The sequence below is a fragment of the Kineococcus sp. G2 genome (assembly GCF_037154035.1).
Lineage (GTDB): Bacteria > Actinomycetota > Actinomycetes > Actinomycetales > Kineococcaceae > Kineococcus.
In genome coordinates, this window is record NZ_JBBBEM010000100.1 from 1 (window position 1) to 50,413 (window position 50,413).

General features: G+C 74.5%; 53 protein-coding genes, 1 tRNA gene and 2 pseudogenes. 32 read left to right on the plus strand and 24 right to left on the minus strand.

Going from position 1 to position 50,413, the window contains the following annotated elements:
* The first annotated feature begins 428 nt into the window (after positions 1–428).
* Both V9U69_RS14470 and V9U69_RS14475 read left to right on the plus strand, forming a co-directional pair.
* Entirely contained in the window at positions 429–926 is a 498-nt protein-coding gene (locus V9U69_RS14470; protein ID WP_337062553.1) for a hypothetical protein, read from the plus strand.
* Entirely contained in the window at positions 923–1,231 is a 309-nt protein-coding gene (locus tag V9U69_RS14475) for a transcriptional regulator (RefSeq protein ID WP_337062554.1), read from the plus strand. The genes V9U69_RS14470 and V9U69_RS14475 overlap by 4 nt, the downstream gene beginning before the upstream one ends.
* Before the next feature lie 139 nt (positions 1,232–1,370).
* Here V9U69_RS14475 and V9U69_RS14480 read toward each other — a convergent pair whose 3' ends face one another.
* Positions 1,371–2,102: a CPBP family intramembrane glutamic endopeptidase gene (locus V9U69_RS14480; protein WP_337062555.1), complete on the minus strand. Its 732-nt coding sequence runs from the start codon at positions 2,100–2,102 to the stop codon at positions 1,371–1,373.
* Between the two features lie 55 nt (positions 2,103–2,157).
* On the opposite strand from V9U69_RS14480, the gene V9U69_RS14485 reads away from it, so the two are divergent.
* The 4 genes and pseudogenes from V9U69_RS14485 (at position 2,158) to V9U69_RS14495 (ending at position 4,970) form a co-directional block, all read left to right on the plus strand.
* Complete coding sequence (locus V9U69_RS14485; protein ID WP_337062556.1) at positions 2,158–2,739, plus strand: TetR/AcrR family transcriptional regulator; 582 nt, start codon at positions 2,158–2,160, stop codon at positions 2,737–2,739.
* A 410-nt stretch (positions 2,740–3,149) separates the two neighbouring features.
* Positions 3,150–3,307, plus strand: a pseudogene (locus tag V9U69_RS19355) (recombinase family protein); the annotation flags it as partial.
* A 63-nt stretch (positions 3,308–3,370) separates the two neighbouring features.
* Entirely contained in the window at positions 3,371–3,499 is a 129-nt protein-coding gene (locus V9U69_RS14490; protein WP_337062557.1) for a hypothetical protein, read from the plus strand.
* 103 nt (positions 3,500–3,602) lie between these two features.
* Positions 3,603–4,970, plus strand: coding sequence for a DUF2254 domain-containing protein (locus tag V9U69_RS14495; protein ID WP_337062558.1), 1,368 nt, complete (start codon positions 3,603–3,605; stop codon positions 4,968–4,970).
* A gap of 347 nt (positions 4,971–5,317) precedes the next feature.
* On the opposite strand, the gene V9U69_RS14500 is transcribed toward V9U69_RS14495, so the two are convergent.
* The gene (locus V9U69_RS14500) at positions 5,318–5,551 is read right to left on the minus strand and encodes a hypothetical protein (protein WP_337062559.1); all 234 of its coding nucleotides are present in this window, start codon (positions 5,549–5,551) and stop codon (positions 5,318–5,320) included.
* A gap of 250 nt (positions 5,552–5,801) precedes the next feature.
* Complete coding sequence (locus tag V9U69_RS14505; protein WP_337062560.1) at positions 5,802–6,593, minus strand: GAF and ANTAR domain-containing protein; 792 nt, start codon at positions 6,591–6,593, stop codon at positions 5,802–5,804.
* A 343-nt stretch (positions 6,594–6,936) separates the two neighbouring features.
* Between V9U69_RS14505 and V9U69_RS14510 the strand changes: the two genes are divergently transcribed.
* The 4 genes from V9U69_RS14510 (at position 6,937) to hflX (ending at position 10,437) form a co-directional block, all read left to right on the plus strand.
* Positions 6,937–7,383 (plus strand): hypothetical protein, encoded by a 447-nt coding sequence (locus V9U69_RS14510; protein ID WP_337062561.1) that lies wholly within the window; start codon positions 6,937–6,939, stop codon positions 7,381–7,383.
* A 159-nt stretch (positions 7,384–7,542) separates the two neighbouring features.
* Entirely contained in the window at positions 7,543–8,001 is a 459-nt protein-coding gene (locus V9U69_RS14515; protein ID WP_337062562.1) for an ANTAR domain-containing protein, read from the plus strand.
* 162 nt (positions 8,002–8,163) lie between these two features.
* Complete coding sequence (locus V9U69_RS14520; protein WP_337062563.1) at positions 8,164–9,159, plus strand: SDR family oxidoreductase; 996 nt, start codon at positions 8,164–8,166, stop codon at positions 9,157–9,159.
* Between the two features lie 78 nt (positions 9,160–9,237).
* A complete protein-coding gene (hflX, locus tag V9U69_RS14525; protein ID WP_337062564.1) occupies positions 9,238–10,437 on the plus strand; it encodes a GTPase HflX in 1,200 nt (399 codons plus the stop codon).
* Between the two features lie 107 nt (positions 10,438–10,544).
* Here hflX and V9U69_RS14530 read toward each other — a convergent pair whose 3' ends face one another.
* Positions 10,545–11,915, minus strand: a complete 1,371-nt coding sequence (locus V9U69_RS14530) for an alpha/beta fold hydrolase (RefSeq protein ID WP_337062565.1) — start codon at positions 11,913–11,915, stop codon at positions 10,545–10,547.
* Between the two features lie 59 nt (positions 11,916–11,974).
* Positions 11,975–12,358: a hypothetical protein gene (locus tag V9U69_RS14535; RefSeq protein WP_337062566.1), complete on the minus strand. Its 384-nt coding sequence runs from the start codon at positions 12,356–12,358 to the stop codon at positions 11,975–11,977.
* 854 nt (positions 12,359–13,212) lie between these two features.
* Between V9U69_RS14535 and V9U69_RS14540 the strand changes: the two genes are divergently transcribed.
* Positions 13,213–13,620, plus strand: a complete 408-nt coding sequence (locus tag V9U69_RS14540; RefSeq protein ID WP_337062567.1) for an ATP-binding protein — start codon at positions 13,213–13,215, stop codon at positions 13,618–13,620.
* On the opposite strand, the gene V9U69_RS19360 is transcribed toward V9U69_RS14540, so the two are convergent.
* Positions 13,597–14,226: a helix-turn-helix domain-containing protein gene (locus V9U69_RS19360; protein ID WP_442907780.1), complete on the minus strand. Its 630-nt coding sequence runs from the start codon at positions 14,224–14,226 to the stop codon at positions 13,597–13,599. The two genes, V9U69_RS14540 and V9U69_RS19360, sit on opposite strands and share 24 nt — an antisense overlap.
* 307 nt (positions 14,227–14,533) lie before the next feature.
* Here V9U69_RS19360 and V9U69_RS14545 point away from each other — a divergent pair, with 307 nt between their 5' ends.
* Positions 14,534–14,824, plus strand: coding sequence for a DUF2795 domain-containing protein (locus V9U69_RS14545; protein ID WP_337062568.1), 291 nt, complete (start codon positions 14,534–14,536; stop codon positions 14,822–14,824).
* Positions 14,825–14,846: 22 nt separating this feature from the next.
* Here the strand turns inward: V9U69_RS14545 and V9U69_RS14550 are convergent, their stop codons facing one another.
* From V9U69_RS14550 to V9U69_RS14580, 7 genes are read right to left on the minus strand one after another with little or no spacing between them, the layout of a single operon-like run.
* Complete coding sequence (locus V9U69_RS14550; RefSeq protein ID WP_337062569.1) at positions 14,847–15,680, minus strand: metallophosphoesterase family protein; 834 nt, start codon at positions 15,678–15,680, stop codon at positions 14,847–14,849.
* Positions 15,677–17,710 carry a Stk1 family PASTA domain-containing Ser/Thr kinase gene (pknB, locus tag V9U69_RS14555; RefSeq protein WP_337062570.1) on the minus strand — a complete coding sequence of 678 codons (2,034 nt, stop codon included), beginning with the start codon at positions 17,708–17,710 and terminating at the stop codon, positions 15,677–15,679. Before pknB ends, V9U69_RS14550 begins: the two co-directional genes overlap by 4 nt.
* Before the next feature lie 57 nt (positions 17,711–17,767).
* The gene (locus V9U69_RS14560; protein WP_337062571.1) at positions 17,768–19,243 is read right to left on the minus strand and encodes a peptidoglycan D,D-transpeptidase FtsI family protein; all 1,476 of its coding nucleotides are present in this window, start codon (positions 19,241–19,243) and stop codon (positions 17,768–17,770) included.
* A complete protein-coding gene (locus tag V9U69_RS14565; RefSeq protein WP_337062572.1) occupies positions 19,240–20,613 on the minus strand; it encodes an FtsW/RodA/SpoVE family cell cycle protein in 1,374 nt (457 codons plus the stop codon). Before V9U69_RS14565 ends, V9U69_RS14560 begins: the two co-directional genes overlap by 4 nt.
* Entirely contained in the window at positions 20,613–22,061 is a 1,449-nt protein-coding gene (locus V9U69_RS14570) for a Stp1/IreP family PP2C-type Ser/Thr phosphatase (RefSeq protein WP_337062573.1), read from the minus strand. The genes V9U69_RS14565 and V9U69_RS14570 overlap by 1 nt, the downstream gene beginning before the upstream one ends.
* A 4-nt stretch (positions 22,062–22,065) precedes the next feature.
* On the minus strand, positions 22,066–22,551 hold the full coding sequence (locus V9U69_RS14575) for an FHA domain-containing protein FhaB/FipA (protein ID WP_337062574.1): 486 nt from the start codon (positions 22,549–22,551) through the stop codon (positions 22,066–22,068).
* 7 nt (positions 22,552–22,558) lie between these two features.
* Positions 22,559–23,263, minus strand: coding sequence for a DUF3662 and FHA domain-containing protein (locus V9U69_RS14580; RefSeq protein WP_337062575.1), 705 nt, complete (start codon positions 23,261–23,263; stop codon positions 22,559–22,561).
* A 130-nt stretch (positions 23,264–23,393) separates the two neighbouring features.
* Between V9U69_RS14580 and V9U69_RS14585 the strand changes: the two genes are divergently transcribed.
* A tRNA-Leu gene (locus tag V9U69_RS14585) sits at positions 23,394–23,477 on the plus strand.
* 96 nt (positions 23,478–23,573) lie between these two features.
* Here V9U69_RS14585 and V9U69_RS14590 read toward each other — a convergent pair.
* A complete protein-coding gene (locus V9U69_RS14590; protein WP_337062576.1) occupies positions 23,574–24,173 on the minus strand; it encodes a dihydrofolate reductase family protein in 600 nt (199 codons plus the stop codon).
* 56 nt (positions 24,174–24,229) lie between these two features.
* On the minus strand, positions 24,230–24,802 hold the full coding sequence (locus tag V9U69_RS14595; protein ID WP_337062577.1) for a dihydrofolate reductase family protein: 573 nt from the start codon (positions 24,800–24,802) through the stop codon (positions 24,230–24,232).
* A gap of 78 nt (positions 24,803–24,880) precedes the next feature.
* Between V9U69_RS14595 and V9U69_RS14600 the strand changes: the two genes are divergently transcribed.
* The gene (locus V9U69_RS14600) at positions 24,881–25,447 is read left to right on the plus strand and encodes a TetR/AcrR family transcriptional regulator (protein WP_337062578.1); all 567 of its coding nucleotides are present in this window, start codon (positions 24,881–24,883) and stop codon (positions 25,445–25,447) included.
* A gap of 221 nt (positions 25,448–25,668) precedes the next feature.
* Positions 25,669–26,406: an SDR family NAD(P)-dependent oxidoreductase gene (locus V9U69_RS14605; protein WP_337062579.1), complete on the plus strand. Its 738-nt coding sequence runs from the start codon at positions 25,669–25,671 to the stop codon at positions 26,404–26,406.
* Between the two features lie 50 nt (positions 26,407–26,456).
* Here the strand turns inward: V9U69_RS14605 and V9U69_RS14610 are convergent, their stop codons facing one another.
* Positions 26,457–27,149 carry a haloacid dehalogenase type II gene (locus V9U69_RS14610; protein ID WP_337062580.1) on the minus strand — a complete coding sequence of 231 codons (693 nt, stop codon included), beginning with the start codon at positions 27,147–27,149 and terminating at the stop codon, positions 26,457–26,459.
* Positions 27,146–28,066 (minus strand): NmrA family NAD(P)-binding protein, encoded by a 921-nt coding sequence (locus tag V9U69_RS14615; RefSeq protein ID WP_337062581.1) that lies wholly within the window; start codon positions 28,064–28,066, stop codon positions 27,146–27,148. Before V9U69_RS14615 ends, V9U69_RS14610 begins: the two co-directional genes overlap by 4 nt.
* 73 nt (positions 28,067–28,139) lie before the next feature.
* On the opposite strand from V9U69_RS14615, the pseudogene V9U69_RS19365 reads away from it, so the two are divergent.
* The 6 genes and pseudogenes from V9U69_RS19365 to V9U69_RS14640 form a co-directional block, all read left to right on the plus strand.
* Positions 28,140–28,292 (plus strand): annotated as a pseudogene (locus tag V9U69_RS19365) (HTH domain-containing protein); the annotation flags it as partial.
* A gap of 51 nt (positions 28,293–28,343) precedes the next feature.
* Positions 28,344–28,829 carry a helix-turn-helix transcriptional regulator gene (locus tag V9U69_RS14620; RefSeq protein WP_337062582.1) on the plus strand — a complete coding sequence of 162 codons (486 nt, stop codon included), beginning with the start codon at positions 28,344–28,346 and terminating at the stop codon, positions 28,827–28,829.
* Positions 28,830–29,048: 219 nt separating this feature from the next.
* Complete coding sequence (locus V9U69_RS14625; RefSeq protein WP_337062583.1) at positions 29,049–29,879, plus strand: NAD(P)H-binding protein; 831 nt, start codon at positions 29,049–29,051, stop codon at positions 29,877–29,879.
* A gap of 130 nt (positions 29,880–30,009) precedes the next feature.
* Positions 30,010–30,444, plus strand: a complete 435-nt coding sequence (locus V9U69_RS14630) for a PPOX class F420-dependent oxidoreductase (RefSeq protein WP_337062584.1) — start codon at positions 30,010–30,012, stop codon at positions 30,442–30,444.
* Positions 30,445–30,709: 265 nt separating this feature from the next.
* Complete coding sequence (locus tag V9U69_RS14635) at positions 30,710–32,467, plus strand: ABC-ATPase domain-containing protein (protein WP_337062585.1); 1,758 nt, start codon at positions 30,710–30,712, stop codon at positions 32,465–32,467.
* 124 nt (positions 32,468–32,591) lie between these two features.
* Positions 32,592–32,840, plus strand: coding sequence for a hypothetical protein (locus V9U69_RS14640; RefSeq protein WP_337062586.1), 249 nt, complete (start codon positions 32,592–32,594; stop codon positions 32,838–32,840).
* 9 nt (positions 32,841–32,849) lie between these two features.
* On the opposite strand, the gene mscL is transcribed toward V9U69_RS14640, so the two are convergent.
* A complete protein-coding gene (gene mscL / locus V9U69_RS14645; RefSeq protein WP_337062587.1) occupies positions 32,850–33,293 on the minus strand; it encodes a large conductance mechanosensitive channel protein MscL in 444 nt (147 codons plus the stop codon).
* Positions 33,294–33,340: 47 nt separating this feature from the next.
* On the opposite strand from mscL, the gene V9U69_RS14650 reads away from it, so the two are divergent.
* On the plus strand, positions 33,341–34,477 hold the full coding sequence (locus V9U69_RS14650) for a lycopene cyclase family protein (RefSeq protein ID WP_337062588.1): 1,137 nt from the start codon (positions 33,341–33,343) through the stop codon (positions 34,475–34,477).
* Here V9U69_RS14650 and V9U69_RS14655 read toward each other — a convergent pair.
* Together V9U69_RS14655 and V9U69_RS14660 are read right to left on the minus strand one after the other, a co-directional pair.
* Complete coding sequence (locus V9U69_RS14655; protein ID WP_337062589.1) at positions 34,467–35,102, minus strand: YceI family protein; 636 nt, start codon at positions 35,100–35,102, stop codon at positions 34,467–34,469. The two genes, V9U69_RS14650 and V9U69_RS14655, sit on opposite strands and share 11 nt — an antisense overlap.
* Before the next feature lie 163 nt (positions 35,103–35,265).
* The gene (locus tag V9U69_RS14660; protein ID WP_337062590.1) at positions 35,266–35,877 is read right to left on the minus strand and encodes a hypothetical protein; all 612 of its coding nucleotides are present in this window, start codon (positions 35,875–35,877) and stop codon (positions 35,266–35,268) included.
* A gap of 206 nt (positions 35,878–36,083) precedes the next feature.
* Here V9U69_RS14660 and V9U69_RS14665 point away from each other — a divergent pair, with 206 nt between their 5' ends.
* Positions 36,084–36,599: a hypothetical protein gene (locus V9U69_RS14665; RefSeq protein WP_337062591.1), complete on the plus strand. Its 516-nt coding sequence runs from the start codon at positions 36,084–36,086 to the stop codon at positions 36,597–36,599.
* A gap of 10 nt (positions 36,600–36,609) precedes the next feature.
* Here V9U69_RS14665 and V9U69_RS14670 read toward each other — a convergent pair whose 3' ends face one another.
* The gene (locus V9U69_RS14670; protein WP_337062592.1) at positions 36,610–37,779 is read right to left on the minus strand and encodes an ROK family transcriptional regulator; all 1,170 of its coding nucleotides are present in this window, start codon (positions 37,777–37,779) and stop codon (positions 36,610–36,612) included.
* 247 nt (positions 37,780–38,026) lie between these two features.
* Between V9U69_RS14670 and V9U69_RS14675 the strand changes: the two genes are divergently transcribed.
* The 7 genes from V9U69_RS14675 to V9U69_RS14705 are packed head-to-tail and all read left to right on the plus strand — an operon-like array spanning position 38,027 to position 46,957.
* Entirely contained in the window at positions 38,027–39,724 is a 1,698-nt protein-coding gene (locus V9U69_RS14675) for an ABC transporter substrate-binding protein (RefSeq protein WP_337062593.1), read from the plus strand.
* A gap of 3 nt (positions 39,725–39,727) precedes the next feature.
* Positions 39,728–40,717, plus strand: a complete 990-nt coding sequence (locus V9U69_RS14680) for an ABC transporter permease (protein WP_337062594.1) — start codon at positions 39,728–39,730, stop codon at positions 40,715–40,717.
* A 26-nt stretch (positions 40,718–40,743) separates the two neighbouring features.
* On the plus strand, positions 40,744–41,709 hold the full coding sequence (locus V9U69_RS14685) for an ABC transporter permease (protein WP_337062595.1): 966 nt from the start codon (positions 40,744–40,746) through the stop codon (positions 41,707–41,709).
* Complete coding sequence (locus tag V9U69_RS14690; RefSeq protein WP_337062596.1) at positions 41,706–42,590, plus strand: ABC transporter ATP-binding protein; 885 nt, start codon at positions 41,706–41,708, stop codon at positions 42,588–42,590. The genes V9U69_RS14685 and V9U69_RS14690 overlap by 4 nt, the downstream gene beginning before the upstream one ends.
* On the plus strand, positions 42,587–43,528 hold the full coding sequence (locus V9U69_RS14695; RefSeq protein WP_337062597.1) for an ABC transporter ATP-binding protein: 942 nt from the start codon (positions 42,587–42,589) through the stop codon (positions 43,526–43,528). Before V9U69_RS14690 ends, V9U69_RS14695 begins: the two co-directional genes overlap by 4 nt.
* Positions 43,515–46,028, plus strand: a complete 2,514-nt coding sequence (locus V9U69_RS14700) for a glycoside hydrolase family 2 protein (RefSeq protein WP_337062598.1) — start codon at positions 43,515–43,517, stop codon at positions 46,026–46,028. Before V9U69_RS14695 ends, V9U69_RS14700 begins: the two co-directional genes overlap by 14 nt.
* Positions 46,025–46,957, plus strand: coding sequence for a LacI family DNA-binding transcriptional regulator (locus tag V9U69_RS14705; protein ID WP_337062599.1), 933 nt, complete (start codon positions 46,025–46,027; stop codon positions 46,955–46,957). The genes V9U69_RS14700 and V9U69_RS14705 overlap by 4 nt, the downstream gene beginning before the upstream one ends.
* Here V9U69_RS14705 and V9U69_RS14710 read toward each other — a convergent pair.
* The 3 genes from V9U69_RS14710 to V9U69_RS14720 are packed head-to-tail and all read right to left on the minus strand — an operon-like array spanning position 46,912 to position 49,645.
* On the minus strand, positions 46,912–47,532 hold the full coding sequence (locus V9U69_RS14710) for a GerMN domain-containing protein (protein ID WP_337062600.1): 621 nt from the start codon (positions 47,530–47,532) through the stop codon (positions 46,912–46,914). The genes V9U69_RS14705 and V9U69_RS14710 overlap by 46 nt on opposite strands.
* Entirely contained in the window at positions 47,529–48,950 is a 1,422-nt protein-coding gene (locus tag V9U69_RS14715) for a HAMP domain-containing sensor histidine kinase (protein WP_337062601.1), read from the minus strand. Before V9U69_RS14715 ends, V9U69_RS14710 begins: the two co-directional genes overlap by 4 nt.
* Positions 48,947–49,645 (minus strand): response regulator transcription factor, encoded by a 699-nt coding sequence (locus V9U69_RS14720; RefSeq protein WP_337062602.1) that lies wholly within the window; start codon positions 49,643–49,645, stop codon positions 48,947–48,949. Before V9U69_RS14720 ends, V9U69_RS14715 begins: the two co-directional genes overlap by 4 nt.
* Before the next feature lie 194 nt (positions 49,646–49,839).
* Here V9U69_RS14720 and V9U69_RS14725 point away from each other — a divergent pair, with 194 nt between their 5' ends.
* On the plus strand, positions 49,840–50,187 hold the full coding sequence (locus V9U69_RS14725; RefSeq protein ID WP_337062603.1) for an STAS domain-containing protein: 348 nt from the start codon (positions 49,840–49,842) through the stop codon (positions 50,185–50,187).
* Between the two features lie 32 nt (positions 50,188–50,219).
* Entirely contained in the window at positions 50,220–50,402 is a 183-nt protein-coding gene (locus tag V9U69_RS14730; protein ID WP_337062604.1) for a hypothetical protein, read from the plus strand.
* Positions 50,403–50,413 lie beyond the last annotated feature (11 nt).

The following is a 50,413-nucleotide window of genomic DNA, read 5'->3' on the forward strand; positions in this document are numbered from 1 at the left end:
GGCCCCGCAGGCGCCAGCCGAAGCCTGGGACGGGAGCCATCCGCTCGACGCTACTGGAACGGGCCCGGCAGGCACCGCGTGGGAACGGGCACCGTGAGCAGGGGCTGCGTGATCACGCCTCAGCTCTGCGAGCTTCGCAGGGAGCGTCCGCTCGCCGAAGCGACCGCAGCGCCCGGCCGTCCGGCTCTGCACCCTGGGGGACGAGCCGTGTGGTGGAGTCCGCCGCGAGAGCGGGCGCTCACCGGCACGGACGGAGGACCGTCAAGCCCGGTGTGACGCTGCGCTGCGAAAGATCGCCGTCGCAGAAGCGACTGGTTGCGAGGCGGCGGCCATGTCCGCAGTGCGCCATGAGCGGGCCCTCCAGCGACCGGCTGCGTGGGCGCACCCGCCCACTTGCCATGATGGAAAGCAGAAGTTAGCTTTCCGTCATGGAAAGCGAGCCCAGGGCCACGCCCGACGACGCCCGCGCCGCCCTGCAGGAACTCACCGACACGCGCCGGCGCCTGGCCGAGCGCATCACCTCCCCGTGGTGGTACCGCCTGGGCGCGGCCGCCTGCACCGCCTCGCTGTTCTTGGGCGTCGGCCTGCTGGTGGGCCGGCCCGAGGCCGGCAGCAGCGCGGAGTCGGCATCGACGCTGCTGATCGTGTTCGGGGCGATCCTGGCGCCGATGGCCCTGCTGGCTGCGCTGAAGCGCTCCACGGGGATCTCCATCGAGCGCTACGGCGAGGGCCTGGGCACCTGGTGCGCCGTCGTGTTCGGGCTGTTCGCGCTCGGGTTCTCGCTGCAGGCCTTCGCCGGCGTGCCCCTCGCCCTGCCCGTCGCCGGGATCGGTGCCTTCGCGGCCACGGTGCTCACTGAACGGCGCATCGACGACCTGCTGCGCCGGCGCGTGCGCGAGGGCCGGGGCGTGCAGGCGGGCGCGTGAGCGATCAGGTGCGGCCGGTCTTCGACGAGGTCGTCCACGCCCCCAACCGCTTGCAGATCTGCGCGATGCTCGCCGCGGTGGAGGCGCTGGACTTCGCCACCGTGCGCGAGGCGCTGGCCATCAGCGACTCGGTGCTCAGCAAGCACGTCAGGGTCCTGGCGGACGCCGGGTACGTGCACACCTCCAAGACCCCGCACGGTTCGCGAACGCGCACCTGGCTGTCCTTGACCGGTGCCGGCCGCGTCGCTCTGGAGGGGCACCTGGCGGAGCTGCGCCGCATCGCGGCCCTGGCCACGACCCCCTGACCGCACCGTGCGGATCGGGATGAGCGTGCCGTGGCCGCCCGTCGCGCCTGTTTCAGAGGCGACCGGTCGTGAGACGGCGACCGTGCCCGGACCGCGGCATGATCGCGCGCTCGGCAGGGCCATCTCGTCGCCCCAGCGCTCAGGAAGCTGCCACCACCGGGATCAGGATGGGCAGGTTGATGAGCAGGTGCAGCGTCATGGCCGCGAGGAGGTTGCGACGGACGACGGCGATGGCGGCGATGGCCAACGCGCCGGGGAGTTGGTGCAGCAGCCAGGAGGGTCCGAAGAAGACGAGGTGCGGCCCGGTGAAGATCGTGAGGCTGGCCGCTGCGCCGAGCCAGCGCGCGTACGGCCGGCGGCCGAAGAGCGCACCGAGCCGCTCGGCGAGGTAGCCGCGGTAGACGATCTCCTCCGTCACCGCCGCCGTCACGATCAGCACCAGGGCGCCGGTGACCCCGAGGGCGGCGATGGCGGCCACGCCCTCGTTGTCCCGCTGCGGTGCGAGGGTGCCGATCAGCCACGACCACGCCATGACGATCCCGAAGGCGTAGAGCACCCACTCCAGGTCGCGCCCGCTGGGTCGCCGCAGCAGCAGCGAGGAGGTGCCCAGTCGTTCCACGCGCAGCACCACCGCCACCAGCAGTCCCGCTCCGAGCCACTTCCACGGGTCACCGGCTGCCGGCCCGGTCAGGCCCCACCGCAGGTCGATGCCGGCGACTTCGTCGACGGGGGGCCCGCTGTGCACGCCTGCGATCACGACACCGCCCAGCAGCAGGCTCACCAGCAGCCGAGGGCGGCTCAGGGACCAGGCCTCGAGGGGAGCCGCGGTCGTGGTGGGGGAGTTCGGCGCCGTCGGATCGGCATCGGCCATGCCGCTAGAGTAGGCGCTCTAGAGCGCATGCTCTAGAGCGGAGTGGGGTGATCAGGTGGTTGTTCAACGTGGTGACCGCCGGGCCGACATCGTCGCGGCGGCTCACCGGTGCATCGCGCAGTTCGGGTACGAGCGCGCCACCACGGCACGGATCTGCGCAGCCGCACAGGTTTCGTCGGGGACGTTCTTCCACTACTTCCCCACCAAGGTCGCCGTCCTGGTGGCAGTCCTCCAGAGCGGCGTGGACCGCACCCGTGAGGTGTTCGAGCGCATCCGCGCGACAGCGGCCGACGACGCCCTCGCGGCCCTGGAGCAGTGGCGCGAGCACGTCCTCGCCGAAGCCGCCGACGAGGACCTGGCCGGTTTCGCTGAGGCTCTGAGCGCTGTTCCCGACGCCGCGGAGGTCGTGGCAGTGCTCGAGGACGAGAAGACGGTGGTCCGCCGGGCGCTGGTGGACGTGGTCACCGCCGGTCAGAGGCAGGGGACGGTGCGGGCCGACATCGCCGCCGAGCGGGCAGCGCTGTGGCTGAGCATCGTGGCCGAGGCGGTCCTGGGGCACGCCGTCGAGGAGGGTGGCCTTCCGCAGGTCTTCGCGTCCGAGCTGGAGGACGTCGTCACTCGCGTGCTGCGCCCCTGACCCGAGGCCCGCGCACGGACCACCCGTGCACCGAGCCCGACCTGCAGCCCGGGCAGAACCCTGCAGCGTTGGTCCGCTCAGGCCGTTCCACGGGCATCGGCACAAGCGGAAGGTGGTCGAGCGCGCCGTGACGGAGCGTGGTGACGGCCTGGCATCTCAGATCTGACCGTTTCTGAGACACCGCGGGGGAAGGGCCCAAGGTCACGACACGCCGTCTCCGGACCCGTGCCCGAAACGTCCGTCTCACCGGCGGCGTGTGGGCGCTTTCCGAGACGGTCCCGGCTGTCCCCGCCCACACCTCGACCCCTGCGATCGGCGATGCGACCACCCGCCGACCCGGTCACCTCCTCGGCTGCGCCCGGGTCTCCACCACCGCGCAGGACTCCGCCCTGCAGCACGACGACCTCAGCAACAAGGGGGTGGGTTTCCGGTCGCTGACGGAGTCCATCGAGACCACCACCGCCACCGGCCGGCCGCCTGGTGCTGCACCTGTTCGGTGCCCTGGGTGAGTTCGAGCGCGACCTGCTGCGTGAGCGCACCGCCGCCGCCCGCGGCCTGCTCGCCGCCGGGCGCACCAGTCGTGAGGCCGCCGAGGCCGTGGGCGTCTCGCGTTCCACGCTGTACCGGGCGGGTGAGCGTCGACGTGGCCGACGAAGCAGTCGTGCTGCTGAACGAGCTGAGCCGGCAGTGGGGCTGGCACCAGCTGCCGGGGTGCACGCAGGTGTGGTGCGAGGTGACCAAGCACGCACCGACGACTTGAGCGCACCCCGCACCCCGCACCCCGCACGTCGCGCGTCCTCGACGTGCGGCGCTGGTCCCGCAGCCGCGGTGATCTCCGAGCCGGATCTGGGTAGGTGGTGGATGTGGGCACCAGCAGCAGGAGCGGCACCAGCAGGAACAGCACCAAGCACGTCGAGCGGTCCGGGGCGAAGGTGTGGTTGTGGCCGGGCGTGGCCGGTGCGGTCGCGCTGGCCGCGGGGCTGGTCCTGGCGCAGCTGCGCCCGCGGGAGTCCTCGCTGCTGTCCCGACTGGCCTGGCCCGGCGGCACCGACGGGGCCAGCACGATGCTGCAGGCGATCGCAGCGGCCTCCATCAGCGTCATCTCGATGACGTTCTCCCTGACGGTGGTGGCCCTGCAGCTGGCCTCGCAGCAGTTCTCCCCGCGCCTGCTGCGCGACTTCATGCGCGACCCGTGGACCAAGGCGGTCCTCGCGGTGCTGGTCGCCACGTTCGTGTTCTCCCTGACGGTGCTGCGCGGGATGCGCCCGGACCAGCCCCCACCGGCGGCGGCCCTGTTCGTCGCGTTCGTCCTGGGCATCGCCTCCGTGGCCGCGGTGCTGGGTTTCATCCACCACCTCACCCGCCTGCTGCGCGTGGACACGATGATGCTCACCGTCCACGACGAGGCCCTGAAGGCGATCGACACGTTCTACCCCTCCCTGGACGACCCCCCGCGACGCACCCCGGACGAACTGCACGTGGACTGGGCCGCGGCCACCGGCATCCCCGCCACCCGCAGCGGGTTCGTGCGCCTGGTCGACGTCGAAGCCCTGGTCGGCGCCGCCCGTGAGCACGACGCGCTGGTGTGGATCGACGCGCGCCCCGGCGACCACGTCGTCGCCGGAACGCCCCTGGCGAGCGCGTGGGCGCCCGAGCTGGACGAGCAGGGCCGGGCCGAGCTGGCCGAGCGGGTGCACCAGACGGTCGCCCTCGGCTACGAGCGCACCATCGAGCAGGACTCCGCCTTCGGTTTCCGCCAGCTCACCGACATCGCCGTCAAGGCCCTCTCGCCCGGCATCAACGACCCCGTCACCGCCGCGCACTGCATCGGGCACGCCAGCGACCTGCTGGTGCGCCTGACCGGCAAGCAGTTGGGCCCCACCGTCCACGAGGACGAGCACGGCGCCGCGCGCGCCGTGGTGCCCGACCGGGACCTGCGCTACTACCTGGACCTGGTGTGCGGGCAGGTGCGCCGCTACGGCCAGCACGAACCCACCGTGCTGGCGGCCCTGCTGCGCATGCTGCGCGACGTGGCCACCGCCGCCCGCACGCAGGAACACCGCCAGGAGGTCGAGCGGCAGGTGCGGCTGATCCTCGCGGAGGTCCCCGAGGCGATGGTCGACGCGGACGCCGAGCAGGTCCACGACCTCGCCGAGCGCGTGCGCGCCGCCGCGGCCGGGGACGTGCGCGCCGCCTACCGCGACCGGGCCGGGGAGACCCGCTCGATCTGAGTGGCATCGGCAACAGGAACAGGCGTCCAGACGCTGGCCGGGCGGTTCCTCACCCGGGTGGGTCAGCTCAGCGCTGACGCACACCGGCTGCACCGCGCCGCGCGTGTCGAGAAGGTGGGCCTGCGCAGCAGGCTGTGCCCGCGGCTGTACGCCGCCAGTGACGACCTCGGGTGCGCTGGACCTTCAACCACGCCACTGCTCGCCTGCGTCGCGACCGCTGATGAACCCCGTGCCGGTGAGCCAGGGCCCTCCACACGCCCCCGACGACACCGGAACGGTCCTCGCGGGGTCGATGCGCGAGGTGGGACTGCCGTGGCGGAGGTTTCGGTGTTCCGCGGGGCTCTCGGTCATCGAGGTCGCCGAGGTGTCAGCTGTGCCTGCACGGCGTCGGAGAGGTCGGCATCGGCTGCCAGGGTGATCCGCACGCGGTAGGAATCGAGCAGGACTTCGACGCTCTCACGAGGTTTGCCGACCAGGATCAGCCCCTGCTGCTGGGCACGACGCTGCAGTTCGGCGTGGACGGTGGCCAGCACCGTGGTGGTGCCGGCTCTCCACTCGGCCTCACTGACGACGTTGGTCAAGACGAGGTGGTGGCACTGCGTCATGGCGGTCCCTCGAGGACGGAAGGGTGCTGCTCAACACTGACCACCCTGCTGCAGCTCCTCACAGGTGGTGAGCCTGTCCGGTCGGTCACGTCGCACGCGTGCAGACCGGTGCCCGCGCCGGCGTGCAGCGCCTGGCGGCGGGCGAGGGCCGGTGCTGGGCACGTACCCACGACCGCCGACGGATGCGCAGCTGTCCGTGCAGAACACGCTGTCTGCACCGGTGGCGTCAGGTTCGGCTGGCGCGCTGGACGATGTCGGTGGCGATCTCGCGCAGCTTGCGGTTGGCGTGCTGGGACTGCTTGACCATGTGCGTGAACGCCTCTTCGGGGGTGCAGCGCAAACTCGCGACCAGCACGCCCTTGGCCTGCTCGATCACCGCCCGCGACTGCATCGCGGTCTGCAGGTTCGCGCTCAGGGAGATCGCCGAGGCGTACAGGGAGTGGTTGGCCAGCGCGATGGCGGCGTAGGAGGCGAAGACCTGCAGCAGCTGCACCGCCTCCTCGTCCAGCACGCCGTCGTCGAAGCGGTAGACGTTGATGCCACCCAGGATCCGCTGCGGCATCGGCATCCCGACCGAGACGACGCTGCGCACCCCCTGGCGGGCGGCGATCGCGGCGAAGTCGGGGTAGACCGCGTCGGCGGCGGTGTCGTCCACGCGCACGACCTGCCCGGACTGCGCAGCGTCCAGGCAGGGCCCGAAACCGCCGGCGTACTGCCGCTCGTCCAGCGTGGCGGCCAGCCGCCCGCTGAAGGCGGCGCTGTGGGCCTTGCCGCCTTCCAGCAAGGTCACCGAGACCTCTTCGGCGCCGGGCACGCACGCCTTGGCCAGCTCGGCCACGCGGGTCAGCACCTGTCCCAGCGGGCTCTCGCCCACCACGAGGCGGCCCAGCTCGGCGAACGCCTCCTGCGGTTCCATCACCACCTCGTGCGAGGTGCCGTGCGGGGCGTCCTGCGGGGGCGGGGAGGCGGGGGCGCCGGGGGTATCGGCGGCACGGGAGGTGTCGAACGGTGCGGTCACGGTGGGTTCCTCCACTGGAGGGCGCAGACCGGGCGCGCCGGGCTCCGCGGTGGTTCCCGACCCCGCGGGTGCGGGTGCGGAACCTGCGAGAGCTGGGGTCCAACCCGGCCCGCCGCACCACCTGACCTGACGGGCCAGGGCTGCGCGACGGTGGCGCAGTGAGCCCAGCGTAACCCCACCACCTCCTGCGGCAGTCGGGCGCGATGCACCTCGCACCTCCCAGCGTCCCCGGCCCACCGGTCCGCTGGGGGAGTGCGAGCGTGTGAGGAACCGTGCGCTGGGGTACTCACCTTCAAGGATCGTCCAAGGATGCGGCGCCTTGCTCCTCGAGCGGAGGCTGATCGTGGACGGTGTGGCAGGTGGGGTGCGGCTGGAGCTGGCCGACGGCGGTGCTGACGTGCTGCGTCAGGCGCGGCGCTTCGTGCGGCTGCAGGCCGAGCAGTGCGGGCTGGAGCAGCGCGGCGACGACGCCGTGCTGGCCGCCGCCGAACTGCTCGAGGGGGCCGAGAGCGCCGTGACGCCCACGGCGGTGCAGGTGGCCGAGGCCGACGGCGGGCTGCTGATCGGGGTGGACCTGCGAGGCCGGCGGCTGCTGCACCTGAACGAGCACTCCGAGGCGCTGATCTCGGCGTTGTCCTGCCGCTGGGGCTGGCGGGTGCACGGGCAGGGCGTGCACGCCTGGTGCCACATCCCCGCCGTCGACGACAATGCCGACAACGCCGTCGGCGCCGTCGAACAGGTGCCTGTTGGTGCAAGTGGTAGCCGACCGGTCGCTGCGGTGTTCTACTGACTGACAGGGGCAAGGGCGCGAACGGGGCGCGCCGCCGGCGTTGAACAGTCAGCTCCGGCCCTGACCCCACCCGCTGACCGTCCCACGACGGCGACGGACCCCGGGCCCTCGAGCCCTCGACACCTCATCGCCCGCTCTGGGACGCTGCCGGTACCGGTGATGGTGGACGCCGTCCCCAACGGCACGCTGAACGGTCAGGTGGCCGGGGTGCTGAGCCTGTACAGCCCGCACCGCGGTGCCTTCAGCAGCGCCGACGAGCTCGATCTCGCCTTGACCGTGGCCACGCTCGCCGCCGCGATCGTAGCCACGCGACGGCGCGTGGAGCAGGAACGCTCGACCGCGCAGGACCTGCGCCTGGCGATGAGCAGCCGTGCCCCCATCGAGCAGGCCAAGGGGCTGGCCGCCTTGAGCCGGGACCGCAACGTCAAGGTCCGCGACCTGGCCCAGCTGCTGGTTCCCGAGCCCGCCGCGACCGGTCTGCGCCAGGTGCTGAGCGCGCAGCACCACAAGCTCAACGCGAGGCGCTCAGCACCGGACGGACCCGCCCCCTGCAGCACCGGTGGTGACTTCAGGCACGCCGGGCGGTCGCGGCCCCGACGCCCCACGGTCGAGCACTGACCCGCGGCAACGGGCGGTGCCGCGAGCAGCCTCCTGCACCACCTGTTCAGCGGCCGCGGCCGGTACCGCGCGGGGTCGTCGAGCGCGCGGTCGGGACGAGCCGAGGATCGCGCTGGACCGTCGGCACGTTTCGGCACATCGGTGCTGGGGCAGGTGAACGAGGTGGCCAAAGCAGTGAAGGACCAGGTCGTCGTCGTGCTCGGGGCTTCCAGCGGCATCGGGCGCGCTGCTGCGCTGGCTCTCGCCCGCGAGGGCGCTGCGGTGGTCTGCGCTTCCCGCGGCGTGGAGGCGCTGCAGAGCCTGGTGGGGCAGATCAGCGCGGCCGGTGGTCGGGCGATCGCCGTGCCGACCGACATCACCGACCCGGCGGCCCTGCAGGCGCTGGTGCTGGAGGCCGAGGCGCGTTTCGGACGGGTGGACACCTGGGTCAACGGCCCCGGGGTCAGCGTGTACGGAACGATCGAGCAGATCCCGCTGGAGGACTTCCGCAAGGTCGTGGAGGTCAACTTCCTCGGCCACGTCGCGGCCAGCAAGGCCGCACTGCCCGCCTTGCGGCGCGCCGGAGGCGGCACGTTGATCGGCATCTCGTCGGTGGAGGGTGTGCGTTCCCTGCCGTTGCACGCCCCGTACACCGCGTCGAAGTTCGCCCTGCGTTCCTTCTACGACGCCCTGCGGATGGAGTTGGCCCAGGGCGGGGACCCGGTGGCGGTGACCACGATCCTGCCGGCCGGCATCGGCACCCCCTTCTGGGAGCACTCCCGCAACTACACCGGCAGCATGAGCAAGCCGCCGCCGCCCGTCTACGCCCCCGAGCGGGTCGCCGCGACCATCGTGCACGCAGCCGCCCACCCGCGCCGGGAAGTGGCCGTCGGTGGCGCCGCCGTCGGGTTCATCCTCGGTCAGCGACTCAACCCCGCACTGACCGACCTCGTCCTGAGCCTGGTCGGCCGCAGCGCGCAGACCTCAGAGCGCCCGGACAACGGCACCGACATCCTGGACACCCCCACCCCCGGCCCCGGTCAGGTCCACGGGGACCACGTCAGCCACCTCGTGCGCCGCAGCCCCTTCACCGCCCTGGCGGAGCGCTTCGTGCGCCCGGGCGAGGCGCTGCTGGCGCTGCGGGCCCGTGCAGCGCGCCGAGCGCGCCCGGCGGGCTGAGCACCGCACCACGAGCACGACGAGCACCACGAGCACGACGAGCACGACGAGCACGACGAGCACGACGGAGGAGAAGAGATGGCCGGGACCTGGTTGCTGGGACGCGCCACCGACGACGCAGCCCGTGAGGAGAGCGGGCAGGGAGCGGCGGGGGAGCGGACGGCCCGGGCGGTGCTGATCGCCGTGGACCCGCCCGAGGAACGCGGGACCGGGGGGCAGTTGTCGCTGCAGGAGCTGGAGCGCCTGGCCGAGACCGACGGAGTGGTCGTGGTCGAGCGCGTGGTGCAGACGCGCGCTCACCCCGATCCCGCCACCTACCTCGGCTCGGGCAAGGTCCAGGAGCTGGCCGAGGTCGTGCAGCGCACCGGGGCGGGCCTGGTCATCGCCGACGACGAGCTGAGCCCGGGGCAGGTGCGCAACCTGGAGGAGCGCACCGGGGTGCGCGTGGTGGACCGCACCGCGCTGATCCTGGACATCTTCGCCGGGCACGCGCACAGCAGCGAGGGCCGCACGCAGGTGGAGCTGGCCCAGATCGCCTACCAGCTGCCGCGCCTGCGCGGAAAGGGGCAGGCGATGTCGCGCGTCGGTGGCGGTCGGGTGGCCGGCGGTGCGGGCATGGGCGTTCGCGGTCCGGGTGAGACCCGCCTGGAGAGCGAGCGGCGGCGCCTGCGCCAGCGCGCGTCGAGCCTGCGCAAGCAGGCTCAGCAGATCGACCGGCGCAGGCAGCGCACGCGCCTGCGCCGCGCCCGCAACCAGGTCCCCTCCGTGGCCGTCACCGGATACACCAACGCGGGCAAGTCCGCGCTGCTGAACCGCCTGGCCGGCAGCGACGTGCTGGTGCAGGGAGTCCTGTTCGCCACGCTGGACCCCACGGTGCGCCGGGTCAGCGACGGCGCCCTGACCTACACCCTCACCGACACCGTCGGATTCGTGCGCAACCTGCCCCACCAGCTCGTCGACGCCTTCCGCTCCACGCTGCAGGAGGTCGTCGAAGCCGACCTGGCGCTGCACGTGGTCGACGCTGCCGCCCCCGACGCGATGGCGCAGGTCACCACCGTGCGCGGGGTGCTGCACGAGGTCGGCGCCTCGCAGGTGCCCGAGCTGCTGGTCCTGAACAAGGTCGACATCGCTCCCGCGGAGTGGGTGCAGGCCCTGCAGCGCGCCTACCCCCACGCCGTGGCGGTCTCGGCGGCCACCGGGCAGGGCATCCCCGAACTGCGTGAGGCCCTCGTGAGCCGGGTGCGGCAGTTGAGCAGCCAGCGCCGCGCCGGCGGCTGACCCGAGGTCCTGGTGCCCCGTGGGCACCAGGACCGGGGCACCGGCTCCGGTGGGGCGCGCCCGCTCGTCAGCGGGTGCGCCCCACCGCGCTCAGCGTTCCGCCACGTTCAGCGCGCCGCTGGGTCCGTGCTCACCTGCGCCGGCAGCGGCACCAGGTGAGCGGGACCGGCGGGCTTCTGCGTCGCGTTGGCCACGGCGATCTCGTACAGCCCCAGCGCGGCGGTCGCCCACCGCCCGGCCGCCGGCTCTCCGCGCAGCACGGTGGCTGCCGCGAGGACGAGCTGCATCCCCGTGCCCGCATCGATGTTCAGGTGCACCGGCATCGGGATCTTCCGCAGCACGCCGCGCTCGTAGTCGGTGAGCAGGCTGTACGCGCTCGCGCTCACGGCGACACCCGCCCAGAGGGCACGGGTGCGTGGACCCCACCCCAGCAGGGTCGGCACGCTCACGCACACCGCGGCGGTGGCGTAGTCCAGGAGGCCGTGGGTGCGCGTGGAGATCGGCAGCCGCGGGGCGAGCGGATCGCGGTGAGCGCGGTCGGCGGGTACGACGACCCCGTCCGCCGCGGCCCCGCTCACCTCGGCACCGTCCAGCTCCGAGATCAGGAAGGTGTGGATCAGGCGGGCCGCGATGTGCGGGGCCGCGTAGTGCACGTTGTGCGCCGCGCCCTCCACCACGACCAGCCGCCCCTGGGGCAGCATCCCCGTCACCCGCTCCGCCCACTCCTGCGACAGGGTCTGGTCGTGGCGTCCACGCACCACCAGCGTGGGTGCCTGCACCAGCGGCAGGCGCTCCTCGATCGGGTCGTCCACCGTGCGCGCCAGCTGGGCGAACACCCGAACACCGCGGGCGGAGGCGTAGTCGGCCTGGTAGACGGAGTTCAGCGACGGCGGCTCGAACAGCATGTTGCGCAGGACCCGCGCGTACTGCTTGACGGGCGAGCGGTAGGCCGGGTCGGGGGTGGGGCCCTCCAGCACCAGGCGCTCCACCCTCTCGGGGAAGCGGGTGGCCACTTCCAGGGCGACCTGCACACCGACGGAGTTGCCGAACAGGACCGCGCGCTGCAGCCCGGTGGCGTCCATCCACGCGATGAGGTGCTCCGCTTGTGAGCGCACGTCCGGACCGGCCGGCCGCTCAGCCCCCACGACGGGTCGGGTGCGCCCGAAGCCGGGCAGGTCGGGCGCCAGCACGCGGTGCCCGAGGGCGGCCAGCCGCCGGCCCAGCGGCGCGAAGTAGCGGCTGGACAGGCCCAGGCCGTGGACGAGCACGAGCGGGGTGCGCCAACCGGCCCCGATACCGCCCCCCCAGACACGGGCGTGCACCTCGACGCCCAGGGCGGGCACCTGCGTGCGCACCCGCTCAGGTCCTGGGCCACCACCGGTCTCGCCGCTGGTGGAGGCCCCCTGCCCGTGCTCCACGGACAGCTCCCCCGGGGCGTGTTCAGCGGAGGCGCCGGGGGTTGCGCTGTTCTCGGTCATCGTTCCTCGGTTCCTGAGCGCTGGGCGAGCGGGACGGGCCGGGCAAGGGGCGGGCGGGGTCAGCGGGCGACGACGCGCAACGTCCCCATCGAGGCGTCGGCGGCGCCGGGGATGAGCATGCCCGCCGCGACGCCGGAGCGCAGGTTGTCCACGGCCTGGGCGTCGAGGGCCTCACCGGGGGTCAGGGCGGGCACCCCGGGCGGGTACGGGCTGACGGCCCCGGCGGCGATGCGGCCGACGGCCTGAATCCCCGCGGACTCGACCGGCACTGAGCGGGCGCAGGTGGGGAAGAACGCCTTGTCCGCGCCGACGGCACCGGCCGTGAGCTCCTCAGCCTGGCTGGTGACGCCCTGGGGTGCGCGGCGGTCGTCCAGGCCGTTGAGGGTGAGGACGTCCGCGGCGAACACCTGCTCGCCCAGAATCGCGAGCGCCTGGGGGGCCACACCGAGGCGTTGGTGCCCGGGTGGGCCGAGGACCACGTCAGCGCGGTGGTGGAAGGCTTCGACGGCTCCAGGACAGGGTGCGGGAGTGGCCCGGCGCGTGCTGCTCCGATCACGTCGTCCGTCTGCAGGCGCTGTCCGCTGCCCCGCACCACGGACGAGGGTGCCAGTGTGCCCGCCGGGCCGGGCGCCGCTCGATGCTGCGAGGTGCGGCAGGCGGGGACGACGGGAACGGGTGTCAAGGACTACTGTTCGAGGACTGCGTCACCGCCGCGTCCCGACCCGTCAGGTGGGGTGCGCCGTGGTCCGGGTTGGAACCACAGCTCCCGCAGGTTCCGCCTCCGCGTTCGCGGCCGCGGGAACCGTCACCGCGGAGTCTCGGGATCGCCCGGTCTCCGTCCTCGGAGCTGAGGAGTCCCGATGAGCTGGACCGTGGACCCCGAGACCGCAGCGTCGAACGCCTGCGAGCTGTTCATCTCGCCGGGGCGGCCTTCCCGCAGGATGGGCACGGCCTCCCGGAAGGTGCGGCAGGACCCTTCCGTGCTCACTCCGGCCCCGACGGTGCACGAGCACCCGGCGAGCCGGCGGCGTGAGCTCTCGGTGCTGCCGGATCCGGGTGCGCCGGTGCCCACGCCGCACGAGGTGCGTGAGCAGGCCGACCGTTCTGCCGCCGACGCCGGTGCCGGCTGGCCGGTCCGAGGGGCAGGTCGCGAGGTGGAGGGCGCGAGGTGCAGGAGCGGTGGGTCCGCGCCGGTGCGGTCGGGGTGCGTCGTGCCAGGTGGTGCTTCGAGGGTGATCAGGTTTCGAAGACGTTCAGGTGAGGGGCGCGGCACTGCGTGTCCAAGGAGGAGCCGGTCGTGAGTCACGACACGGGTGGTGCGGACGAGGTCCGCATCACGTTGGCGCCCGATGCCGACGCGCTCGTTCGAGCTCGGCGCTTCGTGAGCTCGTGCGCCCGCCGGAGCGGTCTGGACGATGAGCGCGCTGACGACGTGGTGCAGGCGGCAGCGGAGCTGATGGCCGTGGGTGGACGGATCCGCCAGGTCCTGGCCCTGGCGGTGCGCGAGGAGCCGGACCAGCTGACCGTCAGGGTCGACCTGGCCGGGCCCGCCAGCGTCGAGGTGGGTGATGAGGCTGCGGGCTTGTTGAACGGGCTGAGCCGGCAGTGGGGTTGGCGTCAGCTGCCGGGGTGCACGCAGGTGTGGTGCGAGGTGGCCAAGCGCCACGTGCCGAGGCGCGTGTCAGGGGATCGATCGGCGATGTGAACGCGCCGCCGCCTTCGACGTCCGAGCGCGCGGGTGACACCTGACACGTACGGGCGCGGGCCCTCGTTCCAGGGCTCGATCCGTGCGCGGGTGGCGGACCAGCCAGCGCTCGACGGCCGGAGCCTTGTCGGTGGAGGCGCCTTCCAGCACCAGGTGCACGGCGGAGCGGGAGCGCCAGTTCGTCACCGTCGGGCGTCGGATGCCCAGTTCGGCGGCGATCGCAGCGTTCGACTTCCCCTCGGCTGCAGCCAGCACGATGCGGGTACGGACCGCCGGCCCCGCCTCGCTCGTCTGGCGCCTCGACCGCGAGCGCAGCTGGTCCCGCTCGGCACCGGACAGCGTGATGTGCGGCGGCTTCGGTCCTGGAGCACCCGGTGTGCGCCCACACCGGGAACCAGCGAGCACCTGTCGACTCAGGACACTGGTCGGTGACGTGCACCGGCGACGCAGCTGTGAACACCGGTCGGGGTCGGGGTCATCGCCGCGGTGCCGGGCCGCACCAGGCTCGCCCGGCGGCAGCGACCAGGCCGATGCCGACCACGGCGGCGAGTGAGGGCTTCGGCGACCACCGCAGCGCTGCGACGGCCGTGCCAGGAGGTGCGTCACGCTGCGGGTCGGACCCGGGGCCCGCAACCGAGGTCACCGGATCGGGGGAGTCTCCGGCGAAGGCGTCGAGCATCGCAGGAACGAAGGCCGCCGGTGGTGACACCGGTGTCCGGATCGGCCTTCTCGCAGGACCCGGCGCATCAGCTGGCTGTCGTCGGCGGCGAGCGCCTCAACCACGGCGGGGAAGGTGATCCGCAGTCGCACCACCCGGTGGCACTCACCTCCGCCCCGCAGTCCCGGGTCGCCCCCGAGCGCCTCCTCTCCAGCGCGGGGTGTCGATCCCGCCGCGCGCGGGTACGGCTCAGGCATGGCAACGAACGACGAAGTCCTGCACGCCGTCCGCGACGCCGACTACCCGGCCGGCAAGGACGCCCTGATCGCCACCGCGCAGGCGAGCGGCGCGAGCGAGGACGTGCTGAAGGCGCTGCGCACCCTGCCGCTGGCGGACTACGACAACGCGCAGGAGGTGGTCCGCTCCGTGCCCAGCGAGGAGGAGCCGGAGGACGCGCGCACCGCCGCCGAGCAGGCGCGGCTGAACTCCACCTCGCACATCGCCGCCGGTCAGCGCGAGGTGCCGCCGGACCCGACGGCCTCCTGACGTCGCCGCGGGGGCGCCCCGGTCAGCGCGCCGGGGCGCCCTCCGCGTCGAGGATGCGCTGCACGACGTCCGGGCCGAGGACGAACAGCTCCTCCCCGTCGCCGGGGGCCGCGACCGACAGGACGGTGACCCGCACCCCCGCGTCGTCGACGTCCACCAGGCACGCGCCGGAACCGCGCACCGCCCGCTCGGAGCCGTGCTCGACGAGCACGTCGGTGCGGTTGGCGACACCGGGCGCGACGACCGCGGTGAGCCCGCCGGGCAGCGTCGCCACGTAGGGGTGGTGGTAGTGCCCGCTGAGGACGGCGCGCACGTCCGTGCCGGCGATCGCGTCGAGCAGCCGCTGCGGTCCCTGCAGCTTCAGGCCCTCGTGCAGCACCGTCGGCGCCGGCAGCGGGGGGTGGTGCACCACCACGACCGACCCGAGCGGTGCGGGCTCGGCGAGCACCTCCCGCAGCCGGGTCAGCTGCTCGTCGCCGAGGACGCCGTGGCCGTGCCGGGGCACGGAGCTGTCCAGCACCACCAGCCGCAGCCCGCCGGCGTCGTGCACGGAACGCCCCGGGCCGAGGACCTGCTCGAACGGGCCGGGCAGGTCGTGGTTGCCCATCGCGAACGCGACGACCGCGGCGCCGTGCTCGCGGGCGAAGCCGCCCACGAGGTCCCGCGCGCTCTCGTAGGAGTGCACCGAGCCGTCGTCGGACACGTCGCCGGAGACGACGACCGCGTCCAGGGGGCCCACCCCGGCCAGGGACGCCAGGACGTGCCGCAGCACGGCCGTGGTGTCGACCCGCCCGCCGCCGTGCAGGCCGCCGGGGGCCATCAGGTGCGTGTCGGACAGGTGCAGCAGGCGGGTCACTCGCCGTCCCCGCCCGGTGCGCCGGCGGCGGTGTCCTCGGACTCGTCGTCCCCGCCGTTCCCGTTCCCGTTCCCGTTGTTGCCGTTGCCGTTGCCGTTGCCGCGGTTGCTGCTGCGGGTGGCGGCGCTGGACGGGTTGGCCGTCGCCTCGGACGTCGGGCTCGCCGTGTCCGTGGGGGTCCGCGTCGCGGTGGACGTCGGCGTGGGCGTGGCCGCCTCCTCCGGCGCCAGGACCACCTCGACGGAGGAGCCGGCGTCGACCGTGGCGTCCGCCGTCGGCGTCTGGCTGACGACGGTGCCCGGCTCGCCCTCCGCGCCGGGGTCGGTGCGGGCGTTGACGTTGAGGTTGCGGCCGTTGAGCTCGGCCTGGGCCTCCTCCAGCGTCATCCCCGTCAGGTCCGGGACGGTGACCTGCCCGCTGGCGATGTAGATCGTCACGGGCGTGCCCCGCTCGACGCTCGCGTCGGCGGCGGGGTCGGTGCGCACCACGGTGCCGGGCTCGGCGTCGGGGTCCTCGTCGGTGGGCTGGGCCGAGCCGGGGTCCAGACCGGCCGAGCGCAGCGCCGCCCGGGCGTCGTCCTGGCTGAAGCCCGTCACGTCGGGCACGGTGACGGCCTCCGGCCCGGTGGAGACCGTCAGCGTCACGGTGGAGCCGATGGCCGCGGGCTGCCCGGGCGCGGGGTCGCTGCTGATGACGTCGCCCTCGGCGACGGTGTCGCTGGCTTCCTCGACCACGGCGGACTCCAGCTGCGCCTGCTCCAGCAGGTCCTCCGCCTCCTCCTGCGAGACGCCCACGACCTGCGGCACGTCCACCGCGGTGGGCGACGACGTCGTGGAGGGGTCGGAGGCGCCGCCGCCGCCCATCTCCAGCAGCGCGTACCCGGCCGTGCCGATGCCGCCGAGCAGCACGAGCGCCAGCAGCACCCACGGCCAGCGCCGCTTGCGCTCGTCCTCGTCCGGCTGACCGGTGCGCGGCAGCGTGCCGGTCCCGCCGGCGCCCGCGGCCCCGGGCGGCGGCACCGGCGGCACCGCGGGCGTGACGCGGGTGGCGGCGGTGGGCGGGCCCGCCGTCGGCAGCGCCGTCGTCGGGTCCGCCGTCGGCACCGCGGTCGTCGGCGCGCCCGTCGGCGCGAAGCTCGCCCCGCGCAGCGGGCGTCCCTCCACGGCGCGGCGCAGGTCGTCGGCGAAGTCGGCGGCGCTCTGGTAGCGGTGCTCGCGGTCCTTGCTCAGCGCCATGAGCACGACCTGGTCCACGGCCGGCGGGATGCCGGGCGCGAGCGCGCTCGGCGGCTTCGGCTGCTCCGAGACGTGCTGGTACGCCACCGCGACGGGCGCGTCCCCGGTGAACGGGGGCCGGCCGGTGAGGATCTCGAACAGCAGGCAGCCGGTGGAGTACAGGTCGCTGCGGGCGTCGACGGTCTCCCCGCGCGCCTGCTCCGGCGAGAGGTACTGGGCGGTGCCCATGACGGCGGACGTCTGGGTGAGGGTGGCGGAGGAGTCGCTGACGGCGCGGGCGATGCCGAAGTCCATCACCTTCACCTCGCCCGCCGGCGTGATCATCACGTTGGCGGGCTTGATGTCGCGGTGGACGATGCCCTTGGTGTGGCTGTACTCCAGCGCCCCCAGCACGCCCTCGGTGATGGACAGCGCCTCGGTGGTGGACAGCGGGTGGTCGGTGCGCAGCACGTCGCGCAGCGTCCGGCCCTCCACGTACTCCATGACGATCCACGGCAGGTCCACCTGCGCGCCGCCGTGCTCCAGGACGTGGTCGGCCCCGGTGTCGTACACCGCCACGATCGAGGGGTGGTTCAGCCCGGCCGCCGCCTGCGCCTCGCGGCGGAAGCGCGCCTGGAACGACGGGTCGCGCGCCAGGTCCGAGCGCAGCAGCTTCACCGCCACCACCCGCCCGAGCCGGGTGTCGCGGGCGACGTGGACCTCCGCCATGCCGCCGCGCCCGAGGAGGGCGCCGACCTCGTAGCGCCCGCCGAGCACGCGCGGCGCCCTGCCCCCGCTGGTCGATGCGTCCGTCACTGCGCTCCCCGTCCCCGTCGTCCCTCGTCCGCCGCGGCGCCCGCGACCGTCCGCCGCTCAGCCATCGAGCGCCGCCTGCATGACCTGCTTCGCCACCGGCGCCGACAGCCGGCCGCCGTAGGCGCTGTCCACCGAGCCGCCGTCCTCGATGACCACCGCGACGGCCACCTCGCGGTTCTCGCCCTCCTCGTCGCGCGCCCACGCGGTGAACCAGGCGTAGGGGACCTGCCCCTCGCCGCGCTGCGCGGTGCCGGTCTTGCCGCCCACGACGGCGCCGTCGATCTGCGCGCGGGTGCCCGTGCCGGACTCGACGACGGCGCGCGTCATCTCCTGCAGCGCGTCGGCGGTGTCCTCGCTCACGGCGCGGCCCACCTCCTGCGGCGCGGGCTCGGCGATGACGTCGAGGGTCTTCGCCTCCCGCACGTTGGCGACGAGGTTCGGCTCCATGACGACCCCGCCGTTGGCGATGGCGGCGGAGACCATCGCCACCTGCAGCGGGGTGACCTGAACGTTGCCCTGCCCGATGCCGGCGTACGCCAGCAGCGGCCCGGTGGCGTCCTCGGGGAACCGGCTCTCCTCCACGGGCAGCGGGGTCGTCAGGGGCTGCTCGAAGCCGAACGCCCGCGCCTGCGCGTCGAGGGCCTCGGCGCCCAGGTCCAGCCCGAGCTGCCCGAACGCGGTGTTGCAGGAGGTGCGCAGCGCGTCGAGCAGGCTGACCCGGTCGTTGGGCCCGCACGCGGTGCCCTCGTCGTTGCTGAGGGTGTTGTCGGTCTGCGGCAGGTCCAGCTCCTGCGGCCCGGCCACGGGGGTCTCGGTGGTGTACTCGCCGCTCTCCAGCGCCGCCGCGGCGGTGATCAGCTTGAACGTGGAGCCCGGCGGGTACAGGGCGTCGACCGCCCGGTTCACCAGCGGGTCGTCCTCGTCGGCGAGGAGGGTCTCCCACGCCTCCCGCGCGGCCTGCAGGTCGTGGGTGGCCAGCAGGTCGGGGTCGTAGGTGGGGCTGGACACCATCGCCAGCACGTTCCCGGTGGACGGCTCGAGGGCGACGACGGCGCCCTTGCGCCCGTCCAGGGCGTCCCACGCCGCCTGCTGCACCTCGGGGTCCAGGGTGAGCGTGACGGAGGCGCCGACCGGGTCCGCACCGGTGAGCAGGTCCGCCAGGCGCCGGTAGAACAGCTCGTCGGCGGTGCCGGAGAGCACGTCGTTCATGGCGCGCTCGATGCCGGCGGCGCCGTAGAGCACCGAGTAGTAGCCGGTGGCGTGCGCGTACGTCGGCCCGGCGGGGTACTGGCGCAGGAACTCGTACGGGCTGTCGCCCGGCTCCTCGACGCGCACGCTGGCGGCCACCGCCTGCCCGGCGCCGACGAGGATCGGGCCGCGCTCGCGCCCGTACTCCGCGTACAGCTGGCGGCTGTTGCCCGGCATGGCGTTGAGCTCGCCGGCCCGCAGGAACTGGACCCAGGTGGTGGAGGCGAAGAGGGCGAAGAACAGGAACGCGACGACGGCCGAGAGCCTGCGCAGGGGACGGTTCACGGGATCCTCACCGCCTGGGTGACGCCGGTGTCGCCCGGCTCGGGGCCGTTGCGCACCTCCGCCGCGGGGCGGCGCGCCAGGTCGGAGATCCGCAGCAGCAGCGCCACGACGATCCAGTTCGACACCAGCGAGGAACCGCCGGCGGCGAGGAACGGGGTGGTCAGGCCGGTCAGCGGGATGACGCGGGTGACGCCGCCGACGACCACGAACACCTGCAGCGCCACCGAGAACGCCAGGCCCGCGGCGAGCAGCTTGCCGAACCCGTCGCGCACGCCGATGGCGGTGCGCATCCCCCGCTCCACCAGGACCGCGTACAGCAGCAGCAGCGCGAACAGCCCCGCCAGGCCGAGCTCCTCGCCGAAGGAGGCGTAGACGAAGTCGGAGTTGGCGAACGGCACGATGTCCGGCCGGCCGCGGTCCAGGCCGGTGCCCAGCAGCCCGCCGCTGGCCATGCCGTACAGGCCCTGCAGCAGCTGGTAGGCGCTGTCGGCGTTGTCCGCGTCGAAGGGGTGCAGCCAGATGTCCACGCGGCTGCGCACGTGCGACATGGTGGTGGCGGCGAACACGGCGCCGGCGGCGAACAGGCCCAGCCCGATGACGATCCAGCTGACCCGCTCGGTCGCCACGTACAGCACCGCCACGAACAGCCCGAAGAACAGCAGCGACGTCCCCAGGTCGCGCTGGAGCACCAGGACGCCCACGCTCGCCGCCCACGCCAGCAGGATCGGCCCCAGGTCGCGGGCCCGCGGCAGCCGCAGGAACAGCACCTTCGGCCCCGTCAGGGACAGCGCGTCGCGGTGCACGACGAGGTAGCCGGCGAAGAAGACCGCCAGCACGATCTTGGCGATCTCCCCCGGCTGGAAGGACAGCGGCCCGATCCCCACCCAGATGCGCGCGCCGTTGATCTCCTTGCCCAGCACCGGCACCAGCGGCAGCAGCAGCAGGACGAGGCCAGCGACCATCGCGGTGAACGTGTAGCGGCGCAGCACCCGGTGGTCGCGCAGCACGACCACGAGGGCGCCGGCGGCCGCGATCCCCAGCGCCGACCACACGAACTGCCGGGACGCCGCGGAGGTGCCCTCGGACAGGTCCAGGCGGTGGATCATCACCAGGCCCAGCCCGTTGAGCAGCGTCGCCACCGGCAGCAGGACCGGGTCGGCGTGCGGGGCGCGCCAGCGCAGCACCAGGTGCAGGACGACGGCGAGGGCGCCCAGGCCGCCGCCGTACGCGAACAGCCCGCCCGGCAGGGAACCGTGCTCGGTCAGGCCCACGACGGCCCACGCCCCGCAGGCGATGAGCACGGCCGCGACGACGAGCACCAGCTCGACGTTGCGGCGCGTGGTCGGGTACACGGGCAGGACGGTGGCCATCAGCCGACCCCTCCGCAGTCCTCGGCGGTCGCGTCGCCGGTGGGCTCCGCTCCCGGGGTGGTCGCGTCCGGCGCGCTGGTCGTGCTCGCCACCGCGCTCGTGACCTCGCTGGTCGTGGTGGTGGTCGTGGTGGTGGTCGTGGTGGTGGGCCCGGTGGAGGGCGACGCCGTGGGGGAGGCGGTGGGGGAGGCGGTGGTCGCCGGCCCCTGCGCCGCGGCCCGGCAGTCGGCGGCGATCTCCTCGAGCTGGGCGATCGTCTCGCGGGCGTCGCCGATCCCGGAGGCGCTGATGCGCCCGGTGACCAGCGTCGCGTACGTGCTGGGCAGGTCGCCCACGGCGATGTCCGTGCGCTCCACGACGCTGGAGGTGCTCACCGGCCCGATGTCCTGCGTCAGCCCCTGGAACAGGGCGACCCGAGAGCCGTCCACGCCCACGAAGTACTGCTGCTGGCTCCAGCGCCACCCGCCCCACGCACCGGCCGCGAGGAGCACCACCAGCAGCAGGGGACCGGCGATCCACCGCCGCCGCGCGCGCCGGCGGTGCTCCTCGTCCACCCGCGCCCCCGCGCCGGGATCGTCGTCCTCCTGGTCGTCGTCGCCCTCGGCGGCCGTGCGCAGGGCCGCGGCGCGCGCGGCCGGGGTGCCGGAGGCGCTGGAGCGGCGCGGCCGGTGGAAGGCGGCCGCGCCCACCACCTGCGGCGTCGTCGACGGCGGGGCGCCGCCGTCGAGCTCGACGACGTCGGCGACCACGCAGGAGACGTTGTCGGGGCCGCCGCCGCGCAGCGCCAGCTCCACGAGCCGCTCGCAGGTGGCGTCCGGCGGCTCACCGGCGGCCAGGGTCCGCTCCAGCGTCTCGTGGCTGACGACGCCGGACAGGCCGTCCGAGCACAGCAGGTAGCGGTCGCCGGGGCGGGCCTCGCGCACCGAGACGTCCGCGGTGTCGTCGTCGCGGCCCGTCAGCACCCGCATGATCACCGAGCGCTGCGGGTGGCGCTCGGCCTCCTCGGCGCTGATGCGGCCCTCGTCGATGAGCGACTGCACGTAGCTGTGGTCGCGGGTGAGCTGGGTCAGCCGCCCGTCGCGCAGCAGGTACCCGCGCGAGTCGCCGATGTGCGCCAGGACCAGCCGCGAGCCGGCGCGCAGCACCGCGGTGACGGTGGTGCCCATCCCGGCCAGCTCCGGCTCGTCGGCCACCCGGCGGCGCAGCTGCTCGTTGGCCGCCTCCAGGGCGTGGTGCAGGTGCTCGGCGGCGTCGTCGCTGCCGTGCGCCTCCCCGTCGAGGGAGGCCAGCTCGCCGACGGCCAGGGAGGAGGCGACGTCCCCGCCGGCGTGCCCGCCCATGCCGTCGGCGACGACGAGCAGGTGGGGGCCGGCGTACCCGGAGTCCTGGTTGGTGGAGCGCACCAGCCCGACGTCGGAGCGGGCGGCGTAGCGCAGGGCGATGGCCACCTGCTCACCTCCGCAGTTCGAGGACGGTCCGCCCGATGCGCAGCGGGGTCCCGGGCTCGAAGGGCACGGGGGTGCTCAGGCGCTCGCGGCCGAGGTAGCTGCCGTTGGTGGACTGCAGGTCCTCCACGAGCCAGCCGGTGCCGTCCGGCGCGGGGGTGATGCGCACGTGACGGGTGGAGGCGTACTCGTCGTCCAGCACGAGGGTGCAGTCGGCGCCGCGGCCGATGAGCACCGGCGCCTGGCCGAGCGCGATGGTCGTGCCGCGCAGCGAGCCCTCGACGACGACGAGGGTGGCGCGCTCGCGGCGCGGCGCGGGCGCCTCGGACGGCGGCTCGGCGCGGCGCTGCCGGCCGCGCTGGCGCTCGGTGCGGCGCGCGGTGACGCGCGTGCCGAGCAGGTCGGTGCGGAGCACGCCGACGACGGCGAGCACGAACAGCCACAGCAGGGCCAGCAGGCCGAGCCGCAGCACGGTCAGGGTGAGCTCGCTCACGGGCTCCTCAGGTCCAGCCCTCGTCGCGACGGGCCGCGCGGTAGACCGCGCGGGTGCGCCCGAGGGTGATCGTGGTTCCGTCGAACAGGTCGGTGGAGGAGATCCGCTCCCCGTCGACGAACGTTCCGTTGGTGGAGCCGAGGTCGACCAGGCGCGCTCCGGACGCGCCGACGCGGACCTCGGCGTGCCGGCGGGAGACGCCGGGGTCGTCGACGACGACGTCGGCCTCCGAGCCGCGGCCGATGACGGTGACGGCCTCGGTGAGGACGTACCCGCGACCGTCCACCTCCAGCTGCGGCCGCCCCGCCGTGGAGGTGCGGCCGGTGGCCGGGGCCACGCGCCCCTTCACGGTGGAGCTGAGGACGCGGAAGACGCCGGTCTCCAGGTCGTCGGCCTCGTGGAAGTCCACCCGCACGGGGCCGACGAAGGAGTAGCGCTGCTTCTCGGCGTGCTGGGTGACGGCGGCGACGAGCTCGTCGGCCAGCGTGTCCTGCCAGGAGGCGATCTTGTCGTGGTCGGTGCGGCCGAGCTCGACGATGAAGCTGTTGGGCACGAGGGTGCGCCCGCGCGCCAGCACGGCGGCGCGGTCGTCGAGCTCGCGGCGCAGGGCGCTGGCGACCTCCACCGGCTGCACCTCGCTGCGGAAGGCGCGGGCGAAGACGCCGTTGACGGCTCGTTCGACCCCGCGCTCGAACCGGTCGAGCACTCCCACGCGCCGCCCCCTCTCCGTCGTCCCCCGCTGCTCCGGCTCCCGCATCGTAGCCGCGCGGGGCTCGTCGGCCCCCTCGGCGGAGCGGGGGTGTCCGTGGAGGCCTCGTGGACCTGCTAAGGTCTTCATGTCTGCGCGAGTGGCGGAATAGGCAGACGCGCACGGTTCAGGTCCGTGTGCCCGAAAGGGCGTGGGGGTTCAACTCCCCCCTCGCGCACAGGGTGAAGGCCCCGGTCGATCTCGACCGGGGCCTTCGTCGTCCCCGGGGCTCGTCCGCCCGGACGGCCGACTCGCGGTGCCTCCACCTGCTCGGTCAGCGGACCCGGTCGTAGACCACCGCTGTCTCGCCGAGCTCACCGGTCTCCTGGAGGGCGAGCTCCCACCGGGACGAGGGGAGGCCGTCGTCGAAGAGACGGCGACCGCCGCCGGCCACCTCCGGGCAGATCATCAGGTGCAGCCGGTCGACGAGGTCCGCGGAGAGGGCGGCCTTGATGACGCTCGGTGAGCTGTTCACGAGGATGTCGCCCTCACCCGTCGCCTTGAGCTCGGCGATGACGTCGGCGACCGGAGCGTCGACCACGCGTGCCCCGGCCCACGGCGCGTCGCTCAAGGTCGTGGACAGGACCACCTTCTCGGTGTCGACCAGCCAGGTCGCGTAAGCGCGGTCACGCGGATCGGCTGACTCGTCGGAGGCCACCGAGGGCCAGTAGCCGAGGAAGCCCTCGGCGTTGACGCGACCGAGGAGGGCCGTCGTGGCTCCTGCGTGCAGGCGGCTGAGGTGCCGGCGCGCTGTCTCGGTCGTCGCGTACCGCACGATGGCGCCCAGGTCGGTCGGGCCGTCGGGCCCGTGGTAGCGCCCGTCGAGGGTGATGCTGATGTTCGCGGCCACCCTGCGGCCGGTCGCGGCTGTCATCGTGTGCTCCTCCGTCGGTCGTCGGGTCGTGTGCTGGTCGGCGGCCCTGCGGCCGCTCAGCGTCGTGCGTACTCGGTGACGACGACGCCGGACCGGTAGGGGGTGCTCGCGACGTGCTGGAACCGGCGCGGCTGGTACGGGCCCGCGAAGAGGGTGGGTCCCTCACCGAGCACCAGCGGGTTGACCTTGAGCACCAGGTGGTCGATCTCGTCGGCGAGCGCGGTCGCCAGTCGCCCGCCGCCGCACAGCCAGATGCCGGCGCCTCCCGCTGCTTTGAGGCGTCGGACCACCGCGGCGGGGTCTTCGGCGGTCAGCCGGATGCCGGGCGCGACCTCGTCGGGAGCCCGGGTGCGTGAGAAGACGATCTGCTCGTGCTGCGGGTACGGGTCGCGCAGACCGTGGGAGAACCCGGCGGCGTAGGTGTTCCAGCCCATCAGGACGGAGTCGAAGTGCCGGTGGTCCGCCTGCAGGCCGAGCGCGTCGAGAGCGGGCGCGGGCAACGTGTCGCGCCACTCCGTGAGGATCGTCTCGATGTGATCGCCTTCGACGGGGAAGGCGGAGAAGTCGCCGCCCGGTCCGGCGATGCGCCCGTCGAGGGAGACGGCGACGTAGTAAGTGAGTCGTCGCATGCAGCCACCCCTTCACGACAGATGTAGTGGTTGAGGAGAAGGTACGACACCCGTAGTGGTCGCGCTACCCTTTTCCCCGTGGTGCGCAACCCGCGACGGTGGCGGCAGCTCACGGACGCGGGGCTGAGCCTCCTCGCCCGTGAAGGTTCGCGCGGCCTGACGCACCGCGCCGTCGACGCGGCGGCGCAGGTCCCTCCAGGGACGACCTCGAACTACTTCCGTTCGCGCGCGGCGCTGCTCGAGGGGCTCGTCCAGCGGATCGGCGAGCGGCTCACCCCGGACCCCGGTCGTCTGGCGGAACTGCAGGCGCGACGACCTGGTCGTGAGTCGTTCGCCGACCACGTCCGCGACATCGTCGGGCGGCTCTCGACCGAGCGCGACGTGACCCTCGCGCTCCTCGAGCTGCGGTTGGAAGCGGCCAGACGACCCGAGGTCGCCGAGCTGCTGTCCGCGTGGCTCCGCGGTGCTTTCCTCGCCGATGTCGCCTACAACGAGGCGGCTGGGCTCCCGGGTGGTGCGCGGGAGGTGGCGTTGTTCCACTACGCGGTGGACGGGCTGGTGCTCGACCGGTTGACGACGTCGATCGACCCCTCGACGACGACCGACGAGGTGGTGGACCTCCTCGTCGCGCGGCTCCTGCCGTGACGGTGCCCGGGCGAGGACGGCGGGCGCGGACGCGGGAGGTCGACCGCCGGTGGGTCCGCCCGTCGGCGTGACGCGGTGAGCCGGTTGCCGGCTCCGGCCGGACGACCTCGCACCCGGCCTCGGCGCCGACCTCACGATCCGCGCTGCAGGGACGTCTGCTCAGTGCACGGCACGACGAACCGTCAGCGGCACGGCCGCAGGAGCAGAACAGGGAGCCACGCATGCCCCGCATCGCACTCGTCACCGGATCCACCCGCGGCCTCGGCCGCGCGACCGCCGACCGCCTCGCTCGCCGAGGCGATCACGTCATCGTCACCGGCCGCGGTGGGGCGGTCGCCCGCGAGGTCGCCGAGCGACTGCGGTCGGCCGGGCACCAGGCCGATCACCTCAGCCTCGACGTGACATCGCGGGAGAGCGTCGCCGGCGCCGCGAAGGACATCGAGGGGCGCTACGGGCGCCTGGACGTCCTCGTCAACAACGCCGGCACCCTCCCCGAGGCCACCGCACCGGGACCGCACCGGTTCACCGACCTCGACGCCTTCGCCCGGACCTTCGAGACGAACGTGATCGGTGCCGTCACCGTCATCGAGCACCTGCTCCCGCTCCTGCGTCGCAGCGAGGCCGCCCGGATCGTCAACGTCTCCTCGACCGTCGGGTCGCTGTCGGACCAGGCCGATCCCGACTCCCCGTACTACCGGATGGTCGTCCCGGGCTACCAGGCGTCCAAGGCCGCGCTCAACAGCATCACCATCGGCCTGGCCAAGCACCTGGCGGGCACCCCGGCCAAGGTCACCTCGGTCTGCCCGGGGTGGGTGCAGACCGACCTCGCGCCCGGGAACCGCGAGCGAGCCCCGCTGACGCCCGAAGCGGCTGCCGAGGTCGTCGTGCGCGCGGCGACCCTGCCGGCGGGAGCGCCGTCGGGGACCTTCATCGACGTCGACGGAACAGTGCCCTGGTGAGCACTCCGGTGCCTGCTCCCGCCGCCGGTCCCACCTGCGGGGCGACCGGGTCAGGAGGGCACGAGCACGTCGGCGAGGGCTGCGAGGCTCGGCGCGCGCAGGTCGAAGCGGTCGGCCGAGGCCGGAGGGTCTCCGACGGGCCTCTCCACGTACGCGGTGCGCATGCCGACGGCCTGGGCGCCGCGCAGGTCCCACGCGTGCGCCGCCACCATCAGCAGCCGGCCCGGTCCGCAGCCCACGCTCTCCGCCGCCAGCCGGTAGGTCCTGGGATCGGGCTTGTACGCGGCGACGTCGTCCGCTGAGAGGACCCGGTGCCAGCTCAGGCCGGCGCGGGCGTCGATGCGGGTGAGCGCTCGACGGCTCGCGTTCGACAGCGCGACCACGGGGAACGACGACGCGATCCGTGCGAGTGCTGGTGCGGAGTCGGCCCACGGGTCGAGTTCCTCACCCGCACGTGCCAGGAGGCGGACCTGCGCCGGGTCGTCGACGCCGGCTTCGGCCGCGACCCGTGCCGCGGCCTCGCGGGTCAACGCGGTGCTGCCGGCGAAGGGGCGTTCCCCCGCCCTGATCCTCTCCTGCTCGCTCTCGACGTGCGTGGTCCAGACGTCCAGGAGGTGCCTGACGTCCTCACCTCCGGCACCCGGGAGGGCGGCACGGATCCCGCGCTCGATGCCCGCGGGTTCATCGACCACGGTTCCGAGGACGTCGAAGACGACCGCTGCCAGCCGGTGTTCGGCACTCACGTCCGACCCGCACCCGGCTCGGTCCGACCCCGACGCCCGGGCTCCTCCCGGAGCCGAGGGCGCAGCGCGTCGTGGGCCCAGGCGCCGAGCGTGGTCGGCGTCGTGGTCGTGGCGTCGCGGGGTTGCTCGGGCACGAAGCCGTCGCGCAAGCCCGTCGACATGCCGAGGACGGCGTCGACCTGCTCGGCGCTCATCCCGGCGTCGGCCAGCGCTCGCCGGTAGGCGTCGTCCGGTACCTGCCGGACTCGAACCGGGTGGCCGGTGGACTCGGTGACGATGCTCGCGACCTGCTCCCAGCTGAGGTCTTCAGGACCGTGGACGCCCTGGACCCGCCGACCGGACCAGTCGCTCCGGAGCAGCCACGAGGTGGCGACCCGGGCGATGTCCACGGGCGCCACCCAGGCCATCGGTCTGCCGGTCGGCAACACCACCGGCACCTCACCGGCACGGAGGTCGTCGACCAGGGTGAGCAGGTTGGAGAAGAAGTAGCCGCAGCGCAGGTGCAGCACCGACGCGCCGGTGCCGTCGAGCAGCTCCTCGACCCTCGCGAGGCCGTCGATCTCGCCGGCGCCGTGCCGGAGCTCGGCTCCGACGCTGCTCTGGAGCACGACGCGCGCGACGGCTGCTTCGTCGACGGCTCCCGCGATCGACGTCCCGAAGCGCTCGTACTCAGCCAGTGGGTCCTCGGCGGACGTCGAGGGGACGGTCACGAAGAGCACGTCGGTGCCGTGGAGGCTGTCGGCCAGCGCCGCTCGGTCGGCGAGGTCGACGACGCGCAGCTCGACGTGGTCGCGGAGGTGCTCGTCGAGGCTCTGAGGGCGGTGGGCGAGGACGCGCGGGTGCACGCCCGCCCGCACCAGGTCCTGGACGACGTGCCGGCCCACGTTGCCGGAAGGAGCAGTGGTGGTGATCGTCATGGCGATGACGCTAGCGAGGGACGTGGCCGGATCACGGCCACGACCTCGTTAGCCTGCGCCCGTGGAGAGCGATGTGGCAGCACGCACGCTCCGCCTGCTCACCCTCCTGCAGGTCCGACCGACCTGGTCCGCCCGGGAGCTCGCCGACCGGGCGGGGGTCAGTCCGAGGACGCTCCGCCGCGACCTCCGCCGGCTCTCCGACCTCGGTTACGAGGTGGTGGGCAAGCCGGGCCCGGGAGGTCACTACCGACTCGCTGCCGGCACGCGGCTCCCACCGATGGTCTTCGACGACGACGAGGTGATCGCGTTGATCGCCGGCCTCCGCATGGCGGAGTCCGGGTTCGCCTCGGACGCGGCCACCCGGGCCATCGCGAAGCTCCGCACGGTGCTCCCGCGGAAGCTGGCGACGCTGGCTGAGGAGGTCGTCGACCACACCGAGACCGTGCGGCTGGACGAGCCCGCCCACGACGAGGACCTGCTGGCGGTGCTGACGACAGCGGCGGCCGCCGACCTCGCCGTCCGGTTCACGTACCGGGACCAGCACGGTCGTGAGACGCGCCGGCAGGTCGATTCGTCGCGGTGCGTCGTGGTGCGCGGCCGCTGGCTGCTCCTCGCGTACGACCTGGGCCGGGAGGACTGGAGGACGTTCCGCGTGGACCGCGTCCGCGACGTCGAGACGGGGAGCCCCGCCGTCCGGCGCTCCCCGCCGGCAGCGGACCTCGCCGACTGGCTCCGCACCGACTTCGGCCGGAACGTCCGCTGATCCGGGCTCGCCCGCGCTTCGCCGAGAACGGCTCAGCTGCGCGCTCGGACCGGGCCGTGCCGGATCGACGCGAACGGCCCCGGGTTCCCGGTCGCGATGCGTGCGCACCGCGCAGCGGGCGCCGTGGGCCGGCGAGGACCCGTGCGTCCCCGTCGACCACGATCGAGCCGGTGCAACCCCGGGGTGCTCCCCGTCGCCCGGTCCGCCACGCTGGCCGGTGTGGGCCTCATCGGGGTGACGGGTGCGACGGGACAGGTCGGCGGGCGCGTGGCGCGCGCCCTGACGGCGGCGGCGGTGCCGCAGCGGCTGGTGGTGCGCGACGCCGCCCGCGCTCCGGACCTCCCCGGCGCCGACGTGCGGGTGGCCCCCTACGCCGACGGCGAGGCGCTGCGGCACGCGTTCGACGGGGTGGACGTGCTGCTGCTGGTCTCCGCCTCCGAAGACGCCGAGCGCGTCGCGCTGCACCGCACCGCCGTGGAGGCCGCCGCCGCGGCCGGCGTGCGCCGCGTCGTCTACACCTCGTTCCTGGGGGCCGCGCCGGACTGCACCTTCACCTTCGGCCGCGACCACGCCGCCACCGAGGAGCTGCTGGCCGCGGCCCGCCTGCAGGCCACGGTGCTGCGGAACTCCTTCTACCTGGACGTGCTGCCGGAGTTCGTCGTGGACGGCGCGGTGCGCGGCCCGGCGGGCAGCGGCCGGGTGGGCGCGGTGGCGCGCGCCGACGTCGCCGAGGTGGCGGTGGCCGCGCTCCTCGACGAGGCGCACGCCGGGCGCACCTACGACGTCACCGGCCCGGAGGCGCTGAGCCTGGCGGACGTCGCGGCCACGATCACCCGGGTCACCGGTCAGCCGGTGGAGTACGTGGAGGAGACGGTGGAGGAGGCGTACGCGTCCCGTTCCGGCTACGGGGCGCCGGCGTGGGAGGTCGACGGCTGGGTGAGCACGTACACCGCGATCGCCGCCGGGGAGCTGGACGTCGTCACCGACGTCGTGCAGCGCCTGACCGGTCACCCGCCGCGCACCCTGGAGGACGTCCTCCGCTCCCGCTGACCCCGTTGCCGCCCCCACCCCCCTCCTCCGCGGTGATCAAGGAAGTGGCAACTTCCTTGATCACCGCGGGGGAGGGGGGTGGGGGCGAGGGACCTGGCGGGGTGGCGGGGCGCGGCCTAGCGTCGCCGGGGTGAGCACCGACCGCGAGCAGCAGCTGCTGGACCTCGTCGCCTCCACCCGCAACGGCGTGCTCGTCACGCTCAAGCGCGACGGCCGACCCCAGCTGTCCAACATCACCCACCACTACGACCCGGAGCGCCGGCTGGTGCGGGTGTCGATCACCGCCGACCGCGCCAAGTCCCGCAACCTCGAACGGGACCCGCGCGCCTCCCTGCACGTGAGCGCGCCGGACTTCTGGTCGTGGACCGTGGTGGAGGGCGACGCCGAGCTCGGCCCCGTCGCGCAGCGCACCGACGACGAGGCCGTCGAGGAGCTGGTGGACCTGTACCGGGCGCTGGCCGGCGAGCACCCCGACTGGGACGACTACCGCGCGGCGATGGTGCGCGACCGGCGCCGCGTGGTGAGTCTGCCGGTGGGGCGCGTCTACGGGCAGCTGCCCGGCTGAGCGACCAGGTCGGCGCCGACGCGGCCCGCTCGCCGCGGGTGCGGGGCGGGTGCGGCGCCCGGTGGTCCCCCCGGCCACCGGGCGCGGCACCGCGTCCCCCCCTCCGAGCCCAGCTCGCACCGCGGTCCCCCCGGTCCCGGCGCGAGTCCCCCCGGACTCAGCGACCACATCGCTGCCGGGTGCGGGAGCGTTACACGTCTCGCGCCACCTCTTCGGGGCGGTCCTCGCGCGCTGCGGTGACCGGGTGCGCTCGTAGGGTCGGCGGGTGCCCCGACCCCGCTCCGCAGACCGCGACCGCGACGACCGCGAGGACCTCGGCGGTGACCCGGCTGGTGGCGCTGGTGGTGACCTCGCCGCCGCCCTGCACCGCCTGCACGACGGCCCCTACGCGCGCTACCGCTCCCTGACGGGGCGGCGGTGGCCGCTGCTGCCGGGGGTCACGTTCGTGCTGGTGCGCGGGCAGGCGGACCCGTTCGCGCCGCCGAGCCGGTGCGAGGTGCGGGTGGACGCCGCCACCGCCGGGTTCGCGGGTCTGGGCCTGGACGCGCCCGCGCGCCGGCGCGCCCTGGCCGGGTACCTGGCGCGCGCGGCCCGCGACGCCGCCGGCCGCACCTTCCGCGTCGACGCCGGCGGGCAGGAGGTGCTGCAGCGCAGCTCCTGCGAGGTCGCGGCGGACGGCTCGGTGGTGCTGCGCTTCGGCTACCACCTGCCCGGGCCGCGCCGCCGGATCGACGGGCGCACCGCCGCCCGCGAGCTGACGGGGGCGCTGCCGGAGCTGGTGCGCTCGGCGCTGCTGGCGTCCGCGCTGGACGCGGACGAGGTGCGCGCCTTCGTCGACGCGGTGGAGGACGCCTCGGTGCTGCGCTCGCGGCTGCCGGCGCTGGGGCTGGTGGCGTTCGTCGCCGACGGGGCGGTCCTGCCGCGGCGCAGCGGCGTGGACCCGCGCCCGGCGCACGACGCGGTGCCGTTCACCAGCCCGCCGTCGCTGCGGGTGGAGGTGGACCTGCCGCACCGCGGCCGGGTGAGCGGGATGGGCGTGCGCGAGGGCGTCACGGTCGTCGTGGGCGGCGGCTTCCACGGCAAGTCGACGCTGCTGGCGGCGCTGCGGGCGGGGGTGCACGACCACGTGCCCGGCGACGGGCGCGAGCTGGTCGTGACGGTGGCGGACGCGGCGGCGATCCGCGCCGAGGACGGGCGGGCGGTGACGCGGGTGGACGTCGGCGCGTTCGTCTCCGGCCTGCCCGGCGGGCTGGACCCGCGCGACTTCACCACCGCCGACGCCTCCGGTTCCACCTCCCAGGCCGCCGCCGTCGTGGAGGCGCTGGAGGCGGGCGGCCGGCTGCTGCTCGTGGACGAGGACACGGCGGCCACGAACCTCATGGTGCGCGACGCGCGCATGCAGGCGCTGGTGGCGAAGGGCGCCGAGCCGCTGAACCCGTTCGTGGACCTGGTGCGCTCCCTGCACACCGACCACGGGGTCTCGACGGTGCTGGTGGTGGGCGCCTCCGGCGACTTCCTCGACGTCGCGGACCGGGTGCTGCTGATGCGGGAGTTCCGCTGCGAGGACGTCACCGAGCGGGCCCGCGAGGTGGCGGCGACCCCGACGGGCCGGGCCGTGGAGGCGGGCGGGTTCCCGCCGGTGCGGCACCGGGTGGTGGACCCGCGCTCGCTGGACCCGCGCGTGCGCGAGCGCCGCAAGGTCGGTGCGCGCGGCACCGACGCGCTGCTGTTCGGCGAGCACGACGTGGACGTGCGGGCGGTGGTGCAGTTCACCGACCCCTCGCAGGTGGCGGGGGCCGGGTACGCGCTGGACCACCTCGTGGCGGCCGGGCACCTGGACGGGCGGCGGACGCTGGCGGCGGCGCTCCAGCTGCTGGCGGCGGACCTGGCCGGTCCGGTGGAGGGGTGGACGGGCGGGGCGAGCGCGGACGTGGCGGTGCCGCGCCCGCACGAGGTGGTCGCGGCGCTGAACCGCCTGCGCGGTGTCCGGGTCCTGGCCCTGCGCGACACCCCCGGCGGCTGACCCGCCCACCCCCTCCCCCGATCCCCTCAGTGATCAAGGAAGTGGCCACTTCCTTGATCACCGAGGGTTGGGGACGGGGGGTTCGGGTGGCGGGGGAGGGGCTGCGGGCGCAGGGTGGTGAGGCGTGAGCACCCCGGACCAGAGCACTCCGAACGACCGCACCCCGGACGACGCCGCGATCGCCGGCACGGACGACGTGACCCCGGACGCGAACACCCCGGACCCCGGCCCGCAGCCGTCCCCGCCGCGCACCGCTGACGACCCGCTGGGCGTGACCGACGACGCCTCCGCCGGCACCGGTCAGGGCGACCCGCTGGCCGGCGTCCTCATCGACGAGCGCGACGCGCAGCAGGCGGTCTCCGCCGACGAGTAGCCGTCCGGTTCAGGCCCCGGGCGCGTCGCGGCGCGCACCGGGGGCCTGCTGCTGCGCGAGCAGGTCGCGGATCTCGGTGAGCAACCGCACGTCCTCGCTGGGCGAGGCGGGTGCGGGCGCCTGCTCGTCCTTGCGCAGCGCCAGCAGGCGGTTCACCGGCGTGATGACGAGGAAGTACACGACGGCCGCGACGATGAGGAAGTTCAGGACGGCGCCGACGACCGAGCCGACCTGGATGCCCGCCACGGGTGCGCCGCCGACCTCGCGCAACGGCACCACCCACGTGCCGGCCAGGTTCGGCCCGCCACCGACCAGCGCGATGAGCGGGTTGATGAGCCCTTCGACGACGGACGTGACCACGGCGGTGAACGCCGTGCCGATGACGACGGCCACCGCGAGGTCGATGACGTTGCCGCGCAGGACGAAGTCGCGGAAACCGGTGACGAGCTTCACGGGGGCCTCCTCGGGCCGCGGGGTTCGGGCACTGGGACCCTAGGGCCGTGGCGGGTTCGGGTGCGAGCGGTGGTCGCGGCGGTGTCGTCGTGGTGGGGCTGGGTGCGGCGGGTGCGAGCCTGGCGTGGCGGCTGGCGGGTTCGGGTGTTCCGCTGCGGGTGGTGGAGGCCCCGGCGGGTTCGGGCCGGCGCACGCAGTCGCGCACCTGGTGCACGTGGGGCGCTGCGGGTCCGGGGCCGTTCGGGCACCTGGTGTCGGCGCAGTGGCCCAGGGTTCGCCTGGTGCCGGAGCGCGGGGACGACGTCGTCGCCCACCTGGGCGGCTGGCGGTACCGGATGCTGAGCTCCGAGGACCTGGACGTCGCGGTGCGCGAGCGCCTGCGGGCGGCGGGCACCGCGGTGGAGGAGTTCGTCGTGGACGACCCGGCGGACCTGCGCGAACCGGGGTGGACGGTCGTGGACACGCGTCCGGTCCCGGTTCCGCGCACGGGCCGCACGCTGCTGCTGCAGCACTTCCTGGGCTGGCGGGTCCGTGCCGCGCGCCCCGCGTTCGACGCGTCGACGGCGACGCTGATGGACTTCAGGGTTCCCCAGCCGGCGGGCGGGGTGGCGTTCGGGTACGTGCTGCCCACCTCGGCGCACGAGGCCCTCGTGGAGTACACGCAGTTCTCGAGCGCGGTGCTGACCCGCGAGGAGTACGAGCGGGAACTGCGCGACTACCTGCAGCGCAGCGGGATCGGTGAGGTGCAGGTGCTGGGTGAGGAGCAGGGGGTCATCCCGATGACGGACGCGGAGTTCGGGCCGTCGCCCGTGGCGGGGGTGCTGCGCTGGGGTGCGGCGTCGGGTTCGGTGCGCCCGTCGACGGGGTACGCGTTCAGCGCCCTGCAGCGGCAGGCGGACGTCCTGGCCGAGCGGGCGCGGGCGGGTGCGCCGCTGGTGCTGCCGCCGGCGCACCGGCGCCGTCACCTGCTGATGGACTCGCTGGTGCTGGAGGCGCTGGCCCGCGGCCGGCTGGACGGGGCGGGGTTCTTCGCGGGGTTGTTCGCCCGCAACCCGGTGCACCGGGTGCTGGGTTTCCTGGACGGCGGCACGGGCCCCGCGGACGACCTGCGCCTGATGGCGTCGTCGCCGCGGGGGCCGATGCTGCGCACCGTCCTGGGGAGGGTGGTACCGGTCAGGCGTTGAGGACGGCTTCGACGTCGAGCTCGAGGTCGACCTTGTCGGCGACGACGAGGCCGCCGTTGTCGAGCTTGGCGTCGAAGAGGATGCCGAAGTCGCGGCGGTCGATGCGGCCCTTCGCGGAGAACCCGGCGCGGGTTCCGCCGTAGGCGTCGGGGCCGAAACCGGAGACCTCGAGCGCGAGCGTCACGGGGCGGGTGACGCCCTTGAGGGTGAGGTCGCCGGTGAGCTGGAACTCCTCGCCGTCGTGGGTGAGGGCGGTGGAGGTGAACGTCGCCGACGGGTGGGTGGCGACGTCGAAGAAGTCGGCGCTGTGGACGTGCGCGTCGCGCTGCTCGTTGAACGTGGTCAGCGAGGTGACGTCGACGGTGGCGGTGACCGTGGAGCGGGTGGGGTCCTCGGCGGTGACGAGCTCACCGGACACGGCGCCGAGCCGGCCGCGGACCTTGCTGACGGCCATGTGCCGCACGGTGAAGGACACCTCGGAGTGGGAGGCGTCGATGGTCCAGGTGCCGGGCAGGTAGCCGGGCACCGCGGGGAGCGCGGGGAGCGCGGCGGGGGTGGGCAGGGTGGCGGTGGCCGCCCCGTTCGCGGTGCTCGTGGTGTCGTTCTTGCGGCCGAACCAGGCCATGGTGGTCTCCCCAGGTCGTTGAGTGTTCAACTTCTAGGTCGACCATAGCCCCTCTTTCCTTCAAAGCGCAACTACCTGCGCCCACCCTCCCCCTCGGTGATCAAGGAAGTGGCAACTTCCTTGATCACCGAGGGGGAGGGGCGGGGTGGGGGAGTGGCGCGGGTCAGACGACCGTGCCGCGCTCGAAGAACCAGGCGACCGTCAGCGCCACCGGGTCCACCGAGCCCTCGTGCACGGTGCCGCGCGCGCCGTCGGCCGCCGCCCGGTACGCCGCGGTCAGGGCCGACACCGCCGGCACCCCGGCCGCGTCGGCGTCCGCCAGCGCCCGTGCCGCCGGGGCCATCGCCCGCAGCACCGGGGCGCCGCCGCCGGTGCCGGCCACGCCCACGTGCTCGGCCGCCAGCGCGAGCTCGCGGGTGCCCACGTCGCCGGAGCACGCCTGCGACAGCTCCCCGAACCACCTCGCCAGCGGCTGCAGCGGCCCCTGGACCCGCCCGGCGCCCCGGGCCACCGCGCCGAACAGGTCCGCCGGCGGCGCGCCGGGGGGCAGCGCCCCCACCTCGTCGTCGGCCGCCAGCACCGTCTCGACCAGGGTGGCCGCGACGCCGTCCAGCTCACCTCGCCGCGCCAGCACCTGGTCCCGGAACCCGGTCCACCACGCCAGCACCCGGCGCGCGTCCAGGTCGGCCGCGCGCGTGCCGCGCACCGGCCGCACCGGCCTGCCGTCGTGCAGGACCTCCAGCAGGTCCTCCGCCGTCTTCGCCCGAGCGTCCACGTCGACCTCCTCATCGAGGGGTCCGAGCGTGGCACCGGCGGCAGGTGGTCGCCACTCGGCGCGTGAGGGGCCGGTCACCCCTGACACACCCGTCACTGTGAGTGACGAGCTTGTCGTCGATCCGGTGCTCAAGCGTGCGGCGAGCGGGACCGATGGCTCTGGTGTCGGTGACGCTCCGTCCCGATCACGTCTGGAGGAGAATCACCGTGTCCGCTGCCCGCGCCCTCGCCGCCCTCGCCCTCGCCGGTTCCGTGCTCGCCGGGTCCGCGGCCCTCGCACCCGCCGCCTCCGCCGCGCCGAAGGCCCCGGTGAAGATCACCACCACCGTGAAGACCACCGTGGAGAGCGGTCACCTGCGGAACGTCTCCACCGGTCACCTGCGCGACGTGTCCACCGGTCACCTGCGGAACGTGTCCACGGGCCACCTGCGCGACGTGTCCACCGGTCACCTGCGGAACGTGTCCACGGGCCACCTGCGCGACGTGGCCACCGGTCACCTGCGGAACGTGGCCACGGGCCACCTGCGCGACGTGGCCACCGGTCACCTGCGGAACGTGGCCACGGGCCACCTGCGCGACGTGGCCACCGGTCACCTGCGGAACGTGGCCACGGGCCACCTGCGCGACGTGGCCACCGGTCACCTGCGGAACGTGGCCACGGGCCACCTGCGCGACGTGTCCACCGGTCACCTGCGGAACGTGTCCACCGGTCACCTGCGCTGACGCGCGCGGCTCACCGCCGCAGCCGGTCCTGCAGCACCAGCGCGGCCGCCCCCACCGCCGGGGCGGTGGCCGCCGCGCTGGAGACGGTGACGGTGACGTCGCGCCGCCACGACCGCCGGCCCGCCGGGCCGAGCCGCTCCTGCACCGCCCGCCCGTAGACGGACGCCGCCGCCGCGAAGCCGGGACCGGTCAGCACCAGCAGGTCGACGTCGAGCAGGTTCACGACCGACTCCGCCGCGGCCGCCACGAACCGCGCGGAGCCTTCGAGCAGCCCCCGGCAGGCGCTGCCGCCGGCGCGGGCCGCGCGCGCCACGGCCGTGAAGTCGGCGACGACGTCGCCCCGGCCCGCCGGGTCCAGGTGGGCCTCGGCCCGCGCCGCGGGATCGGCCAGGGCGGCGCCGACGACGGCGGCGGGTCCCGCGAGGACCTCCAGGCAGCCGCGCCCGCCGCACCGGCAGGTGGGACCGTCCACGTCGAGGCAGACGTGACCGAACTCCCCGGCCGCGCCGTGCGTGCCGCGGTGCGCGGTGCCGGCCAGCACGATCCCCGCCCCGAGGGTCGCGCCCATGCAGAGGGCGGCGAAGGATCGGGCCGGGTCCACGCGGGCCACCCAGTACTCCCCGACGGCGGCGGCGGTGGCGTCGTCCTCGACGTGCACGGGCCGCCCGGTCACCTCGCGCAGCGCCTCGCACGGCTCGTCGTGGGAGCGGCCGGGCGGTCCGCTGCGCACCAGGCCCACGCCCAGGCAGCGCTCGCGGTCGACTCCCGAGGCGGAGAACAGCAGGTCCACCTGGCGCGCCACCCGTCGCGCGAGGTCCGCGCCGTCGGCGGTGCCCGCGGTGGGCACGCTGCTGCGGGCCAGGACGCCGCCGGTCTGCCCGGCGAGGACGCAGGTGGTGGCGGTGGTGGCCAGGTCGACGCCGACGGCGGTCCGCCCGCCGGGGTCGAGCTGGAGCAGGACGCGGGGTTTGCCGGCGGTGGGGCTGCGGCCGCTCTCGACGACGACGCCGTCCTGCAGCAGCCGCCGCACCGCGGTGGACACCGACGCCTCGGTGAGCCCGGTGAGGGCGGCGAGCTCCACGCGGCTGACGGGCCCGGTGGCGCGGATGGCGTCGAGCAGCCGTTCGCGGGCGCGCGGCCGGCGCGGGGTGGCGCGCTCACCCTCGCCGATGGTCGTCACGGCGTCCGGGGTTCGGGCACGTGGCAGCTCCTTCGCGGCCGGGCGGGGAACCGCCGAGGGTTCCGGCGGTGGGGGCACGGTAGCCGTGCGCAGCCGGTGGTGGCAGATCGTTGACACCCTAAGTCAAGCAGGTTAAGAATTGCGGCCAGGCAGGCCGTGCCCGTCCACCGACGCCGATGGGGGCGCCCGTGGAACGGCCTGGCGCTCGCACCGCCGCGACGTCGCGGCGACGGAACGAGGAACGCTCATGCCCCTCTTCTCCCCCCGCCGTGGCCCGCGCCGGACGCTGACGGCCCTCGCCGCGGGATCCGCCGCGTTCGCCCTGCTCGCCACCGGCTGCTCCGGTTCGGACGACGCCGCCGGTGACAGCTCCAGCACCCTGGTCGCCTACACCGGTCAGGCCGGTGACTACCAGCAGAACTTCAACCCCTACGCCCCCTCCTCGATCGGCGGGCAGGGGACGATCTTCGAGCCGATGTTCTTCATCAACAAGGCGCAGGAGAGCGAACCGGTCCCCCTGCTGGGCACCGAGTACTCCTGGAACGAGGACGGCACCCAGCTCAGCGTGACCCTGCGCGAGGGCGTGACGTGGTCCGACGGTGAGCCGTTCAGCGCGCAGGACGTCGCCTTCACCTTCGACATGCTGAAGAACACGCCGGGCATCAACGGCACCGGCTACGACGGGACCGTCGCCGTCGTCGACGACACCCACGTCACCTTCACCTGGGACGCCCCGGCCTACACGTCCGGCCCCGACGTCCTCAGCCAGGTCTACATCGTTCCCGAGCACCTGTGGAAGGACATCGATCCCACCACGGACATCATGGAGGAGCCCGTCGGCACGGGCGCCTACGAACTGGGCGACTTCAAGCCGCAGGCGTTCACCCTGGTCGCCAACGAGGACCACTGGGGCGGGGCGCCGGAGGTGAAGACGGTCCGGTACGTCGCCCTGTCCGGGAACCAGGCCGGTGCCGACGCCATCGCCGGCGGGACCATCGACTGGCAGACCGGCCCGGTGCCGGACATGCAGAACGTGAACGAGAACTTCCCGTCGTACGACACGGGCACCGCTGCGCAGAACCAGATGGTGCTGGGCACCTGCGCTAACGTCGCGCTCGGCTGCACCGGCCCGCAGACCGACCCCGCGGTCCGTCGGGCGCTGTTCTACGCGATGGACCGCACGCAGCTGAACAAGCTGGCGTTCCAGGACACCGCCGCCGAGATCTCGCCGACGTTCGCGCTGACCGCCACGCAGGAGTCCACGATCTCCGACGCGGTCGAGCCGAAGGTCGCCCCCGACGGGCCCGACCTGGCCGAGGCGTCGCGGATCCTCGAGGGGGCCGGCTACGTCAAGGGCGCCGACGGGATCTACGCCAAGGACGGCCAGCGGCTGTCGATGACCATCGAGGTCGTCACCGGCTGGACGGACTACATCACCGCCATCCAGACGATCTCCCAGCAGGCGAAGGCGGCCGGCATCGAGGTCCAGGCGGCGCAGTCCTCCTGGAACGAGTGGACCGACAAGCGCATGAAGGGCGACTTCCAGCTCGCCATCGACTCGCTGTGGCAGGGCCCGTCCCCCGACCCGTACTACCTCTACAACTACTTCTACGCCGGTGAGATGACCGCCCCCGTGGGTGAGAAGTCCCCCGGCAACAACTACTCCCGCTTCTCCGACCCGGCCGTCGACGCGGCCCTGGAGGCGCTGCGCGGCCTGCCGCCGGAGGACGAGGCGGGCCGGCAGGCGCAGTTCGACGTCATCCAGACCACGATCGTCGACCAGATGCCGTACATCCCGATCCTCACCGGCGGCACCACCAGCGTCTGGAACGTGGAGAAGTTCTCCGGCTGGCCCACGGACGACGACCAGTACGCGTTCCCGGCGGTGTGGTCCGCGACCGACGCCGCGCAGATCCTCAAGAACCTCACCGTCAACGGCGGCTGAGCCGTGAACTACCTGCTGCGCAAGCTCGGCTTCTACGCCGTCGCCTTCTGGGCGGCGCTGACGCTGAACTTCCTCATCCCGCGCCTGCTGCCCGGCGACCCGGTGGACATCCTGCTCGCCAAGCTCAGCCAGCGCGGCGCCACCGTGACGCCGGAGACGCGCAAGGCCTACGCCACCCTGCTGGGCGGCGACACGGGCCAGCCGCTGATCCAGCAGTACTGGACGTACCTGACGAACATCGCCCGCGGCGACCTGGGCACGTCCATCAGCTACTTCCCCGCACCGGTGACGGAGGTCATCGCCGCGTCGATGCCGTGGACGCTGGTGCTCGTGGGGATCGCGACCGTGCTGGCCGCCGTCCTCGGTGTCGTGCTCGGTGCGATCGCCGGGTGGCGCCCGGGCAGCTGGCTGGACTCCCTCGTGCCGTCCACGACGCTGCTGGCGGCGGTGCCGTACTTCTGGCTCTCCCTGGTGCTGGTGTACGTGCTGGCGCGGCAGCTGGAGCTGTTCCCCTCCCAGGGCGGCTACGACGTGGTGCTGACCCCCGGGTGGAACCTGGAGTTCATCCGCTCCGCCGCCTACTACGGGTTCCTGCCGGCCCTGACCATCGTCGTCGGTTCCGTCGGCGGCTGGCTGCTGGGGATGCGCAACATGATGGTCTCCACCCTCTCGGAGGACTACGTCCTGACCGCGCGGGCGAAGGGCCTGCCCGCGCGGCAGGTCATGCGGAACTACGCGGCGCGCAACGCCGTGCTGCCCTCCATCGCCGGCTTCGCCATCGCGCTGGGGTTCGTGGTGTCCGGGTCGGTGGTGACCGAGCAGGTGTTCTCCTACCCCGGCATCGGCTCGCGCCTGCTGGGCGCCGTCACCAACAACGACTACGCGCTCATGCAGGGCGTCTTCCTGTTCATCACGCTGGCCGTCCTCGGCGCGAACCTCGTCGTCGACCTGCTGTACGGCCTCATCGACCCGCGCACGCGGGCCCGGTCCTGAGCGCGCCGGCGATCCGCGGAGGAGACATGACGAACACCCAGCCCCTCACCGAGCCGGTGGCGGAGCGCCCGCCGCAGGCCCGCCCCGCCACCCGGCCGAAGGCCGCCTGGCGGCTGATGCTGCCCACGATGACGCCGTGGCTGGCCACCGGCCTGACCCTCGTCGCCGGCATCGCCCTGTTCGGCCTGCTGGCGCCGCTCCTCGTGGGCGACCCCGACCGCATCCGCGACGTCGGGCTGACCGGGCCGTCCGGCGAGCTGTGGCTGGGCACCACCCAGACCGGCCAGGACGTCTTCGCGCAACTGGCGTTCGCCACCCGCGGCTCGCTGCAGATCGGCCTGATCGTCGGGGTGCTGGCCACGGTCCTGTCGGCGTTCTTCGGCATCTACGGCGCCTACCTGGGCGGGGTGGCCGACGAGGCGTTCTCGCTGCTGTCGAACGTGTTCCTCGTCATCCCCGGCCTGCCGCTGGTCATCGTCATCTCCGGGTTCGTCCCCCGGGAGAGCCGCGGGCTGTGGACGATCGCGGTGGTCCTGGCCCTGACGAGCTGGGCCGCCTCGGCGCGGGTGCTGCGGGCGCAGACCCTCTCGGTGCGCAACCGCGACTACGTGGCCGCCGCGAAGCTGTCCGGCGAGCGGCCGTGGCGGGTGATCGCGGTGGAGATCCTGCCGAACCTGCTGCCGGTGCTGGCCTCCCAGTTCGTCTTCGCCGTCATCGCCGCCGTGCTGGGGGAGGCGGGGCTGTCCTTCCTGGGCCTGGGCGCCTCCGGGTCCTCGACGCTGGGCACGATGCTCTTCTACGCGCAGAACGGTTTCGCCCTGCCGCTGGGGGCGTGGTGGTGGTTCGCCCCGCCCGGCCTGGTGATCGCCCTGTTCGGCACCGGTCTGGCCCTGATCAACTTCTCCATCGACGAGATCGTCGACCCGAAGCTGAAGAACGCCCGGCTGCACCGCCGGCGCACCCGCCTGGCGGCGAAGGGCGGTGCGGCGTGAGCGCCACCACCGACCGGCACGCGGGCCCCGGCGCGGTGGTCGTCAGCGTCCGCGACCTCAGCGTCGTCTACGAGACCGAGCAGCCGGTGACGGCCGTGAAGGGCGCCACCCTCGACCTGCACCGCGGGGAGATCCTGGGCCTGGCGGGGGAGTCCGGCTGCGGCAAGACCACCCTGGCGTACGCGGTGAACCGGCTGCACCAGCCGCCGGCGCGCATCGCCTCCGGGTCGGTGACGTTCCACGACCGCGACGGCAGCGACGTGGACGTGCTCGCCCTGGCCGACGAGGAGCTGCGCCGGTTCCGCTGGGCGAAGCTGTCCATGGTGTTCCAGGGGGCCATGAACGCCCTGAACCCCGTGCGCACGATCGGCGCGCAGCTCGACGACACGCTGCGCGCCCACGACACCTCCCTGGACCGGCGCGCCCGCCGGGAGCGCTGCGCGGACGTGCTGACCCGGGTGGGCGTCGATCCCGGCCGCCTGCGCTCCTACCCGCACGAGCTGTCCGGCGGGATGCGCCAGCGGGTGATGATCGCCATGGCGATGCTCCTGGAGCCCCAGGTGATGATCATGGACGAGCCCACGACGGCGCTGGACGTCGTCGTGCAGCGCGACATCCTGCGCGAGATCGTCCGGCTGCGCGACGAGCTCGGTTTCGCGGTGGTGTTCATCACGCACGACCTGCCGCTGCTGCTGGAGATCAGCGACCGCATCGCCGTCATGCTGCGCGGGGAGGTCGTCGAGCTCGACACCGCGCAGAACCTCTACCGGAACGCGAGCCACCCCTACACGCGCAAGCTGCTGGGTTCCTTCCCGAGCCTGCACGGCGAGCGCGGCGGTTTCGTGCGCACCGGCCCGACCGACGAGGAGGAGCTGCGGTGACCAGCGTGCACGTGCGGGGCCTGACGAAGGACTACCGGATCCGCGACGGCCTGCGCCGCCGCCGCCTGCGGGCGGTGGACCGGGTGAGCTTCGACCTGGTGCCCGGGCGCACCGTGGCGCTGGTCGGGGAGTCCGGGTCCGGCAAGTCCACCATCGCCAAGGTGCTGACCCGCCTGGAGGCGCCCACGTCCGGCAGCGTCGACGTCCGCCTCGACGACGGCACGCCCGTGCGGGGCCCGCTGTACCGCCGGAACGTGCAGATGGTGTTCCAGGACCCGTTCGCGTCCCTGAACCCGTTCCACACCGTGGAGCACCACATCGCCCGCCCGCTGCAGCTGCACGGGCGCACCCGCGGCACCGAGCGCACCCGCGAGCGGGTGCTGGAGCTGCTGGAGCGCGTGAACCTCACCCCGGCCGCGGACATGGCCGTGCGCCGGCCGCACGAGCTGTCCGGCGGCCAGCGCCAGCGCGTCGCCATCGCCCGCGCCCTGGCCCCGGGTGCGCAGGTCCTCGTCGCCGACGAGCCCGTCTCGATGCTCGACGTCTCCATCCGCCTGGACGTGCTGAACCTCATGGGGCGCCTGCAGCGCGAGGACCGCCTGGCGGTGCTGTACATCACGCACGACCTGGCGACCGCCCGGCACTTCTCCGACGAGGTGCTGGTGCTGTACCGCGGTCGCGTCGTCGAGCGCGGACCCGCCGACGACGTCATCCTCGACCCGCACCACGACTACACGAAGCTGCTGGCGGCGGCCGCGCCCGACCCGGAGCGGCCCGGCCGCGTCGCCGCGGGCGAGGCGCTCGTCGACCGCGACGCCATCGACGACTCCGTCTGCTACGACCACCGCACCCGGTCCTGGGTGCACATCGACGACGCCGCGGCCACCGCCGCCGGCGCCGCCCACGACGAGGGAGCCGCGAGCCGTGCTGGAACGTGAACTGGACCGCGGGTGGACCCTGCACCGCGCCGGGGGCGAGGCGCCCGCCGAGGTCGCCCGAGCCCTCGACCGCGCCCCGCTGGACGTCACCGTCCCCGGCACCGTGCACACCCACCTGCTGGACGCCGGCCTGATCCCCGACCCCTACCTGGGCGAGAACGAGGCGGCCCTGGAGTGGCTGCACCGCACCGCCTGGGAGTACCGCCTCGACCTCGGCGGCGTGCCGGGCGCCGGGCCGCCCGCGGACGGCGAGCGCGTGGACCTGGTGTTCACCGGGCTGGACACGGTCGCCACGCTCACCCTCGGCGGCGCGGAGCTGGGCCGCACCGCGAACATGCACCGCACGTACCGCTTCGACGTCACCGGCGCCCTGCGCGCCGGCGCCACGGAGCTGCGCGTGCGGTTCGACTCGGCGCTGGAGCACGCGGAGGCGGTGGAGAAGGAGATCGGTTCTCGGCCCCGCGCCTACGACCACCCGTTCAACGCCGTGCGCAAGATGGCGTGCAGCTTCGGGTGGGACTGGGGGCCGGACCTGCAGACCGCCGGGATCTGGCGGCCGGCGCTGCTGCAGCGCTGGCGCACCGCGCGGCTGGCCGCCGTCCGGCCGCTGGCCACCCTGGACGGCGGCACCGGCCGGCTCGCCGTGCACGTCGACGTGGAGCGCTCCGGGCTGGAGGAACCCGGTGAACTGCTCGTGGAGGTGGCCCTGCCCGGCCTCGGCCTCGCCGCAACGGCGCGCGTCGCGCCCGGCGCCACCGCCGCCACCGTCGCGCTGGAGGTGCCCGGTGCCCCCGTGTGGTGGCCCGTCGGGCACGGCGAGCAGCCCCTGGTGGACGTGGTGGTGCGCCTGTCCGGCGGCGGTTCGCCGCTCGACGCGCGCGAGCTGCGCACCGCGTTCCGCACCGTGGAGCTGGACACCACCCCCGACGAGCACGGCTCCCGGTTCACCCTCGTCGTCAACGGGCGGCCGGTGTTCGCGCGCGGCGTGAACTGGATCCCCGAGGACCACCTGCTGACCCGCCTGACCCGCGAGCGCTACGAGGCGGCCCTGGACCGCGCGCTGGAGGCGAACGTCAACCTGGTGCGCGTGTGGGGCGGCGGCATCTACGAGTCCGACGACTTCTACGACCTCGCCGACGCCAAGGGCCTGATGGTGTGGCAGGACTTCCCGCTGGCGTGCGCCGCCTACGCCGAGGAGGAACCGCTGCGCTCGGAGATCGAGGCCGAGGCGCGCGAGAACGTCACCCGGCTGAGCCCGCACCCGTCGCTGGTGCTGTGGAACGGCGGCAACGAGAACATCTGGGGCCACGAGGACTGGGGCTGGAAGGAGCAGCTCGGCGACGCCACCTGGGGCCTGGGCTACTGCGAGGAGGTGTTCCCCGCGGTCCTGGCGGAGCTGGACCCCACCCGCCCGTACTCGCCGGGCAGCCCCGCCAACCCGGGCGTGCCCGCGGGCGAGCTGCACCCCAACGACCCCGGCCACGGCACCACCCACGTGTGGGACGTGTGGAACGAGCGGGACTGGACCGCGTACCGCGAGCGCGTGCCCCGCTTCTGCTCCGAGTTCGGGTACCAGGCGCCGCCGGCGTGGGCGACCCTCACCCGCGCCCTGGAGCCGGCGGACCTGCGCAAGGACTCCCCGGCGTTCCTGGCGCACCAGAAGGCCGTGGACGGCAACGGCAAGCTGGACCGCGGCATGGCCCCCCACCTGGGCGTGCCCACGGGTTTCCGCGACTGGAACTGGGCGGCGCAGCTGAACCAGGCGCGGGCCGTGGCGTGCGGGGTGGAGCACCTGCGCTCGTGGTGGCCGCGCACCGCCGGCAGCGTGTACTGGCAGCTGAACGACTGCTGGCCGGTGACGTCGTGGGCCGTCGTGGACGGCGACGGCTGCCGCAAACCCGCCTTCCACGCCCTGCGGCGGGCGCACGCCCCGCGCCTGGCGACGTTCCAGCCGCGCGACGGCGCCGTGCACCTGCTCCTCGTCAACGACACCGGCGAGGAGTGGGCGGGCCGGGCGCACGTGCGGCGCACCGCCCTGGACGGGCGGGAGCTGGCCGCGGCGGCGCTGCAGGTGCGGGTGCCGCCGCGCGAGGTGCGGGCGCTGGCCCTGCCGGGCGAGCTGCGGGAGGCCGGTGACGCCACCGGCGAGGTCCTCGTCGCCGACGTGCCCGGGGCGGGCACCGCCGGGTCCCGGGCGGTGCACCTGTTCGCGGAGGACCGCGACGTCGCCTACGACCCGGCGCCGCTGCGCGCCGTCGCCGAGGAGGTCCCCGGCGGGTGGGCGGTGCGGGTGCTGGCCACCTCGTTCGCGCGCGACGTGACGCTGCTGGCGGACGCGGTCGCGCCCGACGCCGTCGTCGACGACGGCCTGGTGACCCTGCTGGCCGGCGAGGCGCACGCCTTCACCGTGCGCACCGCGCAGCGCGTCGAGGCCGGGCGCTGGCTGGACCCTCGGGTGCTGCGCTCGGCGAACTCCCTGGCGGCGGTGGAGCGGCGGTGAGCGCACCGGCCGGCCCGGCGGGCGGGGCCGGCCCGGCCGGTCCGACCGGGCTGGTCGGCCTGGTGCTGTCCGGCCCGACGCCCCGGGTGGGGGTGGAGCCGTTCATCATGGAGCTCATCGCCGGCGCCGAGCAGGTCCTGCACGGGGCCGGCCTGAGCGTCCTCCTGCTCGTCGTGGCCGACCTGGCGGAGGAGCTCGCCGCCTACCGGCGCTGGAGCGCGGACCGCACCGTCGAGGCGGTCGTCGTCGTGGACCTCGTGCTCGGCGACGAGCGCCCCGGAGTCCTCACCGGGCTCGGCCTGCCGTTCGTGCTGGCCGGGCACGCCGAGGACGCGACCGGGTGCACCAGCGTCGTCACCGACGACGCCGGGGCCGCCGCCGCGGCGGTGGAGCTCCTCGCCTCCCTGGGGCACGAGCGCGTCGGCCGGGTCAGCGGCCCGGCCGCCTACGTGCACACCGCCGAGCGCACCCGGGCGCTGCGCGCCGCCGGGCAGCGGCTGGGGGTGGCCACCTGCGTCGCCGAGGCCGACTACACCGCCGAGGGCGGGGTGCGCGCCGCCCTGGAGCTGCTGGGGCGGCCGGCCCCGCCCACCGCCCTCGTCTTCGACAACGACGTCATGGCCGTGGCCGTCCTGGAGCACCTGACCCGTCGCGGGGTGGACGTGCCCGGCGAGCTGAGCCTGCTCGCCACCGACGACTCGCCGCTGTGCGAGCTGGCCGTGCCCGCGCTGTCGGCGCTGAGCATCGACGTGCACGAGCGCGGTGCGCGCCTGGGCCGCGCCGTCCTGCGCGTCCTCGGCGGCGAACCGCCCCGCACCCTGCCGGGACCGCCGGTGCGGCTGGTGCGCCGAGCCAGCACGGCGCCCGCCCCGGCGGGGGACGCTCAGCGCGCCGGCACCTCCGGCTCGGGACCGACCAGGGGCGCGTAGTCGCCCGCGGTGACCGGCCCGGCGGTGCGCTCCCCGCCGGGCAGCGGCACCTCCAGCACCTCCCCGTCGCGCAGCAGCTGCACGTCCTGCACGCCCGGGGCCGTGGTGGCGGTCAGGACCACCTGCCCCACCGCCAGCGGCAGGCGGTCGGCGGCGATGTTCCCCGCCAGGCCCTGCACCGAGATCCGGGCGGTGCCGTCCACCACGCCCTCCGTGGCCAGGCGCACCTCGGTCCCCAGGGCGCTGCTGATGCCGTCGGCGCGCTCCTGCTGCCCCGGGCCGGCCGACAGCCGCTCCAGCAGGTCGCTCAGCCGGGAGGGGGTGCCCGTGCCCGTCGGCTCGGCGGTGCCCAGCGGCACGGCCAGCAGCCGGTCGCCCTCCAGGAAGTACACCCGCGGGCCGCTGTCCGGTGCGGCGGTGGCGGTGCTGTCCGCGGACGGCTCCGCGGCCGGCTCCAGCAGCCCGTACGGCACCTCGGTGGGCGCGATCTCGCGGACCTGCCCCTGGGACGGCGCACCGCAGGCGGCCAGCACCGCGGCGGCGGCCAGCACCGCCAGGGTCCCGCGCGCCCTCACGCCCGCCCCCCGCCGGCCGTCGCGGTGCCCTCCGCGCCCGCCGGCTCCACCGCCCGCGCCGCCGGCAGCTCCACCACGAAGCGGGCCCCGCCGCGCGGGGACGCCGCGCAGCGCACCGTGCCGTCGTGGGCGCGCACCGTCTCCGCCACCAGGCTCAGCCCCAGCCCGGACCCCGGCAGGGACCCGCGCGAGCCGGCGCGCGCGAACCGCTCGAACACCCGCTGCCGCTCCCCGACGGGCACCCCCGGCCCGGCGTCGTCGACGAGGAACCGCACCCGGTCCCCGGCGCGCTGCACCCCCACCTCGACCAGCCCCTCGCCGTGCCGGTCGGCGTTGTCGAACAGGTTCACCAGGGCGCGGGCGAGCTGCTGGGCGTCCACGTCCACCTGCGCGCCGGCCCGGTCGGCCTCGTCGGCGCGCACCGGCACGTGCGGGCGGCCGCTGCCGTCCAGCGCCTGCCGCGCCAGGTCCACCGCGCCGGTGCGCGCGCGCGGGCGCCCGGTGGTGCCGGCCTCCAGCCGCGCCAGCTCCAGCAGGTCGTCCAGGGTGTGCTGGAAGCGGTCCAGCTCGCGCCCCACGAGGTCCAGGACCTGCTGCGAGCGCGCCGGCAGCTCGTCGCGGCGGCGCTGCAGCAGCGCCACGCTGGTGACCAGCGTGGTCAGCGGCGAGCGCAGCTCGTGGCTGACGTCGGCGCTGAAGCGCACCTCCCGCTGGATCTGCTCCTCCAGCGCGTCGACCATGCTGTTGAAGGAGCCGACGATCGTGGCCAGGTCGGGGTCCGCGGTGGGGGGCAGGCGGCTGTCGAGCTCACCGCCGGCGATGCTGGCGGCGGTGCGGGCCACGGCGTGCAGCGGCGCCACCGCCCGCCGCGAGGCCCACGCCCCCAGCAGGGCGCCGCCGACGGCGGTGGACAGCGCGAACGCCGCCAGGGCGTTGCGCACGGCGACGAGGGTGTCGTCGAGCTCCTCCGTGAGGGTGATCTCGTAGAACTGCGCGTCCACCCCGGGCAGCGGCACCCCCACCGCGACGGCGGCCCGGCCGTCCACCCGCGCCCACGTCACGCCCGCGGTGCCGGAGGCCACCGCCTCGCTCAGGGCGGCGGGCACGTCGTCGCCGCCGACCTGCAGGGAACCGGAGTACCAGCGCCCGTCGCGGCGCACCAGCAGCTCCGAACCGGTGGGCGGCGCCACGGCGCCGAGCACGTCGGCGACGGTCACCCCGGAGGTGCGCAGGCCGTCGCGCACCGAGGAGGCGTCCACGAACGCCTGCCGCACGGCCGTCTCCTCCCGCTGGGTCAGCAGGTACTCGCGGGTCACCGCGTGGGTGCCCAGCGCCGCCAGCGTCGCCAGGGCGGTGGCGCCCAGCGTGAAGGAGACGGTGACGCCGGCGCGCAGGCCCAGCGGCCGCGGCCGCCTCACCGCCGGTCCAGCCGGTACCCCAGACCCCGCACCGTCGTCACCAGCCGCGGGGCGGACGGGTCGGCCTCGACCTTGGTGCGCAGCCGGCGCACGTGGACGTCGACGATGCGCTCGTCGCCGAAGAAGCCGCGGTCCCACACCCGCTCCAGCAGCGTGCGCCGGCTCAGCACCCGTCCCGGCGCCCCGGCGAGCTCGCGCAGCAGCCGGAACTCGGTGACGGTCAGGTGCAGCTGCTCGTCGCCGCGGCGCACGGTGCCGGCGGCGGCGTCCAGCACGAGGGGGCCGTCCACGGAGTCCAGGACGACGGCGTCCTCCGCGGCGGCGGCGCCCTCGGCGCGGCGGCGCAGGGCGCGCAGCCGCGCGAACAGCTCACCCAGGTCGAACGGCTTGGTGACGTAGTCGTCGGCGCCGGCCTCCAGGGCGGCGACGATGTCGCTCTTGTCCTGGCGGGCGGACAGCACGATGACGGGCGCGTCGCACAGCGGCCGGGCGCGCCGGATGAACGTGAAGCCGTCGATGCCGCCCAGCATGAGGTCGACGACGAGGACGTCCGGCTGGGCGCCGTCGGCCACGGCGGTCAGGGCCTCCTCGGCGGAGGCGCAGCCGGTGACGAGGTACCCCTCGTCCTCGAGCGCCAGCGTCAGGGACGTCCGGATCCCGTCGTCGTCGTCGAGGACCAGGACGCGCGTGGACACGTCGGCATGCTGCCAGCGTCGCGGCCCCGCGCGCGGGGCGGGGGTGAGCCGGTGACGGATCGTCACGCAACCGCAAAGGAGCGGACCGGGGAACCGCAACACGCTTCGTCCACCGTGGTCGGCACGCCCCGCCGTCTGCGGTGGGGCGGCCAACGGCCCGCGCCCCCCGGTGCGGGCGCACCGGGGAGGGGAGCGTGGACGCGTTGCAGCTGCTCGACCGCGACGGGGCCGCGTCGTCGTCCCCGGAGGAGGGCGTGACCGTGGTCGCGCTCCACGAGGGGTGCCTGCGGCAGGGCGTCGGCGCGCTGCGCCGCACCCTGGGCGAGGCGCTGGACTCCGGCACCTCCACCCTCGTGGTGGACGTGTCCGGGGTGGAGCACCTGTCCTCGGTGGTCGTGGCGCTGCTGCTGCGCGCCAAGCGGTGCTGCCGCGTGCGCGGCGGGCGCGTCGTCCTGCGCGGACTGGGCCGCGACGACCTGGACGTGCTGCACCGCACCGGCCTGGCCCCGCTGTTCGACATCGAGACCACCACCGCCCGATGACCCGCACCGCCGGAGCGACCCGAGGAGCCACCGTGAACCCCGTGATCCCCACCTTCACCGCCGAGCTCACCGCCCAGGTGGAGCTGGCCCTGTCCGAGCAGCGCGAGGCCGAGGTCCGCGGCGACGCCGAGGCCGCCGAGGTCGCGGCCGGCCGCGTCGCCGACCTGCGGGAGCTGCACGCGCGCTCCGCCGAACCCCTCGTCGCGCCGGCCTGAGCCGGCGCGGG

Bases quoted from the DNA above. Each gene is read 5' to 3' on its own strand.
- V9U69_RS14620 (WP_337062582.1), top strand. From the start codon at position 28,344: ATGGTCTTCGACGACGACGAGGTGATCGCGTTGATCGCCGGCCTCCGC.
- V9U69_RS14590 (WP_337062576.1), bottom strand. From the start codon at position 24,173: ATGACAGCCGCGACCGGCCGCAGGGTGGCCGCGAACATCAGCATCACC.
- V9U69_RS14675 (WP_337062593.1), top strand. From the start codon at position 38,027: ATGCCCCTCTTCTCCCCCCGCCGTGGCCCGCGCCGGACGCTGACGGCC.
- V9U69_RS14515 (WP_337062562.1), top strand. From the start codon at position 7,543: ATGGTGGACGCCGTCCCCAACGGCACGCTGAACGGTCAGGTGGCCGGG.
- V9U69_RS14530 (WP_337062565.1), bottom strand. From the start codon at position 11,915: ATGACCGAGAACAGCGCAACCCCCGGCGCCTCCGCTGAACACGCCCCG.
- V9U69_RS14685 (WP_337062595.1), top strand. From the start codon at position 40,744: ATGACGAACACCCAGCCCCTCACCGAGCCGGTGGCGGAGCGCCCGCCG.
- V9U69_RS14470 (WP_337062553.1), top strand. From the start codon at position 429: ATGGAAAGCGAGCCCAGGGCCACGCCCGACGACGCCCGCGCCGCCCTG.
- V9U69_RS14655 (WP_337062589.1), bottom strand. From the start codon at position 35,102: ATGGCCTGGTTCGGCCGCAAGAACGACACCACGAGCACCGCGAACGGG.
- V9U69_RS14605 (WP_337062579.1), top strand. From the start codon at position 25,669: ATGCCCCGCATCGCACTCGTCACCGGATCCACCCGCGGCCTCGGCCGC.
- V9U69_RS14595 (WP_337062577.1), bottom strand. From the start codon at position 24,802: ATGCGACGACTCACTTACTACGTCGCCGTCTCCCTCGACGGGCGCATC.
- V9U69_RS14565 (WP_337062572.1), bottom strand. From the start codon at position 20,613: ATGGCCACCGTCCTGCCCGTGTACCCGACCACGCGCCGCAACGTCGAG.
- V9U69_RS14480 (WP_337062555.1), bottom strand. From the start codon at position 2,102: ATGGCCGATGCCGATCCGACGGCGCCGAACTCCCCCACCACGACCGCG.
- hflX (WP_337062564.1), top strand. From the start codon at position 9,238: ATGGCCGGGACCTGGTTGCTGGGACGCGCCACCGACGACGCAGCCCGT.
- V9U69_RS14545 (WP_337062568.1), top strand. From the start codon at position 14,534: ATGGCAACGAACGACGAAGTCCTGCACGCCGTCCGCGACGCCGACTAC.
- V9U69_RS14615 (WP_337062581.1), bottom strand. From the start codon at position 28,066: ATGACGATCACCACCACTGCTCCTTCCGGCAACGTGGGCCGGCACGTC.